The 57,671-nt window shown below is 34.3% G+C and carries 49 protein-coding genes and 1 riboswitch (1 of these 50 running past the window's edge); of the genes, 36 read left to right on the top strand and 13 right to left on the bottom strand.

The window, feature by feature from the left end; all coding sequences use genetic code 11:
- Positions 1 to 459 precede the first annotated feature (459 nt).
- Positions 460 to 1,419 carry a hypothetical protein gene (locus LC076_RS14710; protein ID WP_226669862.1) on the top strand — a complete coding sequence of 320 codons (960 nt, stop codon included), beginning with the start codon at positions 460 to 462 and terminating at the stop codon, positions 1,417 to 1,419.
- Positions 1,420 to 1,719: 300 nt separating this feature from the next.
- On the opposite strand, the gene LC076_RS14715 is transcribed toward LC076_RS14710, so the two are convergent.
- Positions 1,720 to 2,226, bottom strand: coding sequence for a DUF421 domain-containing protein (locus LC076_RS14715; RefSeq protein ID WP_226669863.1), 507 nt, complete (start codon positions 2,224 to 2,226; stop codon positions 1,720 to 1,722).
- 236 nt (positions 2,227 to 2,462) lie between these two features.
- Here LC076_RS14715 and LC076_RS14720 point away from each other — a divergent pair, with 236 nt between their 5' ends.
- Positions 2,463 to 3,443 carry an alpha/beta hydrolase gene (locus tag LC076_RS14720; RefSeq protein ID WP_226669864.1) on the top strand — a complete coding sequence of 327 codons (981 nt, stop codon included), beginning with the start codon at positions 2,463 to 2,465 and terminating at the stop codon, positions 3,441 to 3,443.
- A 65-nt stretch (positions 3,444 to 3,508) separates the two neighbouring features.
- On the opposite strand, the gene LC076_RS24185 is transcribed toward LC076_RS14720, so the two are convergent.
- Positions 3,509 to 3,637, bottom strand: coding sequence for a hypothetical protein (locus tag LC076_RS24185; protein ID WP_264191564.1), 129 nt, complete (start codon positions 3,635 to 3,637; stop codon positions 3,509 to 3,511).
- Between the two features lie 370 nt (positions 3,638 to 4,007).
- On the opposite strand from LC076_RS24185, the gene LC076_RS14725 reads away from it, so the two are divergent.
- From LC076_RS14725 to LC076_RS14750, 6 genes are all read left to right on the top strand, one after another.
- On the top strand, positions 4,008 to 4,208 hold the full coding sequence (locus LC076_RS14725) for a cold-shock protein (RefSeq protein WP_226669865.1): 201 nt from the start codon (positions 4,008 to 4,010) through the stop codon (positions 4,206 to 4,208).
- A 259-nt stretch (positions 4,209 to 4,467) separates the two neighbouring features.
- The gene (locus LC076_RS14730) at positions 4,468 to 4,659 is read left to right on the top strand and encodes a hypothetical protein (RefSeq protein WP_226669866.1); all 192 of its coding nucleotides are present in this window, start codon (positions 4,468 to 4,470) and stop codon (positions 4,657 to 4,659) included.
- A gap of 38 nt (positions 4,660 to 4,697) precedes the next feature.
- A complete protein-coding gene (locus LC076_RS14735) occupies positions 4,698 to 4,892 on the top strand; it encodes a YwbE family protein (protein WP_226669867.1) in 195 nt (64 codons plus the stop codon).
- A gap of 415 nt (positions 4,893 to 5,307) precedes the next feature.
- Entirely contained in the window at positions 5,308 to 5,853 is a 546-nt protein-coding gene (locus LC076_RS14740) for a sigma-70 family RNA polymerase sigma factor (protein WP_226669868.1), read from the top strand.
- Positions 5,837 to 6,838, top strand: coding sequence for an anti-sigma factor (locus tag LC076_RS14745; RefSeq protein ID WP_226669869.1), 1,002 nt, complete (start codon positions 5,837 to 5,839; stop codon positions 6,836 to 6,838). The genes LC076_RS14740 and LC076_RS14745 overlap by 17 nt, the downstream gene beginning before the upstream one ends.
- A gap of 51 nt (positions 6,839 to 6,889) precedes the next feature.
- Positions 6,890 to 7,414, top strand: coding sequence for a GNAT family N-acetyltransferase (locus LC076_RS14750; protein ID WP_226669870.1), 525 nt, complete (start codon positions 6,890 to 6,892; stop codon positions 7,412 to 7,414).
- A 147-nt stretch (positions 7,415 to 7,561) separates the two neighbouring features.
- Here LC076_RS14750 and LC076_RS14755 read toward each other — a convergent pair whose 3' ends face one another.
- Entirely contained in the window at positions 7,562 to 8,179 is a 618-nt protein-coding gene (locus tag LC076_RS14755) for a TetR/AcrR family transcriptional regulator (protein WP_226669871.1), read from the bottom strand.
- A gap of 205 nt (positions 8,180 to 8,384) precedes the next feature.
- Here LC076_RS14755 and kynU point away from each other — a divergent pair, with 205 nt between their 5' ends.
- The 6 genes from kynU to LC076_RS14785 all read left to right on the top strand — a co-directional run bounded on the left by kynU (position 8,385) and on the right by LC076_RS14785 (position 15,783).
- Positions 8,385 to 9,665, top strand: coding sequence for a kynureninase (gene kynU, locus LC076_RS14760; protein WP_226669872.1), 1,281 nt, complete (start codon positions 8,385 to 8,387; stop codon positions 9,663 to 9,665).
- 3 nt (positions 9,666 to 9,668) lie between these two features.
- Entirely contained in the window at positions 9,669 to 10,298 is a 630-nt protein-coding gene (gene kynB / locus LC076_RS14765; RefSeq protein ID WP_226669873.1) for an arylformamidase, read from the top strand.
- A 45-nt stretch (positions 10,299 to 10,343) separates the two neighbouring features.
- Positions 10,344 to 11,195 carry a tryptophan 2,3-dioxygenase gene (gene kynA / locus LC076_RS14770; RefSeq protein WP_226669874.1) on the top strand — a complete coding sequence of 284 codons (852 nt, stop codon included), beginning with the start codon at positions 10,344 to 10,346 and terminating at the stop codon, positions 11,193 to 11,195.
- A gap of 109 nt (positions 11,196 to 11,304) precedes the next feature.
- Positions 11,305 to 12,654, top strand: a complete 1,350-nt coding sequence (locus tag LC076_RS14775; protein WP_226669875.1) for a sodium-dependent transporter — start codon at positions 11,305 to 11,307, stop codon at positions 12,652 to 12,654.
- 1,042 nt (positions 12,655 to 13,696) lie between these two features.
- The gene (locus LC076_RS14780; RefSeq protein WP_226669876.1) at positions 13,697 to 14,656 is read left to right on the top strand and encodes a calcium/sodium antiporter; all 960 of its coding nucleotides are present in this window, start codon (positions 13,697 to 13,699) and stop codon (positions 14,654 to 14,656) included.
- Positions 14,657 to 14,865: 209 nt separating this feature from the next.
- Positions 14,866 to 15,783, top strand: a complete 918-nt coding sequence (locus tag LC076_RS14785) for an aldo/keto reductase (protein ID WP_226669877.1) — start codon at positions 14,866 to 14,868, stop codon at positions 15,781 to 15,783.
- A 248-nt stretch (positions 15,784 to 16,031) separates the two neighbouring features.
- Here the strand turns inward: LC076_RS14785 and LC076_RS14790 are convergent, their stop codons facing one another.
- The 6 genes from LC076_RS14790 to LC076_RS14815 form a co-directional block, all read right to left on the bottom strand.
- Entirely contained in the window at positions 16,032 to 16,334 is a 303-nt protein-coding gene (locus tag LC076_RS14790) for a DUF5634 family protein (protein ID WP_226669878.1), read from the bottom strand.
- Positions 16,335 to 16,471: 137 nt separating this feature from the next.
- Complete coding sequence (locus LC076_RS14795; protein WP_226669879.1) at positions 16,472 to 16,780, bottom strand: hypothetical protein; 309 nt, start codon at positions 16,778 to 16,780, stop codon at positions 16,472 to 16,474.
- 689 nt (positions 16,781 to 17,469) lie between these two features.
- Entirely contained in the window at positions 17,470 to 18,222 is a 753-nt protein-coding gene (locus LC076_RS14800; protein WP_413465994.1) for a uracil-DNA glycosylase family protein, read from the bottom strand.
- Between the two features lie 131 nt (positions 18,223 to 18,353).
- Complete coding sequence (locus LC076_RS14805) at positions 18,354 to 19,271, bottom strand: glycine betaine ABC transporter substrate-binding protein (RefSeq protein WP_226669881.1); 918 nt, start codon at positions 19,269 to 19,271, stop codon at positions 18,354 to 18,356.
- Between the two features lie 14 nt (positions 19,272 to 19,285).
- A complete protein-coding gene (locus LC076_RS14810; protein WP_226670000.1) occupies positions 19,286 to 19,936 on the bottom strand; it encodes an ABC transporter permease in 651 nt (216 codons plus the stop codon).
- Between the two features lie 4 nt (positions 19,937 to 19,940).
- Positions 19,941 to 20,912 carry an ABC transporter ATP-binding protein gene (locus LC076_RS14815; RefSeq protein ID WP_319005532.1) on the bottom strand — a complete coding sequence of 324 codons (972 nt, stop codon included), beginning with the start codon at positions 20,910 to 20,912 and terminating at the stop codon, positions 19,941 to 19,943.
- A gap of 373 nt (positions 20,913 to 21,285) precedes the next feature.
- Between LC076_RS14815 and LC076_RS14820 the strand changes: the two genes are divergently transcribed.
- Complete coding sequence (locus LC076_RS14820; protein ID WP_226669882.1) at positions 21,286 to 21,897, top strand: flavodoxin family protein; 612 nt, start codon at positions 21,286 to 21,288, stop codon at positions 21,895 to 21,897.
- 47 nt (positions 21,898 to 21,944) lie between these two features.
- Here LC076_RS14820 and LC076_RS14825 read toward each other — a convergent pair whose 3' ends face one another.
- Entirely contained in the window at positions 21,945 to 26,321 is a 4,377-nt protein-coding gene (locus LC076_RS14825) for a bifunctional 2',3'-cyclic-nucleotide 2'-phosphodiesterase/3'-nucleotidase (RefSeq protein ID WP_226669883.1), read from the bottom strand.
- A 226-nt stretch (positions 26,322 to 26,547) separates the two neighbouring features.
- Positions 26,548 to 28,293 carry an EAL domain-containing protein gene (locus tag LC076_RS14830; protein WP_226669884.1) on the bottom strand — a complete coding sequence of 582 codons (1,746 nt, stop codon included), beginning with the start codon at positions 28,291 to 28,293 and terminating at the stop codon, positions 26,548 to 26,550.
- A gap of 171 nt (positions 28,294 to 28,464) precedes the next feature.
- Between LC076_RS14830 and LC076_RS14835 the strand changes: the two genes are divergently transcribed.
- From LC076_RS14835 to LC076_RS14860, 6 genes are all read left to right on the top strand, one after another.
- Positions 28,465 to 30,579, top strand: coding sequence for a methyl-accepting chemotaxis protein (locus LC076_RS14835; RefSeq protein WP_226669885.1), 2,115 nt, complete (start codon positions 28,465 to 28,467; stop codon positions 30,577 to 30,579).
- Between the two features lie 166 nt (positions 30,580 to 30,745).
- The gene (locus tag LC076_RS14840; protein ID WP_226669886.1) at positions 30,746 to 31,828 is read left to right on the top strand and encodes a mechanosensitive ion channel family protein; all 1,083 of its coding nucleotides are present in this window, start codon (positions 30,746 to 30,748) and stop codon (positions 31,826 to 31,828) included.
- 430 nt (positions 31,829 to 32,258) lie between these two features.
- Positions 32,259 to 33,752 (top strand): FAD-binding domain-containing protein, encoded by a 1,494-nt coding sequence (locus LC076_RS14845; protein WP_226669887.1) that lies wholly within the window; start codon positions 32,259 to 32,261, stop codon positions 33,750 to 33,752.
- Between the two features lie 16 nt (positions 33,753 to 33,768).
- Positions 33,769 to 34,428, top strand: coding sequence for a DUF429 domain-containing protein (locus LC076_RS14850; protein WP_226669888.1), 660 nt, complete (start codon positions 33,769 to 33,771; stop codon positions 34,426 to 34,428).
- A gap of 180 nt (positions 34,429 to 34,608) precedes the next feature.
- Positions 34,609 to 35,925 (top strand): cytochrome P450, encoded by a 1,317-nt coding sequence (locus tag LC076_RS14855; RefSeq protein WP_226669889.1) that lies wholly within the window; start codon positions 34,609 to 34,611, stop codon positions 35,923 to 35,925.
- Between the two features lie 75 nt (positions 35,926 to 36,000).
- Positions 36,001 to 36,975, top strand: coding sequence for an NAD(P)/FAD-dependent oxidoreductase (locus tag LC076_RS14860; protein ID WP_226669890.1), 975 nt, complete (start codon positions 36,001 to 36,003; stop codon positions 36,973 to 36,975).
- A 51-nt stretch (positions 36,976 to 37,026) separates the two neighbouring features.
- Here the strand turns inward: LC076_RS14860 and LC076_RS14865 are convergent, their stop codons facing one another.
- Positions 37,027 to 37,551 carry a YpiB family protein gene (locus tag LC076_RS14865; RefSeq protein WP_226669891.1) on the bottom strand — a complete coding sequence of 175 codons (525 nt, stop codon included), beginning with the start codon at positions 37,549 to 37,551 and terminating at the stop codon, positions 37,027 to 37,029.
- 183 nt (positions 37,552 to 37,734) lie between these two features.
- Here LC076_RS14865 and LC076_RS14870 point away from each other — a divergent pair, with 183 nt between their 5' ends.
- The 9 genes from LC076_RS14870 (at position 37,735) to LC076_RS14910 (ending at position 47,829) form a co-directional block, all read left to right on the top strand.
- Entirely contained in the window at positions 37,735 to 38,355 is a 621-nt protein-coding gene (locus tag LC076_RS14870) for a methyltransferase (RefSeq protein WP_226669892.1), read from the top strand.
- A gap of 175 nt (positions 38,356 to 38,530) precedes the next feature.
- Positions 38,531 to 38,758, top strand: coding sequence for a hypothetical protein (locus LC076_RS14875; protein ID WP_226669893.1), 228 nt, complete (start codon positions 38,531 to 38,533; stop codon positions 38,756 to 38,758).
- The gene (locus LC076_RS14880) at positions 38,759 to 39,877 is read left to right on the top strand and encodes a GerAB/ArcD/ProY family transporter (protein WP_226669894.1); all 1,119 of its coding nucleotides are present in this window, start codon (positions 38,759 to 38,761) and stop codon (positions 39,875 to 39,877) included. It begins immediately after the preceding gene.
- Positions 39,874 to 41,463 (top strand): spore germination protein, encoded by a 1,590-nt coding sequence (locus LC076_RS14885; RefSeq protein ID WP_226669895.1) that lies wholly within the window; start codon positions 39,874 to 39,876, stop codon positions 41,461 to 41,463. The genes LC076_RS14880 and LC076_RS14885 overlap by 4 nt, the downstream gene beginning before the upstream one ends.
- Positions 41,464 to 42,672: a Ger(x)C family spore germination protein gene (locus LC076_RS14890; protein ID WP_226669896.1), complete on the top strand. Its 1,209-nt coding sequence runs from the start codon at positions 41,464 to 41,466 to the stop codon at positions 42,670 to 42,672. It begins immediately after the preceding gene.
- Between the two features lie 414 nt (positions 42,673 to 43,086).
- The gene (locus tag LC076_RS14895; protein ID WP_226669897.1) at positions 43,087 to 43,317 is read left to right on the top strand and encodes an excisionase family DNA-binding protein; all 231 of its coding nucleotides are present in this window, start codon (positions 43,087 to 43,089) and stop codon (positions 43,315 to 43,317) included.
- Positions 43,318 to 43,550: 233 nt separating this feature from the next.
- Positions 43,551 to 44,528, top strand: a complete 978-nt coding sequence (locus tag LC076_RS14900) for an alpha/beta hydrolase (RefSeq protein WP_226669898.1) — start codon at positions 43,551 to 43,553, stop codon at positions 44,526 to 44,528.
- Positions 44,529 to 44,852: 324 nt separating this feature from the next.
- A complete protein-coding gene (locus tag LC076_RS14905) occupies positions 44,853 to 45,854 on the top strand; it encodes a BMP family ABC transporter substrate-binding protein (RefSeq protein ID WP_226669899.1) in 1,002 nt (333 codons plus the stop codon).
- Between the two features lie 181 nt (positions 45,855 to 46,035).
- Complete coding sequence (locus LC076_RS14910; RefSeq protein WP_226669900.1) at positions 46,036 to 47,829, top strand: sensor histidine kinase; 1,794 nt, start codon at positions 46,036 to 46,038, stop codon at positions 47,827 to 47,829.
- Between the two features lie 279 nt (positions 47,830 to 48,108).
- Here the strand turns inward: LC076_RS14910 and LC076_RS14915 are convergent, their stop codons facing one another.
- Positions 48,109 to 49,779 carry a glutamine--tRNA ligase/YqeY domain fusion protein gene (locus LC076_RS14915; protein ID WP_226669901.1) on the bottom strand — a complete coding sequence of 557 codons (1,671 nt, stop codon included), beginning with the start codon at positions 49,777 to 49,779 and terminating at the stop codon, positions 48,109 to 48,111.
- 620 nt (positions 49,780 to 50,399) lie between these two features.
- On the opposite strand from LC076_RS14915, the gene LC076_RS14920 reads away from it, so the two are divergent.
- From LC076_RS14920 to LC076_RS14940, 6 genes are all read left to right on the top strand, one after another.
- Positions 50,400 to 51,656, top strand: coding sequence for an MFS transporter (locus tag LC076_RS14920; RefSeq protein ID WP_226669902.1), 1,257 nt, complete (start codon positions 50,400 to 50,402; stop codon positions 51,654 to 51,656).
- A 115-nt stretch (positions 51,657 to 51,771) separates the two neighbouring features.
- Positions 51,772 to 51,897 (top strand): hypothetical protein, encoded by a 126-nt coding sequence (locus LC076_RS24190; RefSeq protein WP_264191567.1) that lies wholly within the window; start codon positions 51,772 to 51,774, stop codon positions 51,895 to 51,897.
- A gap of 609 nt (positions 51,898 to 52,506) precedes the next feature.
- Positions 52,507 to 52,617: riboswitch (SAM riboswitch) on the top strand.
- 108 nt (positions 52,618 to 52,725) lie between these two features.
- Complete coding sequence (locus tag LC076_RS14925) at positions 52,726 to 53,850, top strand: sugar ABC transporter substrate-binding protein (protein WP_226669903.1); 1,125 nt, start codon at positions 52,726 to 52,728, stop codon at positions 53,848 to 53,850.
- Between the two features lie 176 nt (positions 53,851 to 54,026).
- Complete coding sequence (locus LC076_RS14930) at positions 54,027 to 55,529, top strand: sugar ABC transporter ATP-binding protein (RefSeq protein WP_226669904.1); 1,503 nt, start codon at positions 54,027 to 54,029, stop codon at positions 55,527 to 55,529.
- 2 nt (positions 55,530 to 55,531) lie between these two features.
- Positions 55,532 to 56,533 (top strand): ABC transporter permease, encoded by a 1,002-nt coding sequence (locus LC076_RS14935; protein ID WP_226669905.1) that lies wholly within the window; start codon positions 55,532 to 55,534, stop codon positions 56,531 to 56,533.
- A 1,044-nt stretch (positions 56,534 to 57,577) separates the two neighbouring features.
- A protein-coding gene (locus LC076_RS14940; protein WP_226669906.1) for a basic amino acid ABC transporter substrate-binding protein crosses the window boundary here: on the top strand, positions 57,578 to 57,671 show its beginning. It continues 731 nt past the right edge of the window; 94 of the gene's 825 nt are visible here — the first part of the coding sequence; the start codon lies at positions 57,578 to 57,580; the stop codon falls past the right edge of the window.

Consider the following 57,671-nt stretch of genomic DNA (forward strand, 5'->3'; position numbering starts at 1 on the left):
GTGTGTGTGTGGTAACCTCACTTTTAACCTAAAATTCAGGGGGTGGCAAGTTTTTTGCATTTAAAGCCCTATAAATCAAGGAATTATTAACTTTTTAATATAAAAGTTTTGACAATACGAATTTTTATGCGGGGATGTGAGTGTGTGATCATCTCGTAATTGGAAATTTTTATATGCAACAAACGATATAACTGCTACGATTAGTCTGCATACATTAATAGACCAGACGTTACATATTTTACAGGTGCATTTGAATTAATTGGCTTTGGTATGACTTTTAACCCGTTATCTCTGTACTCTGTTGGTACGATCTTATCGTTAATGAGGATTGCGCTAAATTTATAGAGATTTCTTTTACATAAACATGTTAAGCAGTTTCATAGGTTAATTATGTGGTAGTAAATGTTAAAATAGGTGAGAGTATTGTAATTTTCTACTAGTGAAAAGGGAGGAAAAATAATGGGTGAAACCCTTATTGTAATTGCAGTTTTTATCATCTTTATGATTTTTATAACACAAGTCATGGTGAAACCAAAGGGTGGCAGGAAAAGAAATTTAAGAAATGATCCTATTCCAGAGCAATTGGGCGTGCAAATAGACGGTGGTGTTCCTATTGTCCAGGATCTAAATAAAGCTTTATCAAAATCATATGAAGAAAATGTGAAAAACCGTGTGTTGTTAGAGCATTCTAAATGGCCAGAGCATGAGGTTGATTGGGTATTTTTTGAGTTGAAACGATATTTCTTTATGAATAGTTTATTAAAATCAGTACCAATGTTTAGTGAACGAGTTGATGTTATATGGCACGAAATGCTTATGTTCACAAGAGAATATGAAACATTTTCAAAGGGGTTTTATAAAGAAACACTTCATCATATGCCAAATATGGAAAGTACACCAATACCAGGTGAAAGGGCATTTTTTGATTGGGTTTATTTAAGCTTATTTGAATTAACACCAAACAGTAAAGCAATCTGGGGAAGGTTTCTTCAGCATCCAATTAAGCGAGAAATTCTCGATGACTTTAAGAGGTTGTCCGAAGATGAACTACTTATGAGGTATTTTCGAAAAGATGACAGCTGGATTGATGTTAAACGTCAGTTGATTATTAAAATGAAGAACGAAATAACTCAAGCTGATTCAATGAAGCTTGGTCAAGATAAACCAACGATCTCTAGCACAGCTTCTGATTCGCAAATTTTCAATATGGCACTTGGTGCTGCTGTGTTTTATTCGATTTATGAAGAAGATCATTATCAGGAACATATAAGTGAGGTTCTACCAACAGAATATAATAAGGAACACCACTTTGGCGGTGGTGCTTCATGCTCCGGCTATTCCTGTAGCAGTTCATCTGACTCAGGAGGAGACTCCGGTGGATCAAGCTGCTCTAGCTGTGGTGGCGGCTGTAGTAGTTAGGATATTGATAGTAATTTACGAATCAATTGGGGGGCAGGGTCAAAAGTATTTTAGCAAAATAGAAACAGAACAAAGGTTGTAGGTGTAATTACGTCGCTCCTGAAATATACTCCGATTTCTGAGGGAAGCTAGCAAGCCGTTGCTTTGCATCCCGCAGGAGTCTAGGTAATATTTCATTCGCTAAGCTTTTACGTTGTTCAGAACTTTTATTACTTACTACGTTATGTCCTAGCCTCTTCTTTGTTGAGGTCTTTTTCTGTTGCTTGGGTATTGACCAAAACACTGACCTTGCGTTAGTTCCTACATACGTACATTTCTCAGCGTTAGTTTCGTTTCTTCTTGTGTTTTCTTAAGGATAGATAAGCTACCATCTGATTCAAGAACCACTGCCTCGACATCTTTCATTGATAAAACACCTTGAGAACGGGTAGCTTGAAGAATTTCATTTTCTGTTATTCGTTCTTTTTTCATTGATTGTATGAGGTATTCACCTTTAAAGTATAATAGCTGTGGCTGTGATTTAACAAATTTGCTGAATGTTTTTGATCTAGTAGAAAGCCAGGCAACAATAAATTGTAAAAAGGATAAGGTAGCAAAGGCTGTGATGCCATCAAATAATGGAACTTTCTTATTTAATAGAATGGTAGCCAAGATTGACCCAAGTGCAACTGTAACCACAAGATCAAAAGCATTCATCTTTGACAATGTTCTCTTACCGGCAATTCGCAAAACAAGAATAAGAGAAAGATATGCAAAAAAACCAACAACTATGATCCTCCAAAGATCAGCAAAACTGCTAAAAAACATCTTACTTCCCCTTTCATAAAACCTATACTTTCATCATTCCTTTTTTGAATAGAAATTAAACAGTGTTTGTGGTGTTAATCTTTCAGTGCTTTATCGTATTTCTAGAGTGAGTAACTAACTCTGATACAACCGACTTTAATTCAGCTAAATATATCCAAAGTGACAGGACCTTTTGTTACTAGTAAAATAGTTATAGAGATTTTGTGATAAATAGGGTTAAAGGGGTTAGTTAACATATGAAAAAGAGAAAAAAACTTATTTGGGTGTTGATTACCGTTTTTTTACTGATTTCGGTTTTACTTGTTGGAGCAGGTAATTATTTTTATAATGTCGCAATTAATCGTTCTCATGAATCTGTTAAACTACATGGCGGCAGTGAGGATCGTGCAGAAACTGCAAGTACAACTGTTGAAGAAGAACAGCAACAGCAGGAGAGATTGGCAGAAATCATGGAATGGACAGAAAAGCAAACCTTTGAAACAATCGAAATGAAATCAGGTGATGGACTAAATCTTAAAGCTGATTATTTAGCAAATGAGAATCCTAATGGAAAAGCCGTTATTCTTGCTCATGGATATAAAGGAAATAGTGAGCAAATGCCTGGAGTGACCATGTTTTATTATGAACAGGGATTTGATGTATTAAAGCCTAATGCAAGAGGACATGGTGAAAGTGAAGGAAATTACATTGGCTATGGATGGCATGATCGTAAGGATTATGAGCAATGGATAAAGCTTTTAATAGATGAAAAAGGTAAGAATCAAATTCTTCTTCACGGATTTTCAATGGGAGCAGCAACGGTTCTTATGACAAGTGGTGAAGATCTTCCGCCGGAAGTAAAGGGAGTCATTGCCGACAGTGGTTACACATCTGTTAAAGAAGAGTTAACTCATCAATTAAAGTATTTGTATAATTTACCAGCATTTCCTCTTATGGAGATCACAAGTGCTGTGACAAAGGTTCGAGCTGGTTACACGTTTACCGAAGCCTCTGCAATAGAACAAGTAAAGAAAAATGACTTGCCGCTATTCATTATTCATGGTGATCAAGATGATCTTGTTCCAACAGCAATGGCAAACGAACTTTACGCAGCTGCAAAAAGTGAAAAAGATCTCTGGATTGTTCCAGGTGCAGGTCATACAGAAGCATACACAGTAGATGAAATGAAGTATCAACAAAAGCTGAAGGCATTTTTAAAGACTACTGGTATTGAGTGAAATTCTACATAAAATGGGCAACTACCTTTAAGGGAAGTTGCCTATTTTATATTGAATAAACTTATCTAGGGCTTTTTCATGGAATTGTTCATTTCTTCTGCTATACATTTGAAAACTTCTTTTGTCCAAACCTTTGAATGAATGGTCACGTAGGTTTCTTCATATTTTTCATTAATATCGATGTTCAGTTTCAACATAGTTCCTCCTTTCTTGTCATCACTATAGCAACAGAGGTGTATTATTGGAGTGAAAATGACATAACATGTTTAAAGTAATGAATAACCGGTTCATTTATATGTATGAAATAATTGTCAAACCCTATCTTAAAGTTGTTGATGTAAAGTTAATTTATCATGAAATGGCAGAGGATTTTCACAAAAAATAGAAAAAATTTGCTTTATCCGGCTTTATCTGATATTCTTAAAAAGAATTATTTTTGTTCGGTCTGTAGGGAAAGAGTATTTAAACTTTTCGCCTTTGATATCTAATTGAGCAATTATAGTAATATTTTGTAGAGAATCTACATGTTTTTGTAGGTTATATCTACACCAGGAGGTAACACACATGCAAGAAGGTACAGTAAAATGGTTTAACGCAGAAAAAGGTTTCGGTTTCATCGAAACTGCAGGTGGAGAAGATGTATTCGTACATTTCTCAGCTATCCAAGGCGAAGGATTTAAATCTCTTGACGAAGGCCAAAAAGTGACTTTTGACACTGAGCAAGGTCAACGTGGACTTCAAGCTACTAACGTTAACAAAGCGTAATTAGCTTATAAAAAAGGACTCTTTTTAGAGTCCTTTTTTTATTGTGAGGAAAAATAATCAACAGAAGACACTGTCTAAATAAGAATGGATCCAGTTTTGCCAAAAGGTCACTTTAGTCAGTCTCATATAACAAGCTACAATGCAGAAAACTACTCAGGTTTTTTTGTTAATCGATAGTGGATAAGATAAAATGGTTAACAATGGAAACCTTGAAATGATAAATGAAATCCATCTCACTAATGTTAGGAGATTTTCGGTAATGAAATATTTAAAGTCGCAAATGAGACAATTAATAAAAGATAATCAAGAGCTGCAGACAAAATTAAACAAGTTAAGAGACGAACATAATCTTGAGAAGAATTTCGCCCTTAAAGCACTTTATCATGCAGAGGTTGCTGAAGGTGGAAAATATCAACTAGCATATCAAGCTCTTGATAAGCCTAAAGACTAATCGAAGTAGTTATAGATGAATAAAAGGAGAACATGATCATGCCAGGAACAAAACGAGACCATATTAAAATTGGTATAAAAGTAAAAGTCGTACAAAAACAAGATCAACGAACAGGTAAATTAACAGAAGGAATTGTCTCCAAAATCCTGACAAACTCGCCTACTCATCCCCACGGTATTAAAGTAATGCTTGAAACTGGAACTGTAGGAAGAGTAAAGGAAATTATCAGTTAAATTTTTATAAAGCAGAGTCCATTAAGGGCTCTTTTTTTAGGTTGTTTCTATAAATTTTTATAATGTGCGTAGGATCATAAAAAGAAGCCTCAATTCCTCCATAGTATGTCAACTCATCACAGTCTTTTTCCATTTCTAGAGATTTACATTTAAAATAGATGTAAGAAAAAACATATTTACTGTAACATTCTTTCTTTTCATACGTGTTATTACTAACAATGGCTCTTTTCTGAACGATTGTTGCTAATTGACTTAATTCTACGTTGGAAACAGTGTTTTCATCGCATAAAAGGTACTATTCTAGAAGAAAAGATGCTACTACGCTTTATATATTGTTGTTTCCGTCAAGGATGAAAAAAAGCAACAAAATTTACGAATACAGTCCTAACTAAAAAATTAAAATAGGGGAAAAAGGATGGATTTTGGTCGAAAAAATGAATTAGATCAGTTGTATAGAGAATACGCAAAGCCCCTTTATTATTTCCTCCTTAAAATGTCAGGATCTAGTCATTTAGCAGAAGATTTGACACAGGAGACATTTGTTCGAGCAACGGTTTCATTATCGTTTTATGATCAGGGTGATGTTCGGGGATGGCTTTTTAAGGTTGCTAGAAATGCATATTTAGATGAATGGCGACGACGTCAAAGAAGAAGGTGGATTCCTTTCGTTTCTACGCTACTTCAAGGAGACGACATGATCAGTCCATATGGAATGCCGGAAGAAGAGCTAATTCAAGAGGAGGAAAATAAGGATTTAGTAAGATTACTAAGTTATTTACCTGAGCAATATCGAAGTATTTTATATTTAAGAGAATATGAAAGTTTTAGTTATGTCGAAATACAAGAAGCGTTAGATTTAACGGAAAATCAAGTGAAGGTCAATCTTCATCGTGCAAGAAAAAAATTGGCTGAATTAGCAAGTAGAAAAGGGTGGGGTGAAAAAGATGACAGAATGGAATAAGGATAAAGAAAAGAAAATTTTAGTGAAATATCGCTTTACATTAACTGTTAGAATAATCAGGGTAATATTGGCGTGCTTATTTTTGTTTTGGATATATATGATGGTAGTTAATATAAGTTATTCATATTTTCAGTCAGATCGAAAACACACGTATTATAGTAAATTAGCAACAGACTGGACCGTGCCAAATTTATATGAAGACTTTGGTGGAATTGTTGATTCTGAAATTACCCCCTTTTTAACACAGAAAATATCTTATCCTGTTTCACGTATGGTAGGAAAGGAAAATAAGATCGTCGGAGAAATTCACATAAATAAAACGCTCTTTTCTCTTTTCTCAACAAAATCGATTGCTTTTGATCAAAATCAACAAGAAGAGGGGTATCGATTCTTCTTACCAGAACACCCTGAAACAGGTAAGAAACTGACAGCAGAAGGTGCAAACGGTGTATGGACTAATTTGGAGAAAATTCATGAAGGTACAGTTGCTGAGATCTCTTTTTCAACATCAGAGTTTATGACAGCCGAGGAATTGCTTTACCTTCTTAAACCGTATGATCTTGATATCCTTTGGGCCCCTTTATACACTGGAGAGTTTAAAGCGTTCGAACCCTCAAGCTATGGTGGTGGGGGAGAATCTATATCGGTCCTCGATACCTATGGTTTAACAGGTGGAAGAGAAACAGAAAATGATTATATGTCAGAAAGTAAAATCCAGCTTCTTGATGAACAATATCTTGAAGAAAACAAAGAAATGATGCTTTCGAATATGGAGCGTTTATTAAAAAATGAATCAACAAGTTATTATGAAAATTTCCTAGGATTATATTTCTTGCAAGAACGTTATGACTATTTAAAACAAAATGGATTTCAAGTGTACGGAGCAGTTGTCACTGGACCTGTAAAGGAGCTTTTGAAGCTGAAAGATGTAAAAGAAATAAGGGGAGTAAGTCTTGGGGAATTGGATTACTGGAATTGGGAATAGGTTTGAAATGGAATGTAGGATAATCAAACTAAAAAAGACAGGATTACGTAAATGAATATATCACTTGAAAAATTACATCTAAAAGATGCACAAAATTTATTCGCATTTGAACGTAAAAATAGGACGTTTTTTGAAGAACTGGTACCGACTAGAGGAGATGAGTATTATCATTTTGATGTATTTCAGAAAAGGCATGAAGACTTATTAGTGGAACAAGACAAAGGTCAATCTTATTTCTACTTAATAAAAACTTCGAAGGGTCAAATTTGTGGGCGAATAAATATTGTCGATCTTGATAAAACAAAAAAATCAGGTTACTTAGGATATCGTATTGGTAAGGAGTATACGGGAAGAGGTATTGCAAGTCATGCGTTGATGCTGTTATTGAAAGTTGCGAGTGAGCTAGGTATAAATGAACTAAGAGCAAAGACTACGACTAATAATATTGGCTCTCAAAAGGTTTTGGAGAAGAATGGTTTTATATCTGTAGAAATTAGTGATGAGCCGTTCATTATGAATGGAGAATATGTATGGTTTGTTAGTTATAGATGGACTCAATCTAGTGATAAGAGATAATGAAACAAAAAGGTAAAAGAACAAGAAGCATGGGTCTAATTGACTCTTGCTTCTTTTTAAGATGGATCATTATAAATGATTATACTTAATTTTTTGTAACTCATATTACCCAAGCGTCTAAATCTGGTAGTTCTTATAGTTTAATTCTCACTCATATAACCCACCCGCATATATGCTCACTAAGTTATGGATAATATCATCCATAGAATAGTTGGTTTCATTATGAACAAGTTCCCACATAAACATTTCATTGGAATAGAACCAGCCTCTAGCAACAAGAGAAGGATCTAAGTTTGGTTTTGCGAGGGAATTTTCTTGTGCATATTTAATATCGATGGAAATTCGAGTAATAAACCGTTCTCTAATTTTATACCATGCTTGGTCAATTTCAGGTGAAATGCCAATTGCTTCTTTAACAATAATCATCATGTTTTTTTCTTCAACAGCTAATGTTAGAAAAAGGTGTACCTGTTTTTGAATAAGGTCGAATGCTTCCTTCTTTGTACGAGGTGTAAACGGCATTTCAGCCACTTCATAAAATCTGTTCATAAGATCTTCCATAAGAATCATGAACAACTCGTCTTTATTTTTAAAATAAACATAAGCTGTCCCATAACCGGTATTCGCTTTTTTTATGATTTGAGCGATGGTTGCTTTTTGGAAGCCGTTTTCTAAAAATGCTTCTTTACCTGCTTCTAGGAGCCTTTTCCTCGTTTGCAAGGCTTGCTGCTTCCTAGGAGATAGCTTGTCAATTGAATTTGTCATGATTTCATTCCTTTCAAAATGACAACGAACTTTTTTATAGGTTCTTTTAGTTTACAAGGTAATAAATGTTCTGACAACTTTGAGAGCAATATGAATCATGTGATAAATTTTATCATGTATTTTGTTGATACAATGTCATTGACTTAATGTCATCGATGGATATATACTAATTATAATAGAAAAATAGGGTGAAAGGTTGGTTGTCATGGTTGATTTTGAAAGCACAAATGAATATGCCAAAAAGCTTGATAAACAGGATTCTTTGGCAAAGTATCGTGAAGAATTTTATATCCAAGAAGATGGGATCTACCTTGATGGAAATTCACTAGGACTTCTTTCAAAAAGAGCAGAAAAATCGTTATTAGATTTACTAGATTCATGGAAGAAATATGGAATTGATGGTTGGACAAGTGGAGATCATCCGTGGTTTTATTTGTCTGAGAAATTAGGGGAACAGATGGCACCTATTGTAGGGGCAAATGCTAACGAAGTTATTGTAAGCGGTTCCACAACAGTGAATCTTCATCAGTTAGTATCAACCTTTTATAAGCCGGAGAATCATAAAACAAAGATATTAGCAGATGAATTAAATTTTCCAAGTGATATTTACGCACTAAAAAGTCAACTAAAATTAAAAGGGTATGATCCTAACGAGCATCTCGTTGAGGTGAGAAGTGATGATGGTCATACACTCAATGAAGCTGATATTATTGCTGCAATGACAGATGATATTGCACTAATCGTCTTACCAGGCGTGTTATATCGCAGCGGGCAAGTGTTAGATATGAAAAGGTTAACAAAAGAAGCTCATAAACGAAATATATTGATAGGATTTGATCTTTGTCACTCCATCGGATCGATTACTCATGAGTTAAGTGCATGGGATGTTGATTTTGCTTTTTGGTGTAATTATAAGCATCTGAATGGTGGTCCAGGAGGAACAGGGGGTTTGTATGTAAATCAACGACATTTTGGAACAGAGCCAGGTCTTGCGGGATGGTTTAGTTCTAGAAAAGATAAACAATTTGATATGAATCATGAATTAGCAGCAGCTGATGATTCGGGTGCTTATCAAATAGGCACACCTAATATTTTCAGTATGGCGCCAATTATCGGAGCACTAGAGATGTTCAATGAAGTTGGTATGGATAACATTCGTGAAAAATCTCTTAAGCTCACAAACTATTTTATGGAATTAATCAAAGCTGAATTAGATGGTTTTGGTTTGAACATTCGTAATCCTATTGAGGATCATAAAAGAGGTGGGCATATCTATTTGGAGCATCCTGAAGCAGCTAGAATTTGCAAAGCACTTAAAGCTGATGGAGTGATTCCAGACTTTCGTACACCGAACGGCATTCGTTTAGCACCAGTTGCTTTATATAACACCTACGAAGATGTATGGCAAGCTGTTCAAATTCTGAAGAGTATTATGAAGGAAGAAAAATATAAGAAATTTGAAAATAAACGAGGAGTTGTTGCATAGCACATGTCAACAAATAAATGGATTGATATATCACAGCCTTTAACAAATGATATTGCCCATTGGCCTGGAGATACAGCATTTACCTATGATACGGCATTTTCAAAGAAGCAGACAGGATCTGTGAACATTGGAAAAATAACAACAAGCTTGCACACGGGAACTCATATTGATGCCCCATTTCATTTTCATAATGAAGGTGAAAAGGTGCTTGATCTTGATATAAATTTATATGTTGGTCACGCTAAATTAATTGATGTATCTTCATTTAACAAAATTGATTGCAACGTATTAAGTCGTTTTGATCTAGAGGGAGTATCTAGATTACTATTAAAAACTGTGAAACATAGTGATTCAACTGTTTTTCCAGCTGAAATTCCTTATCTTTCAGAAGATATTGCCCCATTCTTAAAAGAAAAAGGAGTTTTCTTATTAGGTGTTGATGTGCCTTCTGTTGATCCGTTAGATAGCAAGGATATGAAAACACATCATGCGTTATACCAGCATCACATTCATATTTTAGAAAATATTGTTGTTGATCACGTTGAAGAGGGAGACTATGAATTAATTGCTTTACCACTTCCAATTAAAGAAGGTGACGGAAGTCCTGTTCGTGCAGTGATTCGACAAATGTAAACAAATAGATTGATTTTACTAGAGTTTTAGAGGAGGATAAAAAAGATGAATCAAAAACACCAAGACGTGAACGCTACTAGCTCAGAAAAACATATTCATACAGACTTTACAAACAATATGACATATGGTGAGTATTTAAATTTAGATAAAATATTATCTGCTCAAAATAGATTATCAGGTCATCATGATGAAATGCTGTTTATCGTGATTCACCAAGTCAGTGAACTATGGATGAAGCTGATTCTTCATGAAACACAGGCGGCTATTAAGTCGATTGAAAGTGATGAGTTGTCAACTGCACAAAAACGTTTGGCAAGAGTGTCTAAAACACAATCTCAAATTATTCAAGCTTGGGATGTTCTTTCAACAATGACACCATCAGAATATATGGAATTCCGTGATTCTTTAGGGCAAGCATCAGGATTTCAATCATATCAATATCGAATGATTGAATTTGCACTTGGCTATAAAACAGATCATGTCTTAAAAATCTATCAAAAAGATCCTGAATTACATAAAACACTAACACAAGCCTTTGAAGCAAAAAGTTTATATGATGTTGCCATTGCTGCTTTACATCGAGCAGGATTACATATTGATGAAGAAATCTTAAATCGAGATGTAACAAAAACGTATCAAGATCATGAATCTGTACGTTTAGCTTGGATGGAAGTTTATCGGAACACAGATAAGTACTGGGAGCTATACGAATTAGCAGAAAAGTTAATAGATCTTGAGGATTGGCTACAGCAATGGCGCTTTCGACACATGAAAACAGTAGAAAGAGTCATTGGCTTCAAAATGGGCACTGGTGGTTCTTCAGGAGTGGGATATTTGAAAAAAGTGCTTGATCAACGATTTTTCCCTGAGTTATGGGCAATTCGAACAGAATTATAAAGAATAAGAGAGAGTAGATTACATTCGTTTTGATAAGAGATGTGTGTTTGTATCATGTTTCAAAAGCATCTACAAAACCAAAACGATAGGTAAGAAGGGGATGGATCGAGTGAGTAAAAATAGAGAGCAATGGTCATCTAAATTTGGATTCATAATGGCTTCAGCAGGCGCTGCGATTGGCCTCGGGGCAATATGGAAATTTCCATATGTAACAGGTATGAGTGGTGGAGGAGCGTTTTTACTAATGTTCATCGCTTTTACGATTCTTATCGGTCTTCCAATGTTAATTTCTGAGTTTATCATTGGACGTAGTGCACAAAAGGAAGCTGTTTCAGCTTATCGCAAGTTAGCGCCAAATAGCTTTTGGACAATAACAGGACCATTAGGGGTAATCGGTTGTTTTCTGTTGTTATCATTTTATGCCGTTGTTGGAGGCTGGGTTTTAATTTATAGCATGATGGCGATAAGTGGAAATGTCATCGGAGCTGATGTTAGCTATCCTGATTTATTTGGTAAAATCACGGCAACACCAACGACAACATTACTTGGTTTAGCAGCATTTTTATTGATTAATATTCTCGTTATTTCAATTGGTATTAAAAATGGAATTGAAAAAGCAAGCAAATATATGATGCCGCTTCTATTTGTCTTCTTTGTGATTCTTGTTGTGAGAGCATTAACTTTAGAAGGTGCAATGGAAGGTATTGAGTTTTTCTTAAAACCGGATTTCTCAAGTATCACTGGTGAATCCATCCTGTATGCACTTGGGCAATCTTTCTTTGCTTTAGCTGTTGGATTTTCTTGTATGGTCACATATAGCTCTTATTTAGATAAAAAAGTTAGTATTCCATCATCAGCAGGTTCTGTTGTTATCATGAATATCTTTGTTTCAATTCTTGCAGGGCTTGCGATTTTTCCGGTTGTGTTTGCTTTTGATTTTGAGCCAGAACAAGGACCAGGCTTATTATTTATGGTGTTACCTGCAGTGTTTTCACAAATTCCAGCTGGAGAATTCTTTTTAGGTGTATTCTTGTTATTATTTCTGTTTGCAACATTAACGTCTTCCTTTAGCTTATTAGAAATTATCGTATCTGCATTTACCGAAAGTGGAAAACGTTCAAGGAAAAAAGCAGCATGGATATCTGGTATCGTTGTATTCTTCGCAGGCATTCCAGCTGCATTATCTTTCAGCACACTACAGAAGTTTGAAATTTTCGGGAAAACTGTTTTTAATGCAACAGACTTTCTCGTCAGTAATATCATGCTACCACTAGGCTGTTTGCTAATCGCGGTATTCATTTCATTCAAAATGAATAAACAGCTTGTGAAAGATGAATTTACGTTAAGCAACAAATTATCACCTGCGATGTTCACACTTTGGAGCTTTTTGATGAAGTGGGTTGTGCCAGTTACAATTATTGTTGTGTTTTTAAGTACACTTGGGATTATTAAAGGGTAATATGTTGGGCACTTTCTCTACTATGGGGAAGTGCTTTTTTTGTTGTGTTGTGTGCCTGGGAGGTGAATTTGGTTTGAGGGTTTGCGGTTTTTGTCGAAAATAGTCTAATCGACGATAAATCCGCAGAATCGCTGATAAATCCGCAGAATCGCTGATAAATCTGGAAAATCGCTGATAAATCCGCAGAATCGCTAATAAATTCGAAAAATCGCCGATAAAATTGATTTCGATGTAGAGACCTACGAAAGTGTGCTGGGGAGGTGAGTGTGTTTGGTGGATTTGCGGTTTTTGTCGAAAATAGTCTAATCGCTGATAAATTCGCAGAATCGAAGATAAATCCGAAAAATCGAAGATAAATCCGCAGAATCGTCGATAAATTCGAAAAATCGCCGATATATTTGAATTCGATGTGCAAACCTACGAAAAATACTTACTCTGAAGCTACTTATAATGCAATTCTGTCATCTTTTTAGCTTATGTATATCAAACAAAAGCTAAACTACATTTTTAAAATATGATTTATTTCTAAATTCATTAAATAAGGATGTTTTCGCAAACATTGTTGCTTTTAAATACCAAGAAATCTGCTTTGTATGAAATCCAGTGCATCTTTTCTTCATATGTAAGGAATCTTTATGCATAAATACACTGTTTTTAAAGCATATTTTGGTTACATAGCAACATTCTTTCAGAAAAGAGCCTTAAATAAAAATGATGTTCGGAATTAAAAACCTGTTTAAAGTCATAAATGAATAGGGAATTTACTAATAAGTCACTCTGCAGTAGGTTTGTTGCTTGTTGAAGGAAAGATGATTTGCAAACATTGTTTTTTAACCATTTATGAAAAAAGTAAAAACCTTCACACTATTTCACTAGTAATCACACATATTTTCCGAAAAGATCCAATAATAAAGGATATAAGCAGACAGTATATAATTACATAAGGGTAGATCCGTTTCTGAATAGTTAAGCAGGGTTATACTGTGTATTATTGTATTTACATAAGAATTTTAAGTATTTGAAAAAAAAGGGGGAATAAAAATTGTCTTATCTTTTATTAATTGTCGGTCTTGCCTTACTTATCAAGGGAGCAGATTATTTTGTAGAAGGGGCATCAAGTATTGCACGTTCATTAAATGTGTCTCCTTTGTTGATTGGTTTGACGATTGTTGCTTTTGGAACAAGTTCACCTGAAGCAACGGTTAGTATTATTGCTGCTCTAGAGGGGAATGCTGGAGTAGCGCTAGGGAATGTTGTAGGTAGTAATATTTTTAATATCACGTTAGTTGTTGGGATCACGGCTTTATTAAATCCGCTGAAAGTAGAAAGTGAAACCATTCGCAAGGAAATTCCTTATACGTTATTGGCGAGCACTGTTTTATTTGTATTAATAAGTGATATGACATTGCAATCATTAAATGAAAATTTCATTACAAGAAGTGATGGATTCATTTTATTACTATTTTTTGCAATCTTTTTATATTACATACTTGAAGTGGCAAGACATAGTCGAGATCAAGTGAAGCAAGAAACCGCAGATTCTTCTCCGGTATCTTCACGTACGAAGAATATTCTTTTTACAATTGGAGGACTCGCTGCGATCATCTTTGGTGGCGACATTGTTGTTGATCATGCAACAAAGATTGCTTTTTCCTTTGGCATGAGTGAAACCTTGGTAGGATTAACAATCGTTGCAATAGGAACATCACTTCCAGAGTTAATCACGTCAATAACAGCTGCAATTAAAAAAGAAAGTGAAATTGCTCTTGGTAATATAGTCGGAAGTAATATATTTAATATTTTGTTTGTGTTAGGATCAGCTTCTGTTGTATCACCACTAGCTGTTGATGGCAAAATTTTTATAGATGTTTTCCTGATGATCATAATAACGGTTATTCTGCTAGTTTTCTCAAGAACTGGCTTTAGAATAGGTAAACGTGAAGGTGTATTTCTCATTATTGCGTATATCGTTTATATGGCATATATCATTATGAGAAATTAAAGAATTCTTTAACTGTTATATTAAATTACGTTTTTAGCGAGGAACTTTCAGGTTGATTTGAAAAAAAAAAGGGAAGAAATATTGAAAGAGCCTTACTCGTGTCTTTTTTAAGATACATTCTCTATAGGACAGTAAGTAAATCACTGTAGTGGAATGAAGCATGCACACATTGTTTAACAAAGCTCTTCATAAAAAAATGAGGTGAAATCATGAAATATAGAAGATTAGGTAAAACAGATTTAAGGGTTTCTGTTGTTGGTATTGGGACATGGCAATTTGGTGGCGAATGGGGAAAGGTTTTTACGCAATCAGAGGTAGATGCGATTTTTTCACATGCTAAAGATCTGGGAATTAATTTAATTGATACGGCCGAATGTTATGGTCCACATCATATGTCAGAAAAATTTATTGGTGATTATTTATCACGACATAATAGAGATGATTGGGTAGTCGCTTCTAAATTCGGGCATAAGTGGCATGACCAAAGAGAGGCGTCATGGAATGTGGATGATATTCTTGTACAGTTAGATGAATCGTTAAAAGCATTAAAAACAGATTATATCGATCTTTACCAATTTCATTCTGGATCTGATGAAGTTTTTAAGTCTGATGATTTATGGACAATGCTTGATAAGCAAATACAGGCAGGGAAAATTCGCAACTTAGGAATCTCAATTGGAGCAAACGATAATATCTATCAAACATCCAAAGCTAGTGAAGTGAATGCCAAAGCAATTCAAGTTGTTTATAACCGTCTTGATCAAGTTCCTGAGGAAGAGGTTTTTCCTTCTTGTATTCAACAAGATTTAGGAGTATTAGCTCGAGTGCCATTAGCTAGTGGGTTTTTGAGTGGCAAATATCATCCAGGTGCTTCTTTTCAAGATGTTGTTCGTAAAAAACATCAGCAAGAGGTTATCGATGAAAAGCTACGTTTAGTCGAGAAAATCAAGCAAGAAGAAGTACCAGAAGGAGTTAATATGGCCACTTGGGCTTTAGCTTGGTGCTTACAACATCCTGCAGTCACGTCAGTTATTCCAGGGTGTAAAAATCCCGAACAGGTTGAAGCGAATGCAAGAGCTGCAGATTTGAGCTTGGTGAGTGATCAACATCCAAGTGCGATGAAATAATACAAAGAGGTTGGGATATCCCAACCTTTTTTGTATTATTTAAAGGCTATGTTAAAGATAAAGGTTGATTTTTAGCACTTTGTTGATTGGAGTGAAAGGCATGAGACTCCTGCGGGAGAAGCTTGTCGAAGGAAGACCCCACAGGCGCTTGCGCCGAGGAGGCTTCCGGACTGCCCGCGGAAAGCGAATGCCTGTAACGGAAATCAACCTCAAAGTTTAACAGAGCTTATTTAAATTAAACGAGAAGGTTAAATCGAACGTAATGCTTCATCTAAGTCTTTAAATCCACTAACATCCTCATGGTTTGGATCATCTGTTTCAATCGTCCACTCTTGGTTTCCAGGTTCTAAGTGACCATCTTCTTTTTTGATGTATGGAGTATGTACCATAAATGATTTGCCATCTTTTCTAATTGTGTATCCGATATGATAAAGATCTTTTTGGCCTTCTTCTTCAAAAACACCAATATCTTCGATTCCATATTTATTCATAAGAGGCGAAAAGGAATGTTGTAACTCATGAATAACTGATTCTCTATTGTTTATTTCCATCAATGAACAAATCCTTTCTTCCAAAATGTATCTATCCTTAATATGCCAGAAAACCAGCGAATTAACCGTTCCTTTGTCAAAAGTTTTAATCGCACGAGTAGTGAAAAATCGACTGTTCTTATTGAACACCCGCCCCGTTAGTTGAATTTTTCCTTTTTGGCTTTTACCAAGCTCCATGATAATACCCAAGTAATCCCAATGAAAAATAATTCTAATATGTAAGATTCAGAGTCATTCATATGAATAGCAAAAAATTGTGATGAATCAGATGAATAAAAATAAACACACACCCAAATATAAAAAAGTATGGATAATATCACATGTATTATAGGTCCTATTATCACTTTTCCTGTAATCCACGCCAATAAAGTCCCGAGAATGATAGCGATTGGAACTTCAAGCACTTCCAAAACATATGGGTCAAACCAAGTAGAAGCACTTATCATTTAGTGTCACCTCATTTCTCATTAGATAATTTCATGCTATTTCTTCCACAAATTGGCCTCTTTAGTTTAACATTAATTTCCTTTTTATGGGCATGAAAAAGCATCCCCTATTTAGGAATGCACCCGCTTATTGAATAAGACAACTTAAGTTTATCTCACCTTTTTCACGATTGGTTATCATCAACAAACCGCAACATTTCTTTTGATACAGAAATAACGTCTTCTTGGTTGAAAATCATACAAGCTGTACCCCCACCATATTTCTCGTGTTCAAATTCACCAAGGACTGTAACATATCCCTTTTGAAAAAAATAAATGAGTTCTCCGTCGTGTTCGTCAACAGCACTTAATTCGTTAAATAAATATGCTTAGAGCGGTCTTTCATAAAACTGCATTGCACTGCCTCCTGATTTGCTTCGTAGCATACTCTTTTATATACAACACCATTATCCAAATTGTAACAGATCTTATTCTACTTAACTGCCCGTTTGTTGGACAAAGTTCTTTAACACATTTTACTAAAAGTAAGTCAATAAACCTTTAATTTCCACATGTAGAAGTGCAATTTAAGTACAATTTGCTCAACAAAATAGCCTATAATTTCATATAAAAAAAGTATTCAATTAAGGGTACAAATGATACTTTTGAATTCCAAATTGTACTACTTCATTTTTTACATAGTTTTTTACTTAATTTCTTTTCAACCAATCTTTCACAAGAGATGTAAGTTTTTGATTTCGCTCTAGAAACTGCTTTTTTCGGTGACCATTTGCTCCAGATGGATGAGGAAATCCATGTAAATAAGTATGGTGTATATGTTTACCTTCAGAAAGTAGTTCTTTGATTATATGTTCAACCGTTTTGCCAAGAGGAATGATCAGAGCAGGGGACTGAATTTGCTCTAGTTCTTTTGAAAATTCATGAAAAGCATACGAAGATAATAATGGAGAGCTTTTGATACTAGGCTTATGCCCGGTATAATTTTTATTTTGATAAAAAACAGGGTACTTAATGATTGATGTTGTATGTAATAAATGGCGTTTTTCATGGAATAGTGAAATTGTACTTTTCGTCTGACTAACCTCATTTACTGAGCATTGATCAAGCATGTCTATTAAATTTTTTCTCATAGTTCCAGAAAAACTGGCAGCTTCTTTTGCTTCTTTTAATGCTTGCTTCATTGTGTGTTGTAGATTTATGCTTTTTAATAATTGTGTGAATGCTTCTTTCATTTGCACCCAGCCTGGGGTAATGCCTATGATGAAAACTTTAGCAGATGTGTTTACATATTCATTGTGAGGCGAATAATACATTCTTAATTGGCCTTCTTTTTCAATTAGAAATTCTTCTGTTAGTAGATCTGTTTTTGTTAGTGGCTTTGTTGGATCTAAAGTTAAGATAGGTGATAAAAATGATTGTATTTTAGTTTCTTGCACATTCATTCTCCTCATACATTCGATAAGGTAAAACACAACTAGTGTTAGGGGATTTTCCATCTCGTATACAAAAAAGTCTCAAATATATAGTCGGAATAAGAATAAAGCCAATCGAAATATGATTGGCTTCTTCTCAATTACTCGTTTATTAATCCTTTTTCTGTAAGGAAATCTCTTGCAACAACTTCAGCTTGTTCTCCATCTATATCAACTCTTGCATTCATTTTTTGCATTTCTTCTTCTGAAATCTTTCCTGCTAGACCATTAAGTGTTTCCTCTAGTTCAGGATAGTTTTCTAACACTTCCTGTCTAATGACAATAGCTGCATCGTATCGTGGAAAGAAACCAAGATCATCTGTTGTTGTTTGGATGTTATCACGTTCAATTCTTCCATCTGTTGTGAAAGCTGGAATCACATCAACATCTCCGCGTTTTAATGCTTGATACATAACATTCGGATCAAAGCTATCCGTTTTCGAGAATTCTAAACCATATGCTTCTGAAAAAGCATCGTATCCATCGCCTTCACGTTCATAAAAAGCGTGAGGTGCACCAAAAGAAAGATCTTTTGAGATTTTTGCGATTTCAGAGTAGGTTTCTGCTTCAAAATCAGCACCTTCTGAATAAGCTAGTGTGTAGTTATTTTCAAACCCTAGTGGCTCTAACCATGTTGCATTATACTTTTCCTCATAACCATTTCTTACTCGCTTCAATATACTTTCACTGGATTCTCCAGGTTCTGCTTGTTCTTTCAAAACAGCCTCTAGCCCTGTGCCTGTGTATTCCACATACATATCAATTTCTTCATTTTCAAGTGCTGGTGTTAAAATGGCTACCTCACCAAGGCCATCCTGTAGATCAACTTCATAGTCAGTCGTTTCTTCAATATAAACTGCTAATACTTCTGAAAGGATATATTGCTCTGTCCAATTTTTCCCGGAAACAACGAGAGGTTCTTTTGATGCTGCTCCGCTTTCACTTGAATCTTCTCCACACGCAGTAAGTAGTAGCATAAATGCTGTGAAGATTGCTAATATGTTCAGTTTTTTCTTCAATTTAAAACGCTCCTTTACTTGGATGTAATTCCTTTAGGTGTTACTTTCTTTTCAACTAGTTTTAAAATAAAATCGAAAAATAGTGCAAGCAATGCAACAGGAATTGCGCCTGCTAATACAAGGCTGTTGTCCCAAGATTGAAGTCCTCTCCAAATCACATCACCTAATCCACCGGCTCCAACAAAGGTTGCAAGTGTAGCAACCCCAACGGTTAAAACTGTAGCCGTTCTAATGCCTGCCATCATAAAGGGAAGAGAAAGTGGTAATTGGATTTTCCAAAGAATTTGTCTTGATGTCATCCCCATACCTTCTCCAGCTTCAACAATTCCTTCATCTACTCCAGTAATGCCTGTATATGTATTTCGGAGAATCGGTAGTAAAGCATAAACAATGAGTGCAACAAGAGCTGTCGGTGTTCCAATTCCTAAAAGTGGAACAAGAAACCCGAAAAGAGCAAGACTTGGAATGGTTTGTAAAACAGCTGTTATTCCTATATAAAGCTCAGCTACTTTTCTTTTCCTAGAAATATAAATTCCAAGAGGTAAAGAGATGACAACAGCAATAAAAATGGCCAAAAAGGATATGTATAAATGTTCTATGGCACTTTCTAAAATTAAATCTTGTCTAGTGACGATTGTATCGATAAATGTAGAAATAGCATCCATCATTTCACACCCCCTCTGGAATACCGGCAAGCTCATGGAGTAATTGATTTTTTTCAATTATTCCTTTCGGTTGCCCCGTTTGATCACAAAGGATGGCACCATCTGATTTGTTAAGCAGAATAACACGCGCGACCTCTTGTAAAGATGAATCTTGTGATAGTACCGGAAAATCTTTAGGTACATTACCTTGAATTAGAGATTTCATAATAGATGAAGCTAAACGTTCTTCTTTATTTCTCGAAGCTCGATTAACTCGTTCCTCACCGATAAAAGATCGAACAAAATCATTCGCAGGATGTTGAATTAAGCTTTGAGGTGAAGCGATTTGTTGGATGCCTCCATCCTTCATAACAACGATTTCGTCAGCAACCTTTAACGCTTCATCCATGTCATGAGTAACAAAGACGATGGTTTTTTGAATGCTTTTCTGAAGCGACTTTAATTCATCCTGAAGCTGTTCACGACTAATTGGATCAAGGGCGCTGAACGGTTCGTCCATCAAAATAATTGGTGGTTCACCTGCTAATGCTCTTATGACACCAACACGTTGCTGCTGTCCACCACTTAGCTCTAATGGATATCTTTTTTTGTACAAATTTGGCTCGAGTCCTACTAAATCTAGTAGTTCGTCTACTCTTTTTTCATAGGTTTCTTTTTTCCAACCTTTCAATCTAGGAACTAATGATACATTTTCCTCGATTGTCATATGTGGAAGTAGCCCGATGCGTTGAATAACATAGCCAATATTTCTCCTTAGCTCAACATCATTCTCCTCGGAAATATCTTTACCGTCGATTGTGATCGTACCTGATGTGATTGGAATCAACTTGTTGATCATCTTCATTGTTGTTGTTTTACCACAGCCACTTGGACCGATTAACGTAACTAATTTACCCTTTTCGATTGTCAATGAAACATCATTCACAGCAATCATATTTTCTGCAAAAGTTTTTGTTACAGAATTAAACGTAATCATTATGTACACCTTTCTTCACTAACTGAAAGCTTACTAGATACATGATCTTAGTAGCGATAGTAATTATATTTTAGGTTTTGTCGAGGTTTCTATAAAAAACACTCTCTTTTTTCGAGGGTATTTAGGGAGTATCCATGGTCGTTTATCTACAAGAGTTCACCGCTAACAAACTTCCTTAAGAAATTTTCATATGTATTCATATCAATGACCAAAGTAAAGTTCAAAATAGAGACTTTAATAAAGTATTTTTTCTTAAAAGTTTTAGATTGAAAGATAAGTGGAATAGAACATCTATACACAATATTCCTGTTTTTTTAGGAACGTAAACCTATAAACATGAATAATACGCTTACAAAGAGAGAGGAGAATTTAAATGAAAGCACTATATCTGAATACATCATTAAAAAAAGGAACAGAAGAATCGAACACGAGCGCACTTATAGACGAATCAAGAAAATGGTTGAAAAAAGAAGGGGTAGAGTCAGAAGAATTAAGGATGGCTGATTACAATATTGCTTTTGGAATGGATACTGACATGGGTGATGGAGATGAGTGGCCTGCTATTTTTGAAAAAGTGAAAGAAGCGAATATCGTTGTGATTGGAACACCAATCTGGCTAGGAGAAAAAAGTAGTATTGCTACGTTGATTATGGAACGACTGTATGCATCAAGCTCTGAAGAAAATGAAAAAGGACAATCCATCTTTTATAACAAGGTAGGCGGAGCAATCGTCACAGGTAATGAAGATGGAGCAAAAGATTCTGCTAAATCTATTTTATATGGATTGCAGCATATTGGCTTTACTGTCCCTCCAAATGTAGATGCTTACTGGGTAGGAGAAGCTGGACCAGGTCCTTCATATATTGAAGAAGGAAAAGATAGTGATTTCACAAAGAAAAACACGAAAACAATGTCTTATAATTTGATCCATTTTGCTAGACTTCTAGATGAACATCCAATACCTGTAGAAGGTAATAAGCTATAGAAATAGAAAGAAGAGGCATGCCAATAGTAGGCATGCCTCTAAAAGTATTAATTTAATTTCTTTTTACGTTGAGTGATAAAGACATATCCACCAGCTACAAGAGCAGATAATCCCGCTAATAGGATATTAAAGCTATTTGTTGCTGTGTTTGGTAATGTTTTACCATCTTTAGCTTTATCATTTTTATCATTTGATTTGTTATCTTTATCGGAGTTGTTATCTCCAGGTGTAGCACCGTTGTCACCATCGTTATCTTTACCATCATCTGGGTTATCAGAATCAGGATCAGTACCACCATTATCAGGGTCAGTACCAGGATCTTGAACATTTTCCATCACAGTATACACACTAAAATGGTTGACTAAAGCATAAACTTCTCCAAACTCACTATCATATTCACTTTCTTGCTCTTCCCACTCATTTAATTCTTCATTTAAATAGTAAATGCTTGGGTCTTTTGCGACTTTTGGATCAACGCCAAATCCAATGGTTACTTCATTGCCTTCTTCAAACGTAGTAATAAGCTCTCCGTTTTGTTGGATTGTAAAGTCATAAAGGTCTGTTAATGTATCTTCATCAGAACCAAGATTATCGATTGTGATTGTTGCATCACCTTCACCAAAATTTGCGATAGGAATGTTTAAATAAACATCATCACGGATCAATTCAATTGACAAAACATTAAGAGCTTTTAATTCGGCAATTTGTTCAGCTGTTAAAAACACTTCAACTGTTTCAGAATCCTGAGTTTCAGTCAAGTCAATTGGGAATACACCATTAACAGGTGCCTTTTTCACATCTTCTAAAGTAACAGTTACAGTAGTTGTGTTTCCTTCAGTGTTTAACGTTGGTTTGACAGGATCAATCACTTCCATAATTCGTCCTTCAATCTCAGCGTCAACTGTGCCCACTTTTTCTAAATGACTAGTGAAAACATCGTAATCTACTAAGAATAATTCTTTCATTCGACCTTCATTCTTTGCCTTTTTCATAGACTCATAGCCATCTCCGCCATCAGCCATATAAGCATTTGTAGCAACTGTGTAGGTTTTCTTTAGCTCAATGTTTTCATATCCATCTTCTGTTTCAACCATGACATCAAGAATGCGTTCACCTGCAGGTAAATTGCGGTTAAACGAATAATGTAAGCCAGAAACTTGAGGGAAACGTCCTGCACCTTCTTCTATTTTACTTACACCATTTTCTAATGATTCAACGATTTCAGCACCTGTTAAATCAAGTGTAACAAGTGTATTACCAAATGGCATTGTTGTTAAAACATCACCTAATGAGATATCGCCTTTTTCGATTGAAGCGCGAATTCCGCCACCATTTTGTATGGCAATTGATGTTGTTTTAATAAACTCTTTTGCTTTTGAAAGCATACCATCTGTCATTAAATTTCCTAAGTTTGTTTCACTATCACGAACACTGTTACGATCTCCATCAAGATATACAGCAGATTTTCCTACTTTAACTTGTTTTAACTCTTCAATAGGACCTGATAGACTATCAAGAAGTGTTTTAGCTTCTTCATCATCAGCAATAACGTATTGATCATTACTGTCTTTTGCATTTAAATCAATTAATTCGTCATTCCATGCTTCAAGTACACCTTCATCATTAAATGAAAGATCAAGACGACCTAAGTAATTGCTATATTCTTGAGCTTGAACGACTAAAGTTGGTTCACTATCTTTGTTGTATACAGTCGCTTCATCTAAAAGAGTATGAGAATGGCCACCAACAATAACATCAATACCATCTACAGATTCAGCAAGAACTTTATCATATGTGTATCCTAAATGAGTAAGAGCGACAATTTTGTTTACTCCAGCTTCTTTAAGAGCTAAAACAGATTCTTCGGCTTTTTTAAGATAGTTTTCAAAAACAATCTTTTTACCAGGGTTAGCTAAGATAGCTGTTTCTTCTGTTGTTAATCCAAATACCCCAACTTCTTCACCATCAACTTCTAAAATTGTTGCAGGGTAGATGTTACCACCTTGACCTGGTTGTCCAATTTCATCTTTAAAGAGAGTATTGATTTTTTCGTCTTTACTGTAATCGATATTAGAGCTAACGATTGGGAATTCAGCTTTCTTAACAAAGTTTGCTAAAGTTTCTGTACCTTTGTCAAACTCATGATTTCCAGGTACCATCGCATCATAGCCCATCATGTTCATGAATTGTACATCAGCTAGTCCATTATATTGATTAAAGAAAAGCGTTCCAGAGAAAACATCACCAGCATCAAGAAGAATTGAATTTTCTACCTGTGAGCGAACATCTTTCACTGCAGTTACACGACGAGAGACATTCTCTAAATGGGCATGAGTATCATTTGTATGCATTAATGTTAAGTCAAAATCAGTTTCTGGTGCAGGTTCAGTTGATGCAAGATCAATTGAGAACTTGGCAAAGCCAGATTCACTATTTTCTAGATATTTAATATTGTTTGTGTTTTTTGTATATTTTTCTCCGCCTGGTGCTGATTTAAAAACAATATTAACATCGCTATTAATAGGAGAGAATGACCAATTATTATCAGCAGCTGGATTTATTGTATGATTGCTACGGATATACTCCACTAACACTTGACGATTTTCATCAGGTGATTCAATAACAATGTTATCTCCACCAGGGTTAGCTACAGGAGAAGATGTTGCTCTGTAGTTATTCGTTGCAATAATAAATTCTTGATTAAGATCAATTGGCTTGCCATTATATTTCAGGTTTACAATTCGTTCTGAGTCAGGATTTATTTTTTGATCACCTTTACCGTTATAACGCGCAGGCTTTGTTACATCAATTTCATATGTAACACCATCGATAATATCAAAATTATAGCCAGGGAATTCGGTATGTGGTTTTACTAGTAATTGTTCTTCTGTTTTAGTTGGGTCAATTTGATTAAATTGTCCGGCAGACCATTCTAGCCATTCCTTTACTTCAGCACCTGTTAATTTTAATGCCATAACAGTATTAGAATATTTGTAGAGAGAGGTTGTATCTTTAATTGCGATATCTCCAGCAGGGATTTCAGTAAAGTCTGTTGCTCCATCACGGCCAGATTTAAATGGTGCAGCCGCAGATAACACAGGAAGTCCGTCATACTCTGTTCCCTGAATGGCTTTTTCGATATATACCTTTTGTGCATCAGAAACAATTTGAACAGATGGATCATCTTTCACTTGTGAGAAGTAGCTGTAAATATCAGAAGAAGTTTCTCCAACAGGGCCACTTACGTAGTCAATTGTATGATCATGATCATCTTTCACAGCATTAAGTACTTCCTGATCCGCATCAACTAAAGAGACTTTTTTATCTTTATCAAAGATTGCACGATTTGTTGAAATGGAATCAACAACTTTCCATTTACCGTAGGCATCTTTTTCTAAAGATAAATCGATCATACCTAAATGACTTCCCCAGAATCCTGGTTGAACTGCAGCCACACCGTTTATTGTCCCTTTTTTAGTATCAACATTTGGTATGCCATCATAAGATGCACTTGGGAAGGTAGAGTGTGTATGTCCAAAGAGAATGGCATCAATGCCTTCAACTGTACTTAATTGGTAGGTTTGATTTTCTTCAAGTTCCTTATATTCTGTTGGTCCAATACCAGAGTGTGCGATGGCAACAATAACATCTGCACCTTCTTTTTTCATTTGTGGGATGAATTTCTCAGCCGTCTTTTTAATATCATGAGTGACAACTTTACCTGTTAAATTGGCCTTATCCCATTGAGTGATTTGTGGTGGAACAAACCCGATGACTCCAACTTTGATTATCTGTTCATTTCCGTTTTCATCTTTTACTACCTTTTCAATAATTTCATAAGGATCAAAGTAGTTTTCATCATTTGAAGGATCATTATCTCCATCGTCTTTATAGATGTTGGAATTAATATAGTCAAAATTAGCTGTGTTTACGCTTTTTTCTAGAAATTCTAAGCCATAATTGAACTCATGATTACCAAAGTTACCTAGATCATAATTTAATAGATTCATTGCATCATAAATTGGGTGTGTATCATTAGCGCCCCATTGTTTTACTTTTGCAACATAATCGCCAAGTGGATTTCCTTGAAGTAAATCTCCATTATCAAATAATAAACTATTATCTACTTCTGTTCTTGCTTGTTTTATAAGGGTAGCTGTTTTTGCAAAACCTACTGAATTATCTTCTTTAAGAGAATAATAATCATAATTCACCATGTTTGCATGAAGATCAGTTGTTTCCATGATACGAAGCTTAACAGGTGCTGCTGCATTTGTTGTTTCATTTACTTTTGCTTCAGTTCCAGTTCCAGAAGTTGTCGTTCCATGTGCTAATGAAGGTGCCATAATACTTAAGCTTAAACTTACTGCTAAAGTACCATTGAGCATTCGCCTCTTCATATTTCTTCTAATCTTTCTTTTCACATTACTACCGCCTTTCGACATCGAAAATTAGGATACTACTTAATCATAATGGATAAGGCGCTTTACAAAGTGTAAAATCATATTAAGATTTGGTAAAAAAAGAGAGACTTTTGTAAATGTTTGTTAAGAAGAGTAAGGAAATGATAAGAAAAGGTAGTAGAGTTTATCTTGAGGAATTCGAATAGTTCAATCGTTACTACACGATCAAACTATTCAAAATGAAAAACTATAAAATAGACTTAGTAACTAAATTTCTTTTCAATAAGCTAGTCATTGTTTCTGATGAAAGAGGAGCACAAAATAAATAACCTTGTCCTCTTTCACATCCGTGTTTCTTTAAGAATTTTAACTGTTTTTCTGTCTCAATACCTTCTGCAACTAATTGGAAGTGTAGATTCTTCGCCATTGACATGATAGACTGTACGATCACTTCGCCATGCTCATCTAAGTGATCTATAAAGGATTTATCTATTTTTAATGTATCAATAGGTAGAAATTTTAAATAACTTAAAGAGGAATAACCTGTACCAAAATCATCAATTGATATGCTTATATTTAAATGATTAAGTTTATATAATATATCTAATGAATTGTTAATATCGTATAAGACATTTTCGGTTATTTCTAAATTAAGATATTTAGGATTTAGTTGTGTTTCTAACAATATATCCTGTAGATCATTGATAAAGTTTTCATCATTAAATTGAAGTGGGGAAATATTGATCGCAACCTTTGATAAATCAATATGCTGTTTATGCCATAACTTTACTTGTTCACATACGGTTCTAAGAATCCATTTCCCGACCTTATTTATTAAACCTGTTTCCTCAAGAATGGGGATGAATTCATAAGGAGATACACATCCGTATTTAGAGTTTTCCCATCTTAATAGTGCTTCCAATCCATGAATCTTTCTAGTGTTTAAATCAACAATTGGTTGATAATGAATGGAAAATTCATTTTTTTCTAAAGCATGCTGTAGTTCATTTTCTAGATTGAAATTCCTTTTTATTTCTGCATTTATACTAGGAGTATTAAATTGAGAACGATTTCCTCCTTGTTGTTTTGCATAATACATGGCAATATCTGCTTGCTGGATAAGCTTTTCAATAAAATTTGTTGTTTTTTCGTGATTCCTAATATCATCTGGTGTAGCAAAGCTAATTCCGATACTAGCTGTGACAATAATGTTATGTTTGTTGTCGATATGAAAAGGTTTTAACATTGAGATTAGAATTTCATTAGCTAACTTGATAACTCCTTTTTGTTGTATTTGATCAACCAGCAGAATAAATTCATCTCCACCTAGCCTCGAAATTAATGCTTTACCTTCTAATGTATGTTGTAGCCTTTCTGCTACTTTTTCTAATAAACGATCACCTACCGAATGCCCAAAGGTATCATTGATCTTTTTAAATCGATCTAAATCTATGAACATTAATGCTAGAGGTTTGTTTCTCTCTTTATAAGATAATATTTTTTGGAAATGTTTCTCCATTAAGTTACGATTAGGTAATTTTGTGAGTGAATCATAATATGCTAGATATTTAATTTCTTCTTCAAATTCTTTCCGAGTAGTAATATCATTTCGAATGGAAATATATTGATAAGGTTTTCCATCATCATTTAAAAATGGAACAATTGTTGTGTCTACCCAATAATAACTCCCATCTTTTGCTTTATTTTTAATTTCACCATGCCAAGTTTGACCATTTAAAATGGTTTTCCACATCTTCTTGAAAAAATCTTTCGAATGGTAGCCTGAATTGATTATTCGATGATTTTGACCTAGAAGTTCAGTTTTACTATATTGGGAGATTTCACAAAATTTTTCGTTTGCGTAATTGATTATTCCATTATTATCGGTAATTGCAACAATTGAAGCTTCATTTACCGCATACTCTATGTCTTTTAAGTTTTTTAAAGCTAGTTTGAGTTGTCCTGCTAGATATGATTGTGTCATTTGTGTCATATTGCACCTACAAGCCTTTTTGTTAATAAGTTAATGGAATGAGCTGAGAATGACAGTGATTTTTATCACTGTCATACTGAAGTAATGTTGTTATAAATAAGGTACTAATGTGAAAGTTAACTCAACTAGATGGTTCAGGTCACTGCAACCCAGACTTAAAGGAGAATATTGATGAAGCAATTATTAGTACCAGCAATTAAATTAATGAACCGTTTACCATTTTCTAAAAAGTTTTTGATCTTATTTTTAGTTATTTTTCTTACAGTAGGAATCCTGGTAGGAAATGTCATTTTGAAAATTAATAGTGATTTAGCATTTGTAAAGAAAGAACAGAATGGAACAGAATTACTAACGGAGTTGTATCCGCTAATTCAATTAACTCAGAAACATCGTGGATTAACAGTTAACGTCATATCTGGTGATCAAAGTGCGGAATCTGATTTACAAGAAGTAAGGAAATTAATAAAGCTTCAACTGAAAAGCGTTCAGAAACAGCTAGATAAAAAGGAAAACGTAGCACTTGTTCATGTAAATGAAGGCTATAAAGACGTGATTTCTGAATGGAATACAACTGAGGAAAAAACCATTACTATGTCTGTAAAGGATTCTGTAACACAGCATAATCATTTAATCGCAATGATGTTTAGTATGTTATTAGACATTGCAGATGAAACGAATTTAACACTAGATTCTGAGTTAGTTAATAATCATATAAATAATCTACTTGTGAATACATTGCCGCAAATTACTGAATTTATGGGGAAATCAAGAGCTGTAGGTGTAGGTGTTGCGACGAAACAGAGTATGACAGAGGATGAACGTATAGAGCTGATCTATTTAATGAAAATGATGGATGAATATATCATAACAGCCGAAAGAACATATGAAACAGCTTTTGAATTAGAACCAACATTAAAAGATGAAGTTGGTCCTTATGTGAGTAAATCTATTAGTGAAGCGAAAAATATTGTGGAGATCATTAATCAAGATTTATTAGGAGTAACAAATATAACGATTCAACCTAAAGATTATTTTGAAAAAACAACAAACACAATTAATAGTATCTATGATTTACTTGCATATCAAACAGAAACTTTAGACAAACTTTTAGACAAAAAGGTTAGCTCGTTAAGTAATGAGAGAGTTATTCTTATTAGCATTGTGGTCTTTATTTTGTTTCTTTTAATGTATCTTTTAATGGGATTTTATTTTGGTGTTCAAGATCAAGTGAGTAAGATTCGAGAAGCTACAGAGCGAGTTGCTCAGAAGGATTTAACAAAAAAATTGGCTGTATCTTCAAAAGATGAGTTTGGTCAAATTTCTCAATCACTTAATAGTATGATTTTTTCTGTTCGAGAAGTTATTAATAGTAGTCAACAGGTATCCCAAGAAGTGGCTTCTTCAAGTCAGGAGCTACTAGCCATTACGGAGGAATCAGCTCAAGCTACAAATCAGATTACGTCAGCAGTTGAAGAAGTAGCGACGATTGTCGAGCAACAAAATCAGCAATCAAAAGAAAATGTTCAGTTAGCAGAGCTATTAACACAACAGTTATCATCAATATCTGCGATAACAGCTGAAGTTTCATCAAATTCTACTTTATCAGCACAAGAAGCAGATTCAGGAAACCAGAATGTAAATGAAACTGTAGTACAAATGAAAGTGATACAAGACGCTGTAAAGAGAACATCTGTTGTTATTCAAAGATTAGGAGAAAGATCAAATGAAATTGGTTCGATCCTAGATGCCATTACATCTATTGCTCAGCAAACAAATCTACTAAGTTTAAATGCTGCAATAGAAGCTGCTCGTGCTGGAGAACATGGAAAAGGATTTGCCGTTGTAGCCGGTGAAGTGAAAAAGCTTGCAGAGGAATCATCTTTATCTGCTAACAAAATACGTGAAATTATTGAGGAAATCCAAACAGACACGAAACATTCGATTGGATCAATGGATCTTGTTTCTTCTGAAACAAATGAAGGCATGAATTTAGTTGAAAAAACAGGAGCTTCATTCTCACGTATTTTTACTAGCACACAAAAAGTAGCAGACGAAGTTCATGAAGTAGCTAGCTCTGCAAAATTAATGCTTTCACAAATAGATCAATTATCAAAATCTATTATGGAAGCTGCGAGACAATCAGAAGTAACGGAAGATAGTACACAATCTGTTGCTGCTTCTACTGAAGAACAACTAGCATCTATGGAGGAAATTACTTCTTCAGCTAATGAATTAAGTTCAAGAGCACAACAGCTGCATGATATTGTCGAAGGATTTAAGTTGTAACTGGAAAATAACTAGTGAAAAATATCGGTAATGAATTTGGATGTTTTTCTTTTTCTGTAATAGGTAAAACGGAAATTAAATAGTATCTACAAAGGAACCTGTTGACTAATCACAGGTTTTTTTCTGTTTAATATATCGTTTATAATGGAGTCAAGGAGGAGATTTGTTGGAGCTTTTAAAAAATGCAAACTGGTTTAAAAATTTTAATTACAATGATTTATTTATTATTGTTGCTGTAATCACTGGTATTTTACTTGTTCGTGTGCTTTTTTTGTGGAGTGCGAAGAAGTTGCCAAAGTATTATGATGCAACAAGAAGCATCGTTAATTGGTTTACTTTTTATGGTTCCATTTTGTTTGTGCTTATTTACTTCTCAAAAGCTGACTGGATGTTTGCAAGTTTTTTTACAGTTGGAAAAGTAAAAGTCACACTGTTTTTAATCATTGTTGCAATCTTAATCGTTTCTCTTGCAAGTCGAGTTTCAAAGATTTCGACAAGTGTTCTCCTACCTACCATTTATAGTCGGTATAACTTAGATAGGGGAATGAGATTTACTTTTGATCGGATTATTCATTACGCGATCATGATTATTGCTATTATTATTAGTTTAACAACAGTTGGAATTGATTTAAGTGCTTTGACAGTGTTTGCTGGTATTATCAGTGTCGGAATTGGTTTTGGACTTCAAAACATCGCTTCTAACTTTATATCTGGAATTATCTTATTGTTTGAAAGGCCGATAAAAGTAGGAGATCGTGTTATTGTTGATGATATTATTGGGGATGTAGAGAAAATCAACATGAGAGCAACCATTATCAAAACACTTAATAACGAACACATTATTGTGCCTAATTCGTATTTTTTAGAAGAAAAAGTGGTGAATCGATCATTCGCTGATCCTCGATTACGCTTAGTTATTCCAATTGGCGTTGCCTATGGAACAGATGTTGAAAAGGTACGTGAGTATTTACTACAAGTTGCCGCGCAGGAAAGCGAGGTTTCACCAGTTGTTTTAAAAACACCAGATCCATTTGTTAATTTTGTAGGCTTTGGTGAATCATCATTAGATTTTGAACTTTTTGTTTGGATTGCCGATCCTAATCAATTTATTGTTATAAAAAGCAATTTGAATTTTAGAATTAATAGCATTCTATCTGAAAATAACATTGAAATTCCATTTCCGCAGAGAGATTTACATTTGAAAAGTTTTCATCGAGATGTACGTGAAAAATTTGATGGTTTTAACTAAATTTTGAACAATATGATCTAGCCCTGCTCTATATTTAAATAAGAGTAGGGTTTTTTTACTCAAATAATAGCGAAATTTGTCGAATGAACGAATATTAGTGAAAGTTGAACGATTATCATCAAAAGTTGAACGATTATTAAGTATAGTTGAATGATTATCATTAAAAGTTGAATGATTCCATAAAAATATATTTATATTTCATCATATTTAAGGTGAAAACATGATGAAAATACTCTCTTTAGAGGAGAATAGTTCGTTTTAGGAGCATTATCTGTTGTAAATGTACCATTTTATCTGAGTTGTTTTATCAATATGCTCCTTTTCCAAGTAGTTAAGCTGAATATGCCAATTCAGAAGGTTTAGATTACACATTTAAGGTAGGGTCATTTACAATAAAGAGAAACAGGTTAGAAAATGTTGGAGTGATTTAATGATTAATGTCGTTTGGTTTAAACGAGATTTACGCATTCATGACCATCGTCCATTATTTGAGGGAAGTAGATTAGGAGAAGTTCTTCCTATTTATATAGTGGAACCATCTCTTTGGCAAGAACATGATTTGTCACTACGTCATTATCAGTTTGTTCAAGAAAGCTTAGTAGAGCTTTCACAGCAGTTAAGTGAGGTAGGAGGTAAGCTTTTTGTTGCAATTGCTGAAATGGAGGATGTTTTAGAATCGATATATGAAACATTAGGAGCGTTTCGACTGCATGCTCATGAAGAATATGGAACATCTGTTACTTTTTCAAGAGATAAACGTGTTCGTCAGTGGATGAAGAGTCGCGACTTATCTTTTCTAGAATACCAGGGCTTTGGTGTTGTTCGTGGATCTAAAACAAAGAGCAGTTTTCAAAAAAACTGGGAGTCATTTATGGCAGAAGAATTTGTTCCTTCTCCAAGACAAATGATGATACCAGAAAATATACCAGAAATCTTGTCAAATTCAGTTGAGAAACTAGCAAAATTTCATATACAAGGTGACCCCATTCGTTTTGGGCAACAGGGTGGAGAATCTAAGGCGATTGAAACATTAGAGAGTTTTCTAGAAAATCGTCATAAAAATTATAATAGCAATCTTTCAAAGCCATTGCAGTCAACAGCTTCTTGTAGTCGTTTATCACCTTATCTGGCTTGGGGCAATATTTCAATTCGGTATGTAGTCACAAAAACAAGAGAAGCAATGGTCAACAATAAAGATAGTAAAAAGCAACTAGAAGCTTTTTTGTCAGGATTAAAATTGCATTGTCAACTTGTTCAAAAAATAGAAAATGATCCTGAAATGATGACAAAGGCCATTAGCGGCGATTATGAACATATGCGACAAAAATGGGATGAAGAAGCTTTTCAGCGTTGGTATGAGGGCAATACTGGAATTCCTTTAGTTGATGCAGCAATGAGGTGTTTACATAAAACGGGATGGATCAATTACAGATCAAGAGCAATGGTTGTCTCATTTGCGTGTAACACGCTTTTGCTTGACTGGAGACGTCCAGCTATTGCTTTAGCTCAGTTGTTTCTAGATTATGAACCGGGAATTCATTATAATCAAATTCAAATGCAGGTGGGAACAACTGGCTCACAATCGATAAAGATTTATAATCCAGTTAAAATGGGCAAGGACGAAGATCCAGAGGGTGCTTTTGTGCGAAGGTATGTAACTGAATTAGCGAATATTCCAGAAAAATATATTCATGAGCCATGGTTATATCCTGGGTTTTATTCATTGAACTATGCAACACCAATTGTGGATATCCAAAAAGCTAATAAAATAGCTCGTGATTTATTGCATTCAATAAAGCAAGAAATTGAAACAAAAAAACGTATAGAAAATCAGAATGAACCATCTCATCATCAACACGAGCATGCAACAAATGAGCCGAAGTCTAATGATCGTGATTTTGAACAATTAAGCTTTGATCTATAGTATTCAGGAGGATAAATTGAAAATAATTGGAATTGATCTGTCAGGACCAGCAAATCATAAAGATACTGTATTAACAGTTTTTAAACAAAATCAATCAGACCTCATACTTGAACTAATGATCGAGAATGCAAGTGATCATGAGATGATTTCAGCTATTTATGAAGCCTCATTAAAAGATGAAGTTGTTATTGGCATTGATGCACCACTTTCCTATCAAGATGGTGGCGGAGATCGGCCACAGGATAAAAGTATTCGTCAATTTATCAAAAGCTATGGACTGTCTGGTAGCTCAATTATGCCGCCTACTTTAACGAAAATGGTTTATTTAACACTTCGTGGTGTTTCACTCACGCGGAGAGTTCAATCAATGCAATCGGAGAATAGTATCCGAATTGTTGAAGTGCATCCTGGTGCAGCGATCGGAACACGTATTGAATCTAAGAGTATACAACATGCTCTTTTTTATAAAAAAGAAATTGAATCTAGAAAAGTCATACTTGAATGGCTACGAACAAAAGAGTTTATGAACCTACCAGATCAGTTGGTTGAAACTTCACATGCGATTGATGCTTGTGCTGCGGCTTTAGCAGCATGGCACTGGATAGATGACACAAAACAACCAACATGGTGTTGGAGGGAAACATCACTAGAACATCCTTATGAATTTTGTTGCTAATTGAATTAATGCTCTGTTGAAACCATTCTTTTTATCGCAGAAAAGGTACTATTCTATAAGAAAAGATTCCACTAGACTTTATATAGCGCTGTTTCCTTCAAGTTTAAAAAAGCAACAAAGTTTACGAAAAGAGCATAATGGAAAAAGGTAGTTTAAACTCTATATGTCAGGAGAATGTTCATGAGTAGAGTAAAAGATGTCACAACATCAAGAATGCAAAATTATCTTGATTTTAGGAATGATCCTCTCGCTTTTTTTATGAAAATGCGAAATGGTGGTGAAGTTGTTTCATTACGTACCGGTTTGCAGCCATCTTTTATCGTGAACTCACCCGATTTTGTAAGAGAAATTCTTGTCACAAGAGATGCTTCTTTTAAAAAGGGTCGAACAGATAAAGTGTTAAGAAGAACAATACATAATGGACTTCTTACAGCAGAAAAACAAGATCATAAAAGACAGAAAAGTTATTATCAACCGATTTTTTATAAAGAAAGACTGAATAGCTATGCAAAAACAATTGTTGAAGAAACAAAGAGTCTTGTTACCTCATTGCAGGATGTTGAATACTGCAAATTAAATGATGAAATGATGCAGTTAACTTTAGCGATTATTGCGAAGGTCATGTTTGCAACAAATGTAGAGGAAAACAAAAAACAGCTTGCAGATGCTGTTAGTGACACAATTGAGCAAACAGCCCAAACATTATTTACCCCAATCATTTTACCATTAGCGGTTCCGACAAAAGGAAATAAAATTCATAAGAAGGCAATAAGCAAGCTGGAGGATATGATTTATAGCGTGTTACATGATGCAAAGCAGCATCCAGAGAAATACAAAATGACAATGGTAGGAATGCTTTTAGACACACAAGATGACGCAGGATCTGCTATTGATGATGAAGAAATTCGTGACCAGATGATGACAATGTTACTTGCAGGACATGAAACGTCAGCAAATTTATTAACGTGGATTTTTTATGCATTGAATCAAAATTCAGAAGTAGAACAAAAACTTCATGAAGAAATTGAGATGATTGATCTAGAACAATCACCATTTGAATTATATAGTAAGCTAAAATATACACAGCTTGTTATTAAAGAAGCGCTGCGAATGTATCCACCTGCATGGCTGATTTATCGAGAATCTGAAGAAGAAGTGGAACTATTAGGTGAGACGTTTAAAGCTGGTAGTACTTTTATGATTTGTTCGTATGCTATTCATCGCAATGAAGAAGTTTTTCCAGAGCCTGAAAAATTCAAACCAGAAAGGTTTTCAGATCAAAAAGGAGAAGATGTTCCTAAATTTGCATATTTTCCTTTTGGTGGTGGCTCTAGAAGCTGTATTGGCTATAAATTTGCGATAATGGAAACAACACTTATTTTAGCGATATTAGTCAAAAAATATAAATTTAAAGTTGAACAAGAAACGGTAACTCCTGATCCATTAGTGAGTCTTAGGATAAAAGAGGGATTAAAGGTGAAGGTGGAAAAACGTTAGTAAAGTGAGTGGCTTTGTTTAAGTCACTCTCCCTTATCAAGAGAAATCTCAATAACTGAATGGTTGGTGTTGATAGTGAAAAAGCCAGTTGTAGTAATCGGAGCTGGAATATCAGGTGTTATGGCAGCTTCAATTGTAAGAGAAAATGGATTTGATCATATCGTTGTTTTAGATAAGGGTAGAAGTGTTGGCGGAAGAATGGCCACTCGTCGAATTGATGAGGGAAAAGTAGATCATGGTGCACAGTTTATGACAGTAAGAACGGAGATTTTTCAGTCTTATGTTGAAAAGTGGGAAAATCAAGATTTAGTTAGTGAGTGGTTTGGTGATCCCTATCCTAGATATAAAGGTAATGAAGGTATGAATAGTATTGTGAAAAAATTAGCAGAACAGCTACCTGTAAAGCTGAATACTAAAGTAGTGAGTGTTCAGCAGGAGAAAGCTGATTATTTAATACAAACAGATAACGGAGAGAGAATGGAAGCTCGTGGCATTATTTTGACTGCACCTGCTCCACAATCACTTGATATGATTCAGCACTTAGAAATTGGAGAATATGAAAAACAGCAGTTAGAAGCTATTACTTTTAATCCATGCTTTGTTTTACTTATCACATTAAATCAATCATCACAGCTACCAGAATCAGGATATAGAATTGATGATCTTCCAGATGGAATTGAACGCATTGTTGATCATCAGAAAAAAGGGATTTCTTCGATACCAACAGTTTGTGTCTACTCAACAGGAGAATGGGCTAAAACGCATGATGAATTAACGGAAGAAGAAATTCGTCATATATTACTTGAAAAAATAAAAGGGATTATTAGTGCAGAGCATATTATAGACATTCAGCATAAAAGATGGAGATACTCAGAGGCCATCTCAACAGTTTCTGAGCCTTTTTTAGACTTGAAGCTAGAAAAGCCATTTTTAATTGCTGGTGATGCTTTTTTAACAAAAAATGATATCTCAGGTCGAACAAGAATTGAAAGTGCTTTTCTCTCAGGGCTAGCAGCAGGCCAGGAAATGGTCAATAGATTGAAAGAATGATAGGGGAAAGCGGAAAGGAAGCAGGATATAATTAGCTTTCTTTCCGCAATTTTATGCTTGTTGAATTTCTTTTAGCTTAATCACAAGCTGTTTAAAGAGTTCCTCATCTCGGTCATCTAAAGCTTTATTGATTCGACTTTTTAATAAAGCAATTTCAACGACTTTATCTGTTTCTTTGGCATCTTTTTCAGATTGTTCATATTGTTTAATCGATTGAATTCTTGTTGGTTCAATTAGCTGTGTATAGCGAAAATCGGATTGTTTTCCAAAATAGTTAAGAACAAGATATATCTTTTCTGTTGGAGAACTCATTAGTGAACCAAAAGCTCTAGATACATCTTCAGTTTTCATATTGTTATAATAAAAAAGAAATCCAGCTTCATCAGAGTTGACGCTAGAAATCATGATGCTACGTTCATGGCGCTGAATCGTGTCTGTGAAGGAAAGATTCGTGAGGATATGATTGTTTTTAAGAATAAATTGAAGCAGCCTGCGAGCTTCTGGATTTTTTAGCTGATGATGTTGTAAAAACCAATTGATAAAATCACTTTTCTTAGACGTTGATACCCAGTTCATAATCACCCCACCTCTCAAGTTCATCATATTTATTATCATAACATGTTCATTGTAAGTAGTAATGTGTTTCGTCTGAGATTACAAGATTATGATATTCTAAAGGAAGATAATAACTAGTTTGATGTGTACTTTATGTACATAAGCTAGAGGTATTAAAATGTTCATTCATACAGGAGTATATAGATGATAGGAAAAGATTATGATAATTTATTAAGCATTAAAACAGAAGAAGACTACAAAGGGTTTGTACAATCCTTTCACTATCACCGTTATGAACCAACACCATATGAGGGGTTAACATACTTATTCCAATTTTATGAGCTGAAAAGTAGTGATTATGTAGTAGATTTCGGCTCTGGAAAAGGGCGATTAGCATTTTTAATTCATTATTTATTTGGAGCCACTGTCGTTGGGATAGAAATGAACGAAGGGCTATATTATGATGCGATTGAAAATCTTGTTTCTTATTCAAAGAAGATGAATAAACCAACTGATACTATTGATTTTAAAAACTGTTTAGCAGAAAAATATGAAATTAGCTCTCTTGATAACCGTTTTTATTTCTTCAATCCATTCTCAATCCAAATTTTTATAAAGGTTTTTAACAATATAGTTAAATCTTTAGAAAAATATGACCGGGAAATAGAATTGGTCCTATACTATGTGTCAGATGATTATATTTATTATTTAGAAAATCACCCTTTAATAGAGCTGAAACAAGAAGTCACTATTCCACATCTTTATGAAAAAAATTCAAATGAACGTTTTCTCATATACCGCATTCTCCGTGTTGAAGACTATTAGAAAGGCTCAAACAGCTATTAGAAAAAAAGCATCTGCGAAATTCGCAGATGTTTTTTTGTGACAAAATTCGGGGCGTGACAGGCACCGCCCGAAATAAAATTGCATGTTCTTGTACATACTATTCCATATACTGGTTTTACAGTGAAAAATATGTTTTTAGGGATGGAAGTTGATTATGAGAACAATCATGTTTTTAGTCGTCTTTTTATTTCTGACGCTGTTAATTGCCCAAGTGGATGCAATTTTATATAAGAGTTACCTGTTTGTTGAACTTAAACGAATAACAAGGCTTGAACCGGGAACAAATCTTTGGTTTGTGTATCTGTTTCTCTGTATTGGATTTTTATTCAGTATATGGATTGGCATAAAAGAAAAGCTAGATCGAATTAGGAAACGATCTTAAATGAAGAAACTTGTTGAGCAAATCTCGCTTTGGCAGTTATATATTATTATTATTTGTTTTCAAATTGGTAGTGCTGCTTTGGTTGGCATTGGAAATGATGCAAAGCAGGATGCTTGGATTGCAGTAATTATCGCAGCATTATTAGGTATCGGTATCATCCTTTTCTTTATCTACTTTTTATCTAAACTACCTGAAAAAAACCTCTTTGAGATATTTGTATTTTGTTTCGGGAAATGGGCTGGGAAATTTATAACATTCCTATATGTCATTTACTTTTTTTACATTGCAGCAAGAATTTTACGAGATTTTTGTGAGTTACTTGTTTCTTCTATTTTTGAATATACACCTATTGAAGCTATAGCTATAACAATGATGTTTATTGTGATCTATATGCTACAACATGGTTTAGAAGTATTGGGAAGGACGAGTGAGATTTTCTTTCCGTATGTTATTACTTTTATTGTGACTATAGGAATTGCTATCTTTTTATCTGGTGGAATTGAATTTAAAAATCTCCAACCTGTTTTAGCAGAAGGTTTAGGTCCGATCTTTAAGGCGGTTTTCCCTGAGTTACTTACCTTCCCATTCGGTGAGGTGATTGCTTTTACTTTAATTATTCCTTATGTCGGTAAAGTGAAAAAAGTTGGAAAGGTAGGTGCAGCAGCAGTTGCTACAAGTGGTTTTTTATTAACATATGGCTCACTGGTTCAAATAGCTACTTTAGGAGCAACTTTAAAGGAAAGGGCAAACTTCCCTTTACTTAGTGCCTCACGTGAAATATCTTTGCTTAATTTTATAGAAAGAGTAGATTTAGTTATCGTCTTTTTTGTTATGTTTGGAATTATCGTAAAGGTTACCGTTTTCTTTTATGGCGGACTGAAAGGACTTGAATTAATTACAAATAAACCTTACCGGACGATGACGTTTTCAATGGGGACAATTATTGCTTTTTTAGCTGTTATTATTAGTGATAATTTTGTAGAGCATATTGAGGAAGGTCTTATTTTTGTTCCCTTCTATTTACATTTGCCATTTCAATTTATCATTCCTCTTCTTGTGTTACCTATTCTCTTATGGAAAACAAGGAAAAAGCAGCAGAAAAAGGAGACATCCCTTTGAGTATACTTACTGATTTATTTTATCGAAGAAAAAATAAAAGCACTGGAAAGAAAACAGATAAAGAGCTTTTTGATCGTGCTGGTGTACCTAAAAAATATTTTCAAAGCTTAGAAAAGAATACTGAAAGTTTAGAAGAACTATTCAATAAAAGTTCAGATTTCGAGAAAATTGAAGTGAAAATAGGGAATAAAAGCGCTTCTGTGTTTTACCTGGGAACAATGCTTAATAAAAATGACTTAAATCTTCAAGTACTAAATTCTTTAAGACAGGCTTTTAAAGAGAAAGATTTTAAAGAGATAGAAGAAATTAGAGAAGCTTATTTTCCTGTGATTTCTTATAAATATACGACAACACTTCATGACATTGTTTGGCTTATTTTAAATGGTTATGCAGTTTTATTGGTAGATGGACATGATAAAGCAATTGCTTTAGAAGTCGGTGGAGCAGAAAAACGTTCGATAGAAGAGCCTAGTACACAAACGATCATCCGCGGGCCAAAAGATGGGTTTGTGGAGAGTATTGATACAAATATTGGATTAGTTCGCAGTCGAATAAAAAACCCAAAGCTTGTATTTGAAGATTATTATATTGGGCGTGATTCTAATACGAAATTGTCGATAGGGTATTTAAAAAATGTTGTGAACGAAGATATTTTGGATGAACTGAAGAAGCGGATAAAGAAGATTGACACGTCAGCTGTATTAGATACCGGGAATGTTGAGGAGTTTATAACTGATCAAAATTTCACGCCTTTTCCACTCATATATAACACGGAAAGACCTGATAGTGTTAGTGCCAATATATTAGAAGGGAAAATAGGGATTTTTCTAGATGGTACACCTTTTGTATTAATTGCACCGACAGTTTTCACTGACTTTTTCCAGTCTGCTGAAGACTATTATCAACCTTATTTTATGACTAGTTTTGTAAGAATAATTAGGTATATTTCTTTTATGATCACACTTATCTTGCCATCACTATACGTAGCTCTCACCACATATCATCATGAATTATTACCCACTCAGCTTTTAATAAGTGTACAGGCACAAAGAGAAGGGGTACCATTTCCAGCGGTTATTGAGATTTTGGTGATGGAATTAACCTTTGAGGTATTACGAGAAGCAGGGGTAAGGATGCCCCGAGTTGTAGGGCAAACATTATCAATAGTAGGCGCACTTGTTATTGGACAAGCTGCTGTTGAAGCGGGTCTAGTCTCAAATGTACTTGTGATTATTGTCGCCTTTTCAGCGATTGCGAGCTTCGTATCACCTATTTATAATTTTGCCATTGCGGCACGATTAATCAGATTTTTATTAGTAATAATTGCTGCTGTGTTCGGTTTATATGGAGTGCTTTGGGTATTAATTATGATGGTCATCCACTTGGTAAGTTTACGTTCGTTTGGAGTACCGTATTTAACACCTGTTGCTCCATTTAAATTAGGTGATCAGACAGATGTTTTTGTTCGATTTCCTATTTGGGCTGATAATAAAAGGCCTTCTTATTTAATGACTAAATCACCTGTTAAAAATGAAGAAAGTAAGCCACCATCACCTCCAAAAAAAGACACTGGGGAGGAGAGTTAAGTGAAAATTAGATGTCTCATTTTTTCAGTATTTTCTTTGTTTTTATTAGCAGGATGTTGGGATAAAGCAGAGTTAAATGATGTATCAATAGCTACTGGAATTGCAATTGATCCAGGAGAAGAGAAAAAGTACAAGCTAACAGTTGAGGTTGTTAATTCTTCTGAATTTTCAAAGCAAGGTGCTGAAGGGAATGCTCCAGTTGTGACTTTTTCCCAAGAAGGAAATTCATTATCAGAGCTTGCCAATAAAATGAATGTTGGATTTATTCGAGAGGTAATTTATTCTCATACAAGGGTTTTATATATAAATGAGGAGGTTGCCAAAGAAGGGATATTAGGTTTTTTAGATTATTTAGAAAGAAGTGGTCATTTTAGAAATGATTTTAATATCCTTATAACGGATGGACCTGCTTCAGATTATACAAAGATTACCTACCCTGTTTTAAAAAGTCCGTCCTTAAAGATGCATCAACAAATTAAAACATTTCTTCAGGAATGGGGTGGCGACCCTCATATTCAGTTAACTGACTTTATTGAAGCGATTGTATCTAAAGGAAGAAGTCCTGTTGCATCCACTATCATCATTTCAGGAGATCCTGAGAAAGGAGCTTCTACTGAAAATAATAAGCAAATAGATGTTAAAACAAGGGTTGAGATGAGTGGAATAGCATTGTTTGACAATGAAAAAATGGTAGGTAAATTACCGCTTGAAGATGCTAGAAATTATTTATGGACTCAAGAGCTTGAAAAAACAAGCTTAACAATACCTTGTGAAAAAGATGAAACAAAGAAAAATATAGATGTGAGAATTATTCATTCTCATAGTAAATTAAGATCAAGTTATAAAGATGGTAAGCCAACCTTTCATGTAGATATTAATGGAGAAGGAAGATTGCAAGGTACTGAGTGTAAAAAAGATGTAACAAACCTAGAAGTGTTTCTTGAATACGAAAAAAATGTAAATGAACATATAAAAAAGGAAGTAACAAGCACAATACAAAAAGTACAAGAAAAGTATGGTGTAGATATATTTGGCTTTGGTGATGCATTAAATCGGTCACAATATAAGAAATTTAAAGAAGTAGAGAAAAAATGGAATGAAGAATTTGCTAAGGGAAATGTTGAAGTACATGTTAATATGCATCTACTTCGATATGGGATCAAAAACAAAAGCTTCTTAACTGATACTCCTGTAAGTGAAAATGAATAACAATGAATTCCTTGTCAAACTAACCCCAATCACATGTCGTTACGCCACCACTAAAAGGTGTTACGCCGAGGTGATTGGGTGTTGATTTTGATACCCTTTGATGGATATTGAAATTCAAGTTCAAAGGTAGGATGAACACAAGAGACGAATTTGAGTGGTATCCCTTTATTTGACTAAGTTGTACCAGCCCTCAGTATGTTTTGTACATGAAAAAATGCAATATTAATTTACCAACTGAGTTCACTCCTCCGTTTGGTTTGGTAAGGCAATCACTATCAACATTGATTCATTATTTTTTGACTTTCTTCTAGTAATAAGAAAGTCAGAATACGATGTTTTTTAATAATAAAGCTCATTACTTTTGAATTTTCCATTATAATAGATAGTATTAATAAAAACTATGTAGGTGAAAGAATGTATTTAACAATAAATGAGACAGCTGAATATTTATCCATTTCTGAAGAACAAGTAAAAGCGCTGATATTAGAAAAGAAAATAAGAGCCCTGTATGATGGTGAAGATTATTTAATAAATAAAGATCAATTTAAAACACATTTTGAGCAATTAGAGAAATATAAAGAATTGATTGATGAATATATGAAAGAACCAATTCCAGAGGATCCAGATGTAAAAGATGAAGATTGATTTTTATTCAATCTTCAAATGAATCATTTTTTTCTATAGAAATGTTGCTTAATCACCTGGTTTTAACTTATAAAGGTGGTCTTTATAGTGCTTTTGCTAAGATCTTAAAATTTGAAAACTCAATTCTGGTTACTGATGAAAATCTTTATAAAATTATAGAAAAATAGATAGACTTTTTTTGTATTAATGTTATCATTATCAATAATGGTTACAATGAAAAGGAGCGGTTACAAATGTTATCGATAAAAGAGGAGTTATTTTCTGTTGAGAAAGACATTACCTTACGAGGAACTTTAGCGATACCACAAAGTGATCAAGAACGATTCCCTGCAATTATTTTAATTAATGGATCAGGCAGTGCAGACAGAGATGGAAATATGAAAAAACCAAAGTTAATCACAAATTTATACAAGGAACTAGCACATTTTTTAACAAATCTAGGTTTTTTAACTCTTCGTTATGATAAAAGGTCAGTTGGAGAAAGTGAAGGAGATCCATTTTCGTCAGGAATGGAGGATTTAGTCACAGATGTTAAAAGTATGGTTACTTTTTTGAAGCAACACCCTAAAGTGAAAGAAAAAGATATTATTCTCCTTGGTCATAGTGAAGGATGCATATTAGCCACAAAGGTAAGCGAGGAGGTTGAGGAAATAGCTGGCTTAATTTTATTAGGTGGTGCAGGAACAAACTTAGCTGAACCAATGAACTACCAAAATCAACTTATACTAGAAGAAATTCAACGAATGAAGGGGTTAAAAGGTAAACTATTAAGACGGTTAGTCACAAAAGAGAAAATAAACAAGCAAATAGAGCAATTAAATAAAAAATTAGAACAATCATCAGGTGATTTTATTAGAATGAGTTTTAAAAAAATGCCAGCTAAATGGTTTAGAGAGCATTTTGCTTATAAAAGTGAACAAATAGTAAAAGCGTTAGAGAGAGCGAATTGCCCAATATTAGCTATAACTGGTGATAAAGATGTTCAAATGGATGTTGTGGAGCTAAGTCGAATGCAACAGCTTGATAAAAACGATGTGACAGTAGTGGCTATAAAAAATATGGATCATATGTTAAAAGAATATAAGGGTGAGAAATCAGTTTTAAATATTATGAAACAATATAAAAAACAAGCAACAGATCCAATTCATTCACAACTAAAAGGTGAATTAAGTACATGGTTACAAGATAACTACTTACATGTAAATGAGTAAGTAGTTTTTTTGTTGGGAAAAAAGTCTTGTGCTGCTGAATGTTCGTGTTACCATATTCCACATACAGTTTCATTTACTGTTCTTAAAAAAGAACAGTAAATGATTACACTAGTATAATAGTGTCTTTCGACATATTTCTGGTGTTGGAAATATTTCCTTTGGTAATATAAGAGTTAATTATAGAATTAATGCTAATTCCTAAGAATCAATCAACTGCAATATATGTCGAAAAATGTAGATATTCATAGAAAATTATAGCTTAGTAGATAAATGTTCGCTATAATGATATAAGAATATAGAACTAATTTTAAGGGGAGAAAATTGATGCAACAATCTAGTCAACTGAAGGTGATTAGTATAATAACAGGGATTGTTGTTATTGTTATTTTGGGAGCCATTATCTTTCAATCTAGGGGTATAATTTTGCAAGCTACATCTAATGTTTTTAGTGGGAAAACAAAGGCGACTATTATGACATCAGATGTTGTCGTTGATCAAAGCTGGGGAAGTCTTGCCTATAAAGGGATGCTGAAAATAGAAGAGCAATACCCAGTAAATGTATCATTTTATAGTGAAATAGATACTGAAAAGAAAATGAAAGAAACCATTTCAAAAGCAATTAACGAGGGCTCAAAACTAATTATCGGCCATGGTCGGGAATTTTCTGATAGTTTTACTGCTGCAGCTAAAAAACATAAAGACGTTTATTTTATTACAATTCACGGAACATCTAAATATAGTAATCAATCTGTTTATACGTTTGATCAAGGGGAGCTAGAATATTTTGCGGCGTTATCGACTACCTTTGTCACAAAAACAAATAAAGTAGCATTAATTGACGCAACTTACGCACGAGAGAAAAACCCTGAATTTGAAGAAGCTCTTACCTACTATAATCCAGAGATAGAATTCTATTATGAATCTGTCGGAAGCAGAGATGATGGTGTTACTGCTACAAAAATTTTAAAGAAATTGATCGAGCAAGGTGTGGATGTTGTTTATAGTAAGGGTAATTCCTTCAATCGTGATATTATAGATCTAGCTAAAAAAGAGGGAATATATGTTATTGGTTATTTGGATGATCAATCATATATGGCAAAAAATCTTGTTTTGACAAGTGTAACAAATGATGTGTCACAAGCTTATGTTTCAATCATGGAAGATTATTTTAGTTCAGAAGGTATACCTCACGGGAAAGTGATGTTAACTGAAGAAGATGGAGTATACAGCTTAGCTCCTTTTGGTCCGATGTTATCTAAAGAAAATATTGAATTTATAGAAAATGAGATGAAACGTTATAAACAAGGTGAGTTGATCTTTCCATAATTTTTTTTTGTAAACTTTGTGGCTTTAACAACCCACTTTATAAAGTCTAGTGGCATCTTTTCTGATAGATAAATACCATTTATGCGATAAAAAGACTGTTTTCAAAAGATAATTTAGGCGCTTAGGAACAATCTTTCAGAAAAGAGACTTTCATAAAAAAACAGTAGTTAGGAGGATTGTGATGAAAAAGCTAGTTAAAATAATGTCATTTCGATCAAAAATTCTCACAACCCTTCTACTATTAACTCTTCTTTTAAGTGGATTTTCTTTAATACTCGTTCAATCAATCGAAGAGATTACGAAAGTGAGTAATAAAATTAAGCGGACAAATATACCAGAGCTATACTTATTAAACCATTGGGAAAAAGAACTTGGAGTAAAAGAATATATTGTTAATGATTATTTAGCAAATGACTTATGCTGTAACCTTATTGAAGAATATCAAGCTTATACTTTAGATAAAGAAGAAAAGCTAGAAAGCTCAGATTCCATACCAGATTCATTGAATAATATAAAAAAAAGGCTAGAATTATTAGATTTCATGATCATCAACAATATTCAAGGTCTTATTGATTATGGAGATAAGCCGGCTACAAGAGAGTATTTTCAGTCAACTTTTTTACCGCAATTTAATGAGTTGAAACAAGATATTAGTACAGCTAAACAAGAAGCAATTTCACAGTTTGATGGTCATTCTAACCAATTTTCCACAATTATAAAAAGCTCATTATGGCTACTTATCTTGGTTACAGCGGGAGCTATTTTACTATCCATATTCGTTTCTTATCGGATTAGCTCAAGCTTAACAAAACCAATCGAGACTGTCGTAAATAAAGTAGATAAAATTGCTAATGGGGAATACGGGCTGACTATTCATTCAACAGAACAAACGGAGTTTAAACAACTAACAAACTCGATCAATCAAATGTCTGTAAAACTAAGAGAATCGTTTAACACGATTGTGAATGATAAAGTTTACCGTGATCAAATACTAAACTCGTTGCCTGTTGGGATTATAAGAATCACAGATGATCCATTAGAAATGACGAGTAATTCTACAGCTGCAAATATTCTTAACATGGATAATGAAGAAATAGATAATAAATGCTTAGTACACATCGAAGAATTAAATGCAGATTTCTGGAAAATTCTATCTACAAAGGCATTAACATCTCATACAAAAGTGATTTTTATAACAGAGCAAGGAGAAAAACACTTACTAGTTTCTCAGGCAGAGCTTAAAAATCAACAGCAACAAGTGATAGGTAGAATCGTTAATTTTGTAGATATAACTGAAACAGAAGTAATGGAAAAACGAATGCATAAATCCGAGAAGTTAGCTGTTGTTGGTGAAATAGCTGCAGGTGCAGCTCATGAAATTCGTAATCCGCTAGCTGTGATTCATGGCTTTCTATCATTGATGGAACAATCCATCTCAAATAAAAATAAAGAACAATATCATATCCCACTTCTTATGAAAGAAGTAGAACGAATCAATACGATCATTGAAGAGATGCTTCTTTTATCTAAACCAGGAGCTCCAAATAAAAAGGAAGTCTTCTTGGAAGATGTTCTTAAAGATTTTTTACCTCTTATTATTGAGGCATCTGAGAATATCGACTTTTCAGTTAACCTGAGCAGGATACCGCTTCATATTGATGCGAAACAAATAAAGCAGGTTTTTCACAATTTAATACGTAATAGTATTGAAGCAATGGACGGAAAAGGTCATTTATCGATTTTTTCAGTCGTGCAAAATAACTTGTATCATATCTTTATTAAGGATACAGGCCAAGGAATTCCTAAACACATTATTGATCATTTATATGAACCATTTACAACCAACAAGGAAAATGGAACCGGTTTAGGATTAATGGTTGTGAAAAGAGTTATTGAAAATCACGATGGACATATAGAGTTACATGATACATCTAAAGAAGGAACAACCTTCTTAATAAGCTTGCCTTTGAAATAGGTGGCTGATTTTAAAAGTTGGAAGACAAAGATATAGATGTGATGTGGCGTGAATTCATATTTGAATTCACGTTTTTTCTGTTTAATTTCATCTTGTTGGTGAATGAGGCCTATAAGTGAGAGGAGAAATCAAGAACAAAAGGCCGCCATATAAGCCGATAAAGCCCATAAGCGAGAGGCACCCCCGAGCAAAAGGCCATCATAAGCACCAATAAGCTCTCTAATAAACAATAAAACACAAAAAAGGATGACAAAACCAATTGTCATCCTTTTCTACACTTTATTTTAATTTAAAAGAGCTTTTCAATGAAACAATGCGATTGAAAACTACCTTTTCCTTTGTTGTATGCTTAGGATCTACATTAAAGTAGCCGTGACGGAAAAATTGGTATTTGTCGTGTGCTTGCACGTTTTCCATATTAGGTTCAACAAAGCCTTGGGAAATTTCTAATGAATTTGGATTTACATAATCAAGGAATGTTTTTTCCTCTGATTGATCTGCTTCCTCATCCTGTTCTTCTTTATCAAGAATAAGTGGTTCATATAAACGGAATTCAGCTGGAAGCGAGTGTTTAGCGTCAACCCAGTGTAGAGTTCCTTTTACTTTACGACCTGTAAAACCAGTGCCGCTCTTTGTTTCAGGATCGTACGTACAATGAATTTCTACAACATTTCCAGCGTCGTCTTTAATTACATCTTCACATTTAATGAAATATGCATGCTTTAGGCGAACTTCATTACCTGGGAATAGTCGGAAATATTTTTTTGGAGGATCCTCCATAAAGTCTTCTTGTTCGATATAAATCTCACGAGAAAATGGTATTTGTCTTGATCCCATATCTGGATTTTCTGGATTGATTTCTGCATCAAGCATTTCAACTTGATCTTCAGGATAGTTTGTAATAACCACCTTAAGTGGCTTTAAAATCCCCATTGTTCGTGGAGATTTTAGCTTTAGATCTTCACGAACGAAGTGCTCAAGCATTGCTTCATCTACTAAACCAGATCCTTTTGAAACACCCGTTTCTTTAACAAATTCACGAATAGATTCTGGAGTATATCCTTTTCTTCTTAATCCAGAGATCGTTGGCATCCTAGGATCATCCCAGCCATCTACATATTTTTCATCAACAAGCTGTTTTAATTTCCGCTTGCTCATTACTGTGTTTGTAATATTTAAGCGACCAAATTCAATTTGTTGAGGCTTATTATCCATTTCACATTCTTCAACAATCCAGTTATATAACGGGCGTTGATCTTCGAATTCTGTTGTACATAAAGAATGTGTGATTCCTTCAATTGCATCCTCAAGAGGGTGAGCAAAAGCATACATTGGATAAATACACCAAGCATCGCCAGTATTATGGTGTGATGCATGTGCAACACGGTAGATAACAGGGTCTCGTAGGTTGATATTTGGAGAAGACATATCAATTTTAGCACGAAGCACCTTCTCACCGTTTGCAAACTCACCTTTACGCATACGATCAAACAAATCAAGATTTTCATCCACCGTACGATTGCGGTGGGGACTTTCTTTACCAGGCTCTTTTAAAGTACCACGATATTCTCTGATTTCATCAGCAGTTAAATCATCCACATATGCTTTCCCTTTTTTAATAAGAAGGATTGCACGGTTGTACATTTCTTCAAAATAGTCAGAAGCGAAGAACATACCATCCCATTCATACCCGAGCCATGCTACATCTTCTTTAATCGCTTCAACATATTCTGTATCTTCTTTTAAAGGATTTGTGTCATCAAATCGTAAGTTTGTTTTCCCTTTAAAATCATCTGCTAATCCAAAATTAATGACGATCGATTTTGCGTGGCCAATATGTAAATAGCCATTCGGTTCAGGTGGAAATCGAGTATAGACATTGTCACGTTTTCCGTTCTCTAGGTCCTCTTTAATAATACTTCTAATAAAGTTTGAGGAATTGTGTTCCAAGTTAAATCAAACCTTTCTTTTATATGTAAAATAAGTCCTGCTTACCATTATACCAATAGATAAGCAAAAGGTTAATTTTGCGAAGGTATTTTTCTAGGTAAGATAAAAAAATTCATTAATTTAGATCTGGATAGTTCTTTTTACAAGGCTCTTTTCTGAAAGATTGTTGCTAATTAACTTAATTTCCTGTTAGTAACAATGTTTTTATTATATATAAGTACTATTCTAAGAAGAAAAGATGCCACTAGACTTTATACAGTGCTGTTTTCTTCATATGACTAAAAGCAACAAAGTTTACGAAAATAGCCTTTTACAATTATTTAGGAAATGCATGCTAAGAACGAATCATATCTTACTGATAATATATATAATTGCAGAAACTCGTGATCAGTATACTAACGATAATAAAAAAAGAATGTTTTCACAAGCTTGGTTGCTTTACAACTACATTTCTATAGATAAAAAAAGAGGAATTAATTGGAAGTTGTTGAATTATTATATATCGTGCGTTAGATAAAATGTTTCTTAAAAGCTAACACAGTTTCTACCTGAATATTGTAGTACAAAGCAATATTTTTTCAGAAAAAAGCCTTAGTTAATGAACATGTGGAGGAAAAAAGATGAACAAACAATCAAGTTTTAAAGAGTTTATGAGTAATAGGTTTGTGCGTGCTATATTACTTTCTGGTTTGTTTCTACAGCTTGGCATTTGGGTAAGAAATTTTTCAGTGCTTTTGTTTGTTATGGAGCAAACGAATGAAGATCCGTTTGCTGTCTCAATGATATCAGTTGCAGAGTTTGCACCGATTTTTATCTTTTCAATTATTGGAGGAACGTTTGCTGATCGTTGGAGACCAAAGAAAACGATGGTTTGGTGTGATGTATTAAGTGCCATTTCAGTTTTTGCTGTGTTATTCACGTTAATGTTTGCCACTTGGAAAATTGTCTTTTTTGCCATGCTGATTTCATCTATCCTTTCACAATTTTCACAGCCTTCAGGTATGAAATTATTTAAGTTGCATGTTCCAGAAGAGCAACTTCAAATGGGAATGTCCATTTATCAAACAATGATTGCGCTATTTATGATTTTAGGACCTGTCATTGGAGCTTTTGTTTTTCAACAATATGGAATTGAACTCTCAATTGCAATCACTGGAGTCATGTTTATTTTCTCAGCCTTAGCACTAACATTCCTACCTAGAGATCGAGAGGTGGAAAAGAAGGAAATTCCAACGACTGTGAAAGAAGAATTTATTCAAGGCTTCAACTATGTGGTGAACAATAAATTTTTAAGACTGTTAGGAGCAAACTTTTTTGTTGCTGGTTTAGCTATAGGTTTAATCCAGCCTTTAGGGATTTTCATCGTGACTGAGCAGTTACAGATGGATAAAGAATTTGTGCAGTGGTTTATGGCGATCAATGGTATTGCCATGATTATAGGTGGAGGAATCGCTTTAGCTCTATCTAAAAAAATAACACCAATTCGAATGCTAGCAGCAGGAATGGTAGTAAATGCAATCATGATTTCTGTTATAGGGTTTTCAGAGATTCTCTGGCTAACATTAGTTGCACAGTTTTTTACAGGCTTAATGATGCCAGCGATACAAATTAGTATTAATACAATGATTTTACAAAATGCAGAGGAAGCATTTATAGGACGTGTCAATGGGATAATGACGCCACTATTTATGGGAGCGATGGTCATCATGATGAGTCTCGCTGGTTTATTAAAAACATATCTCGGTTTAGTTCTTTCTTATCAAATTTCAGGAGTATGCATGCTTATTGGAGTCGTTCTTGTTCTTCCACTTGTCCTAAAGCGGCGGTCTGTGGATACTCAAGTGAACATGAAAACAACTGTGAAGGTTGTTAAATAGAAATAGATTTTCAAGCATAAGACACGGGGTCTACAGAGAACCCAAGCTCTTATGCTTTTTTGAATAATTGAGAGGTAATAGTAGAAAATAACCAAGTCAATGAGGAGGTGGAAATATGCCAAACTTAAACGATAACAAATTCAGAAAAATCCAGTCAGAAAGCCAAAAGCAAGGGAAGTCTCAAGAAGAATATGCAGCAGAACTTGAAATGAACAAATTGAAGAGTCAAAAACGAAAATAATATGTACTGAGGTTGGGACACAAGTATTGAACAAAAATAGAAACTGAACAATGGTTGTAGGTGTAGTTATTTAAGTTGCGACTGAAATATACTCTGCTTTCCGCGGGAAGCTGGCAAGCCTCCTGGTGCTAGGCGCTGTGAGGCCTAGCAAAAGCGTTGCATCTCGCTATGGTCTACGTATTTTTCATCAGCTAAGCATTTACTTTTGTTCAGAATTTTTGTTAATTACTTGGTTTATGTCCCAGCCCCTTCTTGTTTTATAAGCTGATTTCGTTATCTTTGTTGTTTTTGACTATAAGAATACTGTTTCCAACACTTAAATAGTTTAATTAGTGACCAGTATTTACGTTAATCGTTCAATTTTTCATGATAATCGTTCAACTTTCGAAGGTAATCGTTCAACTTTTCATGATAATCGTTCAACTTTTTTAATTAATCCATCATTCGACAAAATCCGCCGTCCCACGCTGCATCACCCTACTTACCATCACCGTTTTGCAGCTGAAAATAAAAATTAATAAGTTAGAAAATTTGAAATAATGGTTGACATTAATGCGATACCCTATTAAAGTATACATATTGTTAATTTACTTAAATTCATAAACTAATCTCTTATCAAGAGTGGCAGAGGGACTGGCCCGATGACGCCCGGCAACCGTTCTATACAAATTAGAATTGGTGCTAAATCCTGCAGAACCGTTTGGTTTTGGAAGATAAGAGAGGCGATCCCTATATATTTGTGGTGAAACCTCTCTATCTCAGAGAGGTTTTTTGATGTTTTTATAAGTAAACAAAAATTTAGAAGAGAGAAAAGGGGAGTTAACTAACATGAAAAACAAAATTTACAATTCAGCATTTATTTTCATTTTAGCATTTACATTACTACTTACAGGTTGTTCTTCAAGTGGAGATTCTGCTAAATCCACAGCTGGTAAAGGGAATCCAGATGTTTCTTTAGAAAATGTTCCAGAACGCTTTGCAGAGGGTGAAGGCGCGAAAATTAAAGTTATTCGTAAAATTGGTGGAGACGATCATACTGCACAATTTTTAGCTGGTGCGAAAGAAGAAGGAGAAGCACTTGGTTTCACAGTTGATGTATTTACGGCAAACGGTGACACAGCGAAGTTCCATGATGCGATCGCACAAGGCTTAACAGAAGATTATGATGGTTTTATTATTTCACATGGTGATGATGATGCAACAGTTGAGGCTGTGCAAAAGCTAGTTGATGCTGGTAAAAGTGTTGTTACATTTGATTCTAATGACAAGTTATCAACAATTGATGGTGTAACATTAACTTCACAGGATGATGAGGCACTTGCAAAACTAGCGTTAGATCAGTTGGTGAAGGATTTTAATGGTGAGGCAAAAATTGCTTATCTTTGGGTAGATGGATTTCCTCCAATGGTGAGAAGAAATAAAGTGTATCAAGAAACGTTGGATAATAACCCAGGTATTAAAGAGATTGAGAGATTTGGTGTGGCAGCTGAGGATACATCAGTACAAACACAAAATGCAGTTGCGTCAATGCTGAACAAACATCCTAAAGGTGAAATCGATGCGATTTTTGCTACATGGGATGCATTCGCAATTGGTGCAGCACGTGCGATTAAAGAAGCTGGTCGTGATGAAATTAAAATCTACGGTATCGATGTTTCCAATGCAGATCTTCAAGAAATCCAAACAGAAGAAAGTTCTTGGAAATATACAGCGGCAGTTGATCCAAAGTTAATTGGAGCTGTTGATATGAGATTATTAGCAAAGAAATTAGCTGGTGAAGAAACACCTGCAACATATAATTTAGAAGCATCATTAATTTCTCAAGAAACATTATTGCAATCTAGTGAACCAATTAACATGGTAAACCTAGCAGATACAATTGAAGGCTGGGGAAAATCAACTGCATTTGAAGAAGAGTGGATGAAAACGTTAAAAGAATATTATAAAAAATAAAACACGGAGCAATGTTTTGAAGTAGAAAACGAAGGTAGCACTCTCTATTTCTTAGAGAGTGTTATCTTTTTCCCTCAAATGTAATCGAACCCCTCATGAACCAATTCCAAAGTGAAAGAAAAGCTATACTATACTTAAAAAATACAGCTCTTTAAATAGAGAGGAGGAACAATAACATGCAATCGGTTTTAAAAATGACTAATATCTCAATTGAATTTCCTGGTGTAAAAGCGTTAGACGGTGTTGATTTTACGATGAAAAGTGGAACAACACATGCCTTAATTGGAGCCAATGGAGCAGGGAAATCAACGTTAATGAAAGTATTATCAGGTGCTTATGATCATTATACTGGTGATATTTTGCTAGATCGTAAGAAAGCGAATATACGTTCACCAAAAGATGCACTAGTAAATGGTATTCAAATTGTTCATCAAGAAGTAGATACGGCGTTAATTCCCTATTTAACTGTTGGTGAAAATATCATGCTTCCAAGTACAGTCAATGAGATGGGAAAAAAGCAATTTATTAATTGGAAAGTAATGCATAAGCAAGCAACAGAGATATTAAAAAACCTACATATAAATGTTTCTTCTAAAAAACTAGTAAGTGAGTTAACTCTAGCCCAGAAGCAAATGGTACTCATTGCAAGAACAGTTTCAACAGATTGTAAGTTCTTAATTTTAGACGAACCAACAGCACCTCTTAGCCATGTGGAAACGACAGAGCTTTTTAGAATTGTAAAAGAATTAAAAGACAAAAATGTAGGCATTATTTTTATTTCACATCGACTTCCTGAGATATTTGAGGTTTGTGAGGAAATTACAATTATGAGAAATGGTCAGCTTGTGACACATGAGCTAATTAAAAATACCACACAAAGCAAAGTTGTTGAACACATGCTAGGAAGAGAGCTAGAAGAACAATTTCCTGAAAAAGCATCTGATTGTGGTGAAGTCATTTATGAAGTGAGCAATCTTGATGATGCTGATAAGCTATCAAACGTATCAATGACAGTTCGTCAAGGTGAAATCGTAGGAATTGCTGGATTAGTTGGAGCTGGGAAAACAGAATTATGCAAAGCTCTATTTGGTGAAACGAAGATCACATCAGGTGAAGTGAAGCTTAGAGGAAAGAAGTTAACACTAACATCACCCTATCATGCTGTGAAACAAGGGGTCGCATTAGTGCCAGAGGAAAGAAGAAAAGAAGGAATTCTTGTTCACGAATCTGTTGTGACAAATTTAACGGCAGCAAATCTGGGTGCATTTACAAGACCATTTAGCTTTTTGAACCGCAAAGCAGAAAAACAACGAGCGTTGCAGGTAATTGAAAGCCTTGGTGTGAAAACTCCTTCAGAGGAAGCGATCGTTAAAAATTTATCAGGTGGTAATCAGCAAAAAATCGCGATTGGCAAATGGCTAATAGCAGATGCAGAGATTTATATCTTTGATGAACCAACAAAAGGTGTCGATGTTGGAGCGAAAAAAGATATATTTGAATTGATTTGTGAGCTTGCTAGTAGAGGAAAAGCAATTATTTATGCATCATCAGAGCTAGCTGAAATAATCGGAATAACAAATCGTGTGTATGTATTATACGATGGCCACGTTGTAAAAGAGCTTAAGACTAGTGATACAAAAGAAGCAGATTTACTATATTATTCAACAGGAGGCAACTAAGGATGAGTGAACTAAATCCTGTACAAGCGAAGAAATCATCTAAAAATACGTTTGATCTTTTTCAATTTTTATATAAATATGGAACAATTTTAACAATTGTTGTACTTGTTGCTGTTTTTGCATTATCAAATCCTGCATTTATTCAAGGAAATAATGTTATTAATATTCTTCGTTCAATATCTATCGTGACAATCATTGCTATTGGAATAACGATTTCACTGTCAGTTAATGGATTTGATTTATCAGTGGGATCTGTTGCATCACTTTCAAATGCAATTGTCATTTCTATGTTTGTATGGTTTTCACAAAATACCTTTATCGCTATTTTCTCAGCGATTGTTGCATCATTATTAGTAGGTGCATTAAATTCATTTTTCATTATCAAACTTAAAGTTCCTGATATGCTGATTACATTAGCAACCATGTTTATTGTTCAAGGAATTGCTCTTACATATACAAAAGGAGCAACAGTTTCACAAAATATGGTTATGCCTGATGGTTCGTTTGCAACAGGATTAATTAGTCCGTTATTTCAAAAGCTAGGTCAAGTTCCTTGGATTATTATTATTATGGTTGTGATTGTCGTTGTTGTTCATATTTTCCTTACTTACACAAAGCATGGTCGTTATATGTATGTGATTGGTGGAAATATTGAAGCAGCGAGATTATCTGGGATTGCTGTTAATAAATATAAAGTTGCTGCTTATTTACTTTCAGCGCTTTTTGCAGCAATTGGAGGAATTATTTTAGCTTCTAGAGTCATGACAGCGGAAATTAATGCAGGAGGACCATACTTAATGGATTCAGTTGCAGCAGCATTTATTGGTTTTTCCGTTTTAGGAGCTGGTAAACCGAATGCTTTTGGAACATTTGTTGGTGCTGTATTAATCGGAATTTTACAAAATGGACTTGTTATGATGTCAGTACCTTATTTTGCAATGGATATTGTGAAAGGAGCAGTCCTTGCATTTGCGCTAGCACTTACGTATTATAAGCTGAAATAATATTTTGAAAAGGTTCTCGGACATAAGTATTTAAACTAAGGCTCTGTTAAACTTTGTTGTTGATTTCCGTTACAGGCATTCGCTTTCTCGGGAAAAAAGTACCTTTTTTCCTAGGTCCGGGAGCCTCCTCGGCGCAAGCGCCTGTGGGGTCTCCCTTTGACACACTTCTCCCGCAGGAGTCTCATGCCTTTCACTCCAATCAACAAAGTGCTAATAATCAACATTAAGCTTTAACAAAGCCTAAACTAAAGATAAACCCGAATTATAAGGTGATATTACAATTAATCAATCACCTAATAGTTCGGGTTTTTATTTGTTGTGTTTAATAGGTTTTTGGAACTTGTATGCTACTTTTAAGAACTAGTGAAATGGAGCGGAAGACACTCGACTCCTACGGGAATAGAGGAAAGGCTTAGACCCCACAGGCGCTTGCGTCGAGGAGGCTTAGCTTCCTCCCCGTGGAAAGCGAGTGTCTGCAGCGAAATGGAACGAACTTGTTATTTCAACCTAAATTAATTTAGATTTATTCGTCTTTTTGTATGATTTCTTTAATTATATCCTAGGCTCTTTTTTGTTGTTAAACGAAGTTGACGGCTTATGTGGTAAAGCTCAGTATCTAAGATATTGCTATTTTTATAGATGTAGCTTCACAAGCTATAATAGTGTTGGTTTATTTTAAAACCCTTTAAAAATAAAAGGAATATCCAAAGAATAGATGAATAAATATAAGTAATTTTATAAGTGCAATAAACGAAACATTATAATTTATTAATGTGAGATTATATACCAATACGATTGAAATTAATTCCATTATCCTGGATTATATTAGATATATAGATAATATTAATCTATTGGTAGAAAATTAATTCTATTCTAATAAAAGTTTTTTATACATTATATTGTATTATAATTCATATTTTGATATACTTCATACATAGTTTTCAAGTGAATTAGTAGACCTATAAGAAATGAGGAACTACTTAAAATACAAAAATAAATATCAGAATTTTTGCATTATAATTGTTTTAAAGGGGGATTTACAAAATGAAAAAATTAGTAATGATGTTGATGGTGTTAACATTTACCTTTGCTTTAGCGGCTTGTGGAACAAGTCAGAGTTCTAGTAGCGGTGAAGGAG

Origin of the sequence: Metabacillus litoralis, assembly GCF_020524045.1 — a bacterium.
Classification (GTDB): domain Bacteria; phylum Bacillota; class Bacilli; order Bacillales; family Bacillaceae; genus Metabacillus; species Metabacillus litoralis_C.

What these genes read in the sequence shown, in the direction of transcription:
- LC076_RS14845 (WP_226669887.1), top strand. Translation starts at nt 32,259, where the DNA reads ATGATTAATGTCGTTTGGTTTAAACGAGATTTACGCATTCATGACCAT.
- LC076_RS14725 (WP_226669865.1), top strand. Translation starts at nt 4,008, where the DNA reads ATGCAAGAAGGTACAGTAAAATGGTTTAACGCAGAAAAAGGTTTCGGT.
- LC076_RS14745 (WP_226669869.1), top strand. Translation starts at nt 5,837, where the DNA reads ATGACAGAATGGAATAAGGATAAAGAAAAGAAAATTTTAGTGAAATAT.
- LC076_RS14920 (WP_226669902.1), top strand. Translation starts at nt 50,400, where the DNA reads ATGAACAAACAATCAAGTTTTAAAGAGTTTATGAGTAATAGGTTTGTG.
- LC076_RS14905 (WP_226669899.1), top strand. Translation starts at nt 44,853, where the DNA reads ATGCAACAATCTAGTCAACTGAAGGTGATTAGTATAATAACAGGGATT.
- kynA (WP_226669874.1), top strand. Translation starts at nt 10,344, where the DNA reads ATGAATCAAAAACACCAAGACGTGAACGCTACTAGCTCAGAAAAACAT.
- kynU (WP_226669872.1), top strand. Translation starts at nt 8,385, where the DNA reads ATGGTTGATTTTGAAAGCACAAATGAATATGCCAAAAAGCTTGATAAA.
- LC076_RS14930 (WP_226669904.1), top strand. Translation starts at nt 54,027, where the DNA reads ATGCAATCGGTTTTAAAAATGACTAATATCTCAATTGAATTTCCTGGT.
- LC076_RS14935 (WP_226669905.1), top strand. Translation starts at nt 55,532, where the DNA reads ATGAGTGAACTAAATCCTGTACAAGCGAAGAAATCATCTAAAAATACG.
- LC076_RS14830 (WP_226669884.1), bottom strand. Translation starts at nt 28,293, where the DNA reads ATGACACAAATGACACAATCATATCTAGCAGGACAACTCAAACTAGCT.
- LC076_RS14740 (WP_226669868.1), top strand. Translation starts at nt 5,308, where the DNA reads ATGGATTTTGGTCGAAAAAATGAATTAGATCAGTTGTATAGAGAATAC.
- LC076_RS14785 (WP_226669877.1), top strand. Translation starts at nt 14,866, where the DNA reads ATGAAATATAGAAGATTAGGTAAAACAGATTTAAGGGTTTCTGTTGTT.
- LC076_RS14875 (WP_226669893.1), top strand. Translation starts at nt 38,531, where the DNA reads ATGAGAACAATCATGTTTTTAGTCGTCTTTTTATTTCTGACGCTGTTA.
- LC076_RS24190 (WP_264191567.1), top strand. Translation starts at nt 51,772, where the DNA reads ATGCCAAACTTAAACGATAACAAATTCAGAAAAATCCAGTCAGAAAGC.
- kynB (WP_226669873.1), top strand. Translation starts at nt 9,669, where the DNA reads ATGTCAACAAATAAATGGATTGATATATCACAGCCTTTAACAAATGAT.
- LC076_RS14795 (WP_226669879.1), bottom strand. Translation starts at nt 16,780, where the DNA reads ATGATAAGTGCTTCTACTTGGTTTGACCCATATGTTTTGGAAGTGCTT.
- LC076_RS14755 (WP_226669871.1), bottom strand. Translation starts at nt 8,179, where the DNA reads ATGACAAATTCAATTGACAAGCTATCTCCTAGGAAGCAGCAAGCCTTG.
- LC076_RS14925 (WP_226669903.1), top strand. Translation starts at nt 52,726, where the DNA reads ATGAAAAACAAAATTTACAATTCAGCATTTATTTTCATTTTAGCATTT.
- LC076_RS14855 (WP_226669889.1), top strand. Translation starts at nt 34,609, where the DNA reads ATGAGTAGAGTAAAAGATGTCACAACATCAAGAATGCAAAATTATCTT.
- LC076_RS14835 (WP_226669885.1), top strand. Translation starts at nt 28,465, where the DNA reads ATGAAGCAATTATTAGTACCAGCAATTAAATTAATGAACCGTTTACCA.
- LC076_RS14800 (WP_413465994.1), bottom strand. Translation starts at nt 18,222, where the DNA reads ATGAATGTGCAAGAAACTAAAATACAATCATTTTTATCACCTATCTTA.
- LC076_RS14750 (WP_226669870.1), top strand. Translation starts at nt 6,890, where the DNA reads ATGAATATATCACTTGAAAAATTACATCTAAAAGATGCACAAAATTTA.
- LC076_RS14710 (WP_226669862.1), top strand. Translation starts at nt 460, where the DNA reads ATGGGTGAAACCCTTATTGTAATTGCAGTTTTTATCATCTTTATGATT.
- LC076_RS14810 (WP_226670000.1), bottom strand. Translation starts at nt 19,936, where the DNA reads ATGGATGCTATTTCTACATTTATCGATACAATCGTCACTAGACAAGAT.
- LC076_RS14820 (WP_226669882.1), top strand. Translation starts at nt 21,286, where the DNA reads ATGAAAGCACTATATCTGAATACATCATTAAAAAAAGGAACAGAAGAA.
- LC076_RS14790 (WP_226669878.1), bottom strand. Translation starts at nt 16,334, where the DNA reads ATGGAAATAAACAATAGAGAATCAGTTATTCATGAGTTACAACATTCC.
- LC076_RS14720 (WP_226669864.1), top strand. Translation starts at nt 2,463, where the DNA reads ATGAAAAAGAGAAAAAAACTTATTTGGGTGTTGATTACCGTTTTTTTA.
- LC076_RS14870 (WP_226669892.1), top strand. Translation starts at nt 37,735, where the DNA reads ATGATAGGAAAAGATTATGATAATTTATTAAGCATTAAAACAGAAGAA.
- LC076_RS14730 (WP_226669866.1), top strand. Translation starts at nt 4,468, where the DNA reads ATGAAATATTTAAAGTCGCAAATGAGACAATTAATAAAAGATAATCAA.
- LC076_RS14865 (WP_226669891.1), bottom strand. Translation starts at nt 37,551, where the DNA reads ATGAACTGGGTATCAACGTCTAAGAAAAGTGATTTTATCAATTGGTTT.
- LC076_RS14880 (WP_226669894.1), top strand. Translation starts at nt 38,759, where the DNA reads ATGAAGAAACTTGTTGAGCAAATCTCGCTTTGGCAGTTATATATTATT.
- LC076_RS14900 (WP_226669898.1), top strand. Translation starts at nt 43,551, where the DNA reads ATGTTATCGATAAAAGAGGAGTTATTTTCTGTTGAGAAAGACATTACC.
- LC076_RS14910 (WP_226669900.1), top strand. Translation starts at nt 46,036, where the DNA reads ATGAAAAAGCTAGTTAAAATAATGTCATTTCGATCAAAAATTCTCACA.
- LC076_RS14735 (WP_226669867.1), top strand. Translation starts at nt 4,698, where the DNA reads ATGCCAGGAACAAAACGAGACCATATTAAAATTGGTATAAAAGTAAAA.
- LC076_RS14895 (WP_226669897.1), top strand. Translation starts at nt 43,087, where the DNA reads ATGTATTTAACAATAAATGAGACAGCTGAATATTTATCCATTTCTGAA.
- LC076_RS14715 (WP_226669863.1), bottom strand. Translation starts at nt 2,226, where the DNA reads ATGTTTTTTAGCAGTTTTGCTGATCTTTGGAGGATCATAGTTGTTGGT.
- LC076_RS14815 (WP_319005532.1), bottom strand. Translation starts at nt 20,912, where the DNA reads ATGATTACGTTTAATTCTGTAACAAAAACTTTTGCAGAAAATATGATT.